Genomic DNA, 57,671 nt, shown 5'->3' on the forward strand with positions numbered 1-57,671 from the left:
CGCAACACACACAAGCCCCGGCCAAGGCACGGGGCTTTCTGGCGTTCAGGATCCCGCTAATCGGCGGCAAAACGCCACCAGGCGGCATCGCCCGTGCTGGCCAGCCTGGCTGAATCCGAGCGCGAGCCGCAAGCGCAGGTCCATTGCGGAACCTTTTTGCGCTGCAGCAAATATCAAAATGCTTTGGTCCTTTTCAAATTGCTTCATACACAAGGCCGGTATCTATCCGTTTAGATACCGTGATTTAGGGGCAATCGTTGGACCATCATCAACCTGTTCGTCGCCCGTCGCGGGCGAACTTTCTGCGCGCGCAAGCCAGCCTGGCTGCCATGGCGGTCGTCTTGCCAGCCCATGCCTGGGCGCAATGCGCGGAAACGACGGACACTGCGGTGACCTGTACCGGCACTTCCAGCGATGGTTATGTCATCACGCGTTCGGGTACGGCCCTGACGGTTGACGAGGGCGCCAGCCTCAACACCAACGGCCCGGCGGCGATCACGGTAGCGATGCCGGCCACAGCGTCGTTTCAGTCGCGCTATGCCACGATCACGGTCAACGGTGCTGTGTCGAATACGGGGACTGCGGGCATCGCCGTGCTATCTGGGCCAGCCGATTCCAGCGGCACCGATTTTGCCGGCTCCAGCGTCAATCTTAGCGTTGGCGAGAACGGCACGGTCGCGGGCGCGTACGGCATCACCTTGGCGAGAAGCCCTGGCAATCCCTATGGCAGCACCTGGCTGTCGATCGCCAATGCCGGCACCATCACCGGCACGAGTGGCGTGGCGATCTACGATACCAACCCCAATTTCAGCTTCAACACGATCTACAACACCGCCAGCGGGTTTATCGGCGCGATCCAGGCCAATGCCGCAATTCGCAACAGCGGCACGATCGACGGCGGGACGCTGAGCGCGATCGCGCCATCGCTGGGCAATAGCGCATATTATCGCACGGTATGGAACGACGGCACGATCACGTCTGGCAGTGCCAGCCCCACCATCGCGCTCAGCTATGGCACGGTGACCAACAGCGGGACGATCAGCAACACCGGCAGCGGGGCTGCGATCGGCGGTGCGTCATACCTGACGCTGACCAACCTTGCGGGCGGCACGATCAGCGCCAGTGGCGCCAGCGTGATCGACGGAACGCCGGTCCAGGCGGACATTACCAACAGTGGCGTGATCACCAACACCGGCAATGGCACGATCATTGCCACTGGCAGCGGCACGCTCAATGTCACCAACGCTGCCGGCGGCGTGATCTCGGTCAAGCCCGGCAATACCGCGTTGAGCACGCAAGGCAGCTTCAACCTGGTGAACCAGGGCACAATCGTCGGCAATGTCCTCACCGGGTCTGGCAACAGCACGATCGATTCATCCCACGGGTCGATCGCCGGCAATGTCGTGTTCGGATCGGGCGATGACGTGCTGGTGGCGACGCTCAACGGCGGGAACCTGGTAACTGGCATTTCCGGCGCAATCGATGGCGGCGCCGGGGTCAACACCCTGAAGCTGGTGACCAGCAGCGATGCGACACTGTCGGCAGCGCCGGTGCTGCCGACGCATTTCACCCAGCTCAGCCTGGCGCCCATCTTTGGCACGACGCTGACCGTGGCAAGCGCCTATCCCGCCGTGTCGTCGCTCTACTTCGATAGTGCTGGAACGCTCTTGAACCAGGCCAGGATCAGCGGGACCGGAACGGTGGTGAGCAACACTTCGTTCTATCCAGCGGGCGGAACGTTCGTGAACGAGGGCACTATTACCAGCCAGACCGGCGGTGATGCTTATGCCGTCGACCTTGCCAATACCGTCATCGATAACAAGGCATCCATTTCCGCAAGCGGCAATGGCCTCAGGACAAACGGCGACAATTTCACCAATAGCGGCACGATCACCGCGGGCGGCACGGCTGCCTCGGTCTATACTGGCTCGGGCTTCAGCAACAGCGGCACGATCCGTTCGACCGGCGGAACTGCCCTGGAACTGACCTATACCTGTATCTGCACATCCGGCACCAACAGCGGCACGATTGCTGGAGCGACGACCGGGGTTCTGCTGGGTGACGGGATCCTGACCAATACCGGACAGATCAGCGCGTCTGGAACGGCCGTGATGCTGGGAGCCTATGCCCAGATCGATAACCGCGCCGGGGGGATCATCACCGGCGGCAGTGCCGCCGTCGCGCCAAGCGAGTCCTGGGCATTTTACATCCGTGTCTATAACGCCGGCACGATCAATGGGGACGTCAAGATCGCCACTCGCACTGGCAACTCCTCCTATGGCGGGACGATGTACATTGCGACCAGTGGTGGGATGCTCAACGGCAATCTGACCCTGGGGCGGGATGACGTGCTGATGACCACGCTGAGTGGGCCGGGAACCAGCGGCTTTGCCGGGATCAACGGCGTGGTTCAGGCGGATCATTCGGAATTGCGATATGACGTGACGGGCGACGCGAGCGCCACCCTGGCGCTGCCCAGTGGCTTTGCCCGCGTCGGCTATCAGGTTGCGAGCGGCACCACCCTGGCATTGCATGCCGATGGAACCTGGGGTTCCACGGTGAGCATCGCCGGCACCGGCAATGTCGTGCTGAGCGGTACGGTCGCCACGACCGACATGGTGGCCTTGGGCACGACGTCGGTGATTCCGACCCAGGCCACTGGATACAATGGCAGCGTCGCGAGCATACCTGCCACGATCACCAACAATGGCACGCTGTCAGCCACGCGCAGCGGTACGACCAATCCGGTGGGCACGGTCGTGCTGCCCACGGCATACTATTCCTATGAGACGGGCACGACGTTCATCAACAACGGGACTGTCCGCCTGACCGACAGCTCTTCGGGCGGCAATACTATTAACTATTATGGCGCCGTCACCGCGCAAGCCGTGGTGAATGCCGGCACGATCGTGGCCGATGGCAGTGTGGGCGTGACTGCCAGCACACTGACGAACACGGGCAGTATCACCGCGAGCCAAAGCGCGGTGCAAATGATCGGCACCACGGTGAACAACAGCGGCGCGCTCGTCAGCACGGGTGGCGCTGCCATCGCCATGTCGACCAATGGCTATTACAGCGGGACAAACCAGGTGACCAACCTGGCTGGTGGCACGATCACCGGCGTTGGCGACGCGGTGGAGATGGGCGGTGGGTTGGTGCGCAACGCTGGCGTCATCAACGGGACTGTCGATCTGGGTTATTCCCAAGTCTATGACCGCGCTTACAACAGCGGCGTCTATATTGCTGATGGCGGGACGATCAACGGGAACCTGCTGTTCGGCGACGGCAATGATCAGCTGATCGAGACGGGAGCCGGTTTCGGCGTGACCGGCATGATCGATGGTGGAGCAGGCACCAACTCGGTGGGGCACCTGCGCAGCGGCACGGCAACCGTAACGCTGGGCGAGGCATTGCCCGCAGGTTTCACGCAGGAACTCGCGATCGCCGACGGCGCCGACGCGCAGGTCACTATCGCCGGGCCATCCGGCTATACCGGCAACATCTTGGTCGCTGGTACCGGCACGATCATCAACCAGCTGGCCACGACCGGCGGCGTAAGCACGCTCTCGGGCTATACCGTCCAACTCGTGCCTGGCCTGCAGGGCGATCTGGCGGGCTTCGTCAATCGCGCGGATATCGGCCGGGCCTGGGTGGCCACGGCGTTGTTCGACAATAGCGCCAGCATTGGTTCGCCGACCTTGACGGGGTCTGCCGTTGCGGCGTGGAGCAGATCCAGCCTGACTTTCAACAACAGCGGCAGCATCGGGAACAATGGCGTAAGCCCGGCTGTCGACCTGGCGGCCAATACCTTCGCTGGCAGCAGTGTGACCAACAGCGGCGTGATCAGTGGCGGCCTCAGCATCGTGGATGGCGGTTACAGCTATCCACCGACAGCAGAAGCCGGCACCCTCACGATCGTCAACAGTGGCACGATCACGGGCTTCACGCCGCAGACCGATCCCGATTGGTACGGCTATGGGCAGCCCGTCGGCTATGCCGTTTCTGTCGCGGCTGACGTCAGCAACATGGTCTCGTTTGACAACAGTGGCCGTATCGTTGGGAACGTCTATCTGTTGAGCGGCAATGCCACGCTGATCAACAGCGGATCGATCACGGGCGACATCGTGACCCGCAGCGGTGACGACCGTCTGGTGATGAACGGTGCGTTTGCCGGATCGATCTATGCCGGCGGCGGCACCAATGTGCTGGAAATCAACGGTGGCAGCCAGGCCGCACCAGTGGCGTTGGACACGGTAATCGGGGTTTCGAGCCTGACCCAAAGCGGTGGATTTGCCACACTGGCAAACCAGGGCAGTTTTGGCAGCGTGGTGCTGACCGGTGGGCGGCTCGTTGGCCTGGCCGGCTCGGTGATGTACGCCGACAGCATTACCGTGGGGCGTGGCGCGGTGTTCGGTTCGGCGGGCACGGTCAACGGCAATATCACGGTGAGCGGCACGCTCAGCCCAGGTGCGTCGCCTGGGACGATGACGGTCAATGGCAACGTGCTGCTGGCCACCGGATCGACCACGGTGTTCGAAATCGCGCCCAGTGCCCGTGACAAGCTGAACATCAACGGGACGCTGACGATCAATTCCGGGAGCACGTTGCAGATCGTGGCGACCACGCCGGTCAAGGTCGGTTCCACGCTGGACCTGATCAGTGCATCGGGCGGGGTGACCGGCCAGTTTGACACGGTAACGGGCCTGGCCGGTTCGCTGCGCACCTTGGCCAACGGTGACCTGGGCCTGCTGGTGCAGTTTGCCAATGCCCCGGGCTATGCGCCGCAGGTGCGCCGCGCGATCGGCTATATCAACACTGCCATGGCGGCGGCCGATGCACCAGCGGCGCTGTTCCCCGCGCTCGACAGCTTGCAGGACAGCCAGGGTGCACCGATCGTTGCAGCGTTCGCACGCCTGACGCCAGAACCCTATGCCGATGCGCTGCAGATCGGCACGGAAACCGCGCTGGCCCTGGCCAGCACCACCCGGACAATGGGCGAGGCCGAGGCGCGTGGCGACAGCCATGTCTTCGGGTTTGGCCAGATGGTGGGTGGCACGCGCCAGTTCAGTGCCAATGGCGCGCAAGGAGTGAGCGCGGCAACGCTCAATGGCTATGGCGGCCTGGTTGGCCTGGGTGTCGGTGGCGAAGGCTATGCCGTCGCTGCCTATGTCGGGTGGATGGACCGCCACCAGACGATTGCCAGCCTGGGTGCATCAACCAAGGCCAGCGGCGCGATCGGCGGCGTGACCGCGCGGTTTGGCGGAAAAACCCGCGTGACGCTGTCTGCCAGCTATGACGATGCCGATGCCTTTACCCGCCGCACCGTGCCCGATGTCGGGGTGATCACGGCCAGCTATTCGCTGCCCAGCTGGTCTTTCGATGCCTCGCTCAGCCGCACGGTCCCGCTGGGATCGGGTTGGTTGTTGCGTCCGCAAGTGGGCACGACCTGGGTGCGGACCAGCCACGAGGCGATCCAGGAAGCGAGCGCCCATCCCTTTGCCCTCGATGTGGCGCGGGCGCGCCTGACCCAAGGCTTCGTCGACGCCGGGCTCGGCTTCGAGACCGCGCCGGATGCCGCCTCGCCGTGGCGTCGCTTTGTCACGCTGGGCATGCGCTATCGCGTGCAGGGGCGCCAGGCGCGCGCGTTTGCCAGCCTGGCGGGCTCGACCGACGAGCTGGAGGCCGTGGGTGTGCGGCGCAACCGCTTGAGTGCCAGCCTGGTGGCTGGCGTCGAGTATCAGATGGCGCCGGGCGCCAAGCTGTTCCTCACCGGTTCGGGCGAGTTGGGCGCACCCAGCAATGGCGGCAGCGCCACGGCAGGGCTTCGCTTCCGGCTGTGATTCCCGGCGCTCAGGACAGGCGGCGAACCGCCTCGTCCTGGGCGATCAGGGGCAGCAGGGCGTTCATGTCCGGCCCGTGGTCCATGCCGGTCAGCGCCTGGCGCAGCGGCAGGAACAGGGCCTTGCCCTTGCGGCCGGTGCTGTCTTTGAGCGCGGCAGTAAGCGCGGGCCAGGGATTGGCCCAATCGAGCGCGGCGGCAACCTGCGCGGCTTGAGACAGGAAGGCGCGGGTCTCTTCATCGAACGCCGGCGAGGCAATCGGCCCCTGGATCACCTGCCACCAATCGGCCGCTTCGCCGATGTGGGCCAGGTTGGGGCGGATCGCTTCCCACGCCGCCGCGCCCATGCCGGCGGGCAGCAGGGCAGCGACGCGGTCATAGGGCAGGCGATGGACCACGGCGGCGTTGACGCGTTGCAGTTCCGCCTCGTCAAACCGGGCTGGCGCGCGGCCGAAATGGGCGAGATTGAAACTGGCGGCGAGGTCTGCCGCGTCGAGCGCCGGATCGACCGGATCGGACGTGCCGAGGCGGGCGAGCAGGGCAACCAGGGCTTCGGGCTCGATTCCCGCCTCGCGCAAGTCGGCCACGCCGAGCGAGCCCAGGCGCTTGGACAGCTTGCCCTCGCTGCCGGTCAGCAGCGCTTCGTGGGCAAAGCGGGGGGGCTGGGCGTTGAGAGCCAGGAACATCTGCACTTGCGTGGCGGTGTTCGACACGTGGTCTTCGCCGCGCAGCACATCGGTTACGCCCATTTCAATATCGTCGATCGCGCTGGGCAGCATATAGAGCCACGAGCCATCGGCGCGGCGCACCACCGGATCGGACATCTGGCGCGGATCGAAATGCTGCGGCCCGCGAATGCCATCGTCCCAGGTGATCGGGGTGTCGTGATCCAGCATGAAGCGCCAGTGCGGCTTGTCACCGGCAGCGGCGCGGGCGGCGTGATCGGCCTCGGTCAGGGAAAGGGCGGCGCGGTCATAGATCGGCGGCAACCCGCGCCCGAGCAGGATCTTGCGTTTCAGATCAAGTTCCTGCGCGGTTTCATAGCAGCGATAGAGCCGGCCCTGGGTGATCAGTCGCTCGAACGCGGCCTCGTAAATGGCAAAGCGCGCAGACTGGCGCTCTTCGCGCTCGGGATGGAGGCCAAGCCAGGCAAGATCAGCGCGGATCGCTTCGACATGCTCCTCGCGGCTGCGTGCCGCATCGGTATCGTCGATGCGCAGCAGGAAGCGCCCACCATGCTTTTGCGCCAGCAACCAGTTGTGCAGCGCGGTGCGGATGTTGCCGACATGCAGGCGGCCGGTGGGCGAGGGCGCAAAGCGGGTAACCACAGTCATGGCCCGCGCTATAGCGCGATTGGCGGCCAAGGCCAGCCGGGGACTTATCCGAACAGGCGCGGCGCCAGCTGGGCAACCTCGGCATCGGTCAGTTCGATGTGGAATACATCGGCGAGGGTGCGCTGCCAGGCGGCTGCATCGAGAAGTTCGCTGACGTCGCGCCCATGCGCGGTCTGCACTGTCATCTGGCGATCGAGCAGCGAGGCAAAGCCCTGCGGCTGCACGATCGAGACGATGCAGGCCTGGGTAAAGCGCGATTCCGGCCGGGTGGCGACCCAGTGGTTGGCCATGGCCAGGTCCAGCGCAGCCACTTCGGTGGTGTCGAAGCTGTATTGCGCCTCCCACGTGGCGCCGTCCTGGCTGCGTTCCACCTCCCATTCGCCGCGCAGCGAGCCGGGCGCGCGGGCGCGGCGCAGGCGGTGGCGATAGCCATCGGCAGCGAGCGCGCTGGCGCCGTCAGCCAGCGGCATGGGCGGCACATAGGACGAACCGAAACCGGCATCGGCCAGCCACTGCTCGCCGGCCAGCGTCACCAGGCTGAACGTGTGGGTGCGCGGTGGCACCACGCCGGGCAAGACCCGCAACCATACCCGTGCCAGCAGCGGCCGCGTGGGCATGCCCATGGTGGCCAGCATCGCCCCGAACAGGCGATTATGTTCAAAGCAATAGCCGCCGCGCGGCCGATCGACCAGTTTGCCCCGGATATCGGCCGGTTCCAGGCCGATGCCCCGGCCCAGCATCACGTCAAGATTTTCAAACCCGATCGCCTGGCGATGGGCGCGCTGCACCTGTTCGAGGCCCTGCGGCGTGGCAGCGGGGGCGGCGGCAAGGCCGATGCGGGCGAGATAGCTGGGCAGATCGCAGATCATGCGCCGCCACTTAACGGCTATGGCCTACAAGGCAATCACCAGATCGCGGGTGATCTGGTCTACGCTGGTGCAGCCGCATTGCGCCATGGCCAGTTCGAATCCGGTGCGCAGGATGTGCAGCATATGCGCCACGCCGGCCATGCCGCCCACCGCCAGGGCATGGTATTGCGGCGCGCCGACCAGCACCGCCCGCGCGCCCAGCGCCATGGCCTTGAGCACATCGGTGCCGCTGCGGATACCTCCATCGAACAGCAGCGGATAGTCGGCGCCCAGCGCGGCATGCATCGCCGGCAGCAGCATCAGCGCGGGCGCCACGCCATCGAGCACGCGCCCGGCATGGTTGGAGACGATCACCCCATCGGCCCCGGCATCGCGGGCGCGCAGCGCGTCATCGGGGTGGAGCAAGCCCTTGACCACCAAAGGCAGCGTGGTTTCGCGGCGCAGCCAGGCCAGGGTGTCCCAGGTTGGGGCCTGCGCGGCGAGCGCGCTGCCGAAGACCAGCTGGCCGCTGTGGGCATGGGTGTGATGACGCGGCGGCGCCTGCCCGGCAAGATTGGCTGCCTCCACGCCGGGCGGCAGAGTGAACTCGGCACGCTTGATGGCGGCATCCACCGTTACCACCAAGGCGCAATAGCCGGCTGCCTCGGCCCGGCGCACCAGGGCGAGCGTGTCTGCCGGATCGGGCTGGACATAGAGCTGGAACCAGGCGGGCGGCGGCGCGGGGCGCTGCAATTCCCTGGCCGCATCGTGCAGGGCCTGGATGATCGCTTCCAGCGTCCCGCTCGACAAGGTGCTGGCCACCAGCGCGGTGTCGAGCGCGGCGGCGGCCTGGGCCGTGGCGATTTCTCCCTGGGCATGGGCCAGCCGCTGATAGGCCACCGGGGCGAGCAGGATCGGCGCGGCGTGGGCCTGGCCGAACAGCATGGTGCCGGTGCTGCCGCCATCGAGCGGGCGCAGCATGCGCGGCACCAGGCCCCAGCGCGCCAGGGCGGCACGGTTGGCAGCGGTGTGGCCCTGCTGGATATGTGCCCAGGTGGCCGGATCGATGAGTGCGGCGGCGTGCCGCTCATAATCATCCAGCGTGGCGATGTCCGCCGGCAGGGGCGCGCCGGTCATGGCTGCGACCAGCGGCGCAGCAGATTGTGATAGACGCCGGTGAGCGCCGCGACCGAGGGATGATCGGGCTGGTCGGCGGCAAGGGCCTGGATCGCCTGGTCCATCTCGAACAGGCTGCGGCGGTCGGCCTCGGCCGGGACCAGGCTTTGCGTCCAGAAGAATGCGGCCAGGCGGGCGCCCCGCGTCACCGGGGTGACATGGTGGTGGCTGGTACCGGGATAGAGCACCATGTCACCTGCGGCGAGCTTTACCCGGTGCGCGCCATAGCTGTCTTCCACCACCAGTTCGCCGCCGTCGTATTCGTGTGGATCGGACAGGAACAGGGTGCTGGAAATGTCGGTGCGCACATAGGTGTCGGTGCCGGGCATGCGGAACAGGGCGTTGTCGATGTGGCTGCCATAAGTGCCGCCGCCTTCATAGCGGTTGAAACGCGGCGGCAGCACGCGCAGCGGCAGCGCGGCGGCGATGAACAGCGGCGTCTGGCCGAGCCGTTCGAGAATGCGCTGGCCCAGCGCGGAGCCCACCGCGCTGTCGAGCGGCAATTGCAGGTTGGCCTTGGCGCGCACGGCGAGATGGCCGGCGGTGGCGCGGCCGTCTTCCCATTCGGCCTGGGCCAGCGCGGCGCGGGCCTGCACCACGTCGTCCGGCGAAAGGACGCCGGGAATATGCAGCATCATGGCAGTGGCTTTCAGCCTTGCAGCACGAAGGGAATGGACACCAGGCCCTGGACCATCACGGTTTGCCCGTTCTGGCGCGTCGGTGTCCAGCGCCAATGGCGCACGGCGGCCAGTGCGGCGCGATCGAGCCGGTCAAACCCGCTGGAGCGGGACAGGCCGATATCGGCGACACGGCCATCGAGCCCCACCGTGACATTGAGCACGACAGTGCCCTGCTCGCGCGCGCGGCGCGAATCGATGGGGTAGCGCGGCGGGCTGGCATCTACCAGGTTGGCCGACAGATCGCGGCCCTTGGCAATCGCTGGCGCGGCCGGTGCGGCCGGGGCTGGCGCCGCCACCGGGGCTGGCGCAGCGGCCGGGGCGGGGGTGGGCACGACAACCGGCGCGGCGACGGGGGCGGTGGCGATCGTCGGTGCGGGCAAGGCCAGTGTAATCGGTGGCGGCGGCGCCACGATGGGCGAGGCAGGCTGCACCGGCGCGCGCGGTGGCTGCTGCGCGGCCTGAGGCGGCGGCGGTGGTGGTGGCGTGAGATCAGCCGAAAGGCGCACCGCCGTGAGCGTGTGATGGCGCGGCTTGGCCGCCACGATGCCCAGCGACAGGAAAGCCACGAGCAATGCGCCAACGGCAGCGCCCGCCCCGATCATGGCCAGCCCGCGCGGTCGGCTCGGTTCATAGCGCGCAGGCTGCCAGGTGGCAGGCCGCAGCGGCACGACCTCTCCGCGCAGGCCGGACGATGCCTGGCGCGGCGCAAGGGTTGGCGTTGCGATCAAACTGGCCTGGCTGCTCACTATTCTGGCCCCCGTTGGCGGTTTGGCAGGTTATTGAGAGTCATTCGCATAGCCGCTTCTCCGGCGCGAGTCGAGAGAATAGATCGCAATAGCGTTCCGAGCCTTCGGCCAGATGGCTCTGACCGTGTGCATGGGGGCTACATTGCGGACGTCTCACCGCCCGTGGCGATGGCGGATTTCTAGGTCGCGCGGTGCTTAGGAGCCTTGAGGCAGATCAAATTGGCGAATCATTATCAATAGCGTTGCGACTGATAGCAATTCGCATTAAAGCGCTCTGCGGCATCGGCGGGGCCGGATGCGCATGCCCGCCGGGACCAGGGATCGGCGCAAGCGCGCCGCAGCCTGCCGCAACGAATGATATGTTTCGCGCAAAGGATGAATGAGTGAGGGACAGTTTTGATCGTGCCGGTGCGGCGGGGGCCGCCGGTTTTCTCGCGCTGGGTTGCATCAGTCTGATCGCGGGTGCCGCACCCGCCCTAGCCCAGGATGCAACGGCCGCGCAAAACCCCGAGCCGCGCGTGCTGGGCGGCGTGACCGTCACCGATACCGCCATTACCGAGGGCAGCTACAAGACCGAACGGGCCGCATCGCCCAAGTACACCGCCCCGCTGCTCGATACGCCGCGCACGGTCACGGTGATCCCCGCGCAGGTGCTGCAGGACAATGCCACGGCCAGCCTGGCCGATGCGCTGCGCTTCGTGCCGGGCATCACCCTGGGCGCGGGCGAAGGCGGCAATCCGCAGGGCGATCGGCCGTTCATCCGTGGCGCCGATGCGCAGAACAGCCTGTTCCTCGATGGCGTGCGCGATATCGGCGCGCAGTCTCGCGATGTCTTTGCCGTGGACCAGATCGAGGTGGTCAAGGGTTCGGACAGCACGATGAACGGGCGCGGCAGCGTGGGCGGGGCGATCAACCTCGTGCCCAAGCAGCCGACCGGCGAGCGCTTTGCCAATGTCTCGGCCGCTACCGGCACGGCGGAATATCGCCGGGTCACGGCCGATGTGAACCAGCCGATCGGCAATGTCGGCCTGCGCGTGGCCGCGATGTATCACGACCAGCACGTGGCCGGCCGCGACGCCGTGTGGCAGGATCGCTGGGGCGTGGCGCCCTCGGTTAAGTTCGGCCTGTCTGGTCCGACCAGTCTGACGCTGGATTACTATCACCTGGAAAGCCACGAACTGCCGGATTCGGGCATTCCCTATCTGCGCACCACCGCCAATGCGCCGGCCGGCTATAGCGAAACCACCGTGGCCGCGACGCCACGCACGGCGTTCTATGGCCTGGTGGATCGCGATTTCCGCCACACCCTGGTCAACACCGGCACGGCCCGCCTCGAACACCATTTCGCCAATGGGCTGACCTTGCGCAACACCACGCGCTATGGCGTGTCGAGCCAGGGCTATGTCCTGACCCAGCCCGACGATAGCCAGGGCAACGTGATCAACGGCAATGTCTGGCGCCGGGCCAACAGCCGCTACAGCCGCACCACCGGCTTTATCAACCAGACGGATTTCTACGGCACGTTCACGCTGGGCGGGATCAAGAACAGCTTTGCCCTGACCGGCGAGGTCAGCCGCGAAACCGCCGATGTCGGCAACTATGTGTCGAATGCGGCCACGGGAACGGCGATCGCCACCGGCATCAGCGCCGCGGGTGGCCGCTGCGGCGCCGCGTCGATTGCCGCCTTCAACTGCACCAGCCTGGCCAATCCCAATCCTTACGACCGCTGGGTCAGCTATACTGCCGATGGATCGGGCGTAACCGCGCCGATCACGCTTTCGGCCGAAAGGACCTGGACCAGGTCGCGCACCAACACCCAGGCGGTGTCGTTGTTCGATACGGTGAACTTTTCAGATGCGCTGCTGCTCAACCTGGGGCTGCGCTATGATCACTATGTCACGCGCGTCAGCCCTGGCCTGCTGGCGACGGCCCCGGATGAAAGCGGCCGCGCGTGGTACAGCCGGATCGACAACCTGTGGACCTGGCAGGCCGGCCTGACGTGGAAGCCTGCGTCCAACGGCAGCATCTATGCCTCGGCCTCCACCGCCGCCACGCCGCCGGGTTCCTATCTGGCCAATGGCAGCGACAGCAACGCGCTCAACACCACCAGCCAGGCGATCACCGATGCCCTCAAGGTGGAGCGCACCCGCAGTTATGAAGTGGGCACAAAGTGGAACGTCTTCGGCGAAGGGCTGTCGCTAACCCTTGCCGCGTTCCAGACCGAAACCACCAATGCCCGCGCCACCGATGCCAACGGCACCGTGACCTTCATCGGCAACAAGCGGGTCAAGGGCATCGAGGTTTCGGCCAGCGGCAACATCACCGATCGCTGGAATGTCTTTGGTGGCTATACTTATATGGATTCCACCATCATCAATGGCGGCACCACCGCAGTTACCGCAGGGGGCGTCACCTATTACGTACCCTCGCCCAGCACCGGACAGCGCTTTCCCAACACGCCCGACCACAGCTTTACCGCCAACACCACCTACCGGGCGACCGACCGCCTCTCGCTGGGCGCCAACGCGCTCTACATGAGCAAGGTCTATGGCGGTTATGGCGCGGCGGTGAGCGGCGGCGTGGTGACCAAGACCCTGGCGCGCTATGTGCCCGGCTATTGGCGGTTCGACGCCAATGCCAGCTTCCAGGTTACGCCGCGCTTCTCGCTTCAGGCCAATATCAACAACCTGTTCGACAAGCGCTATTACGACAAGGCCTATGCCTCGCACTTTGCCAGCCAGGCTGCGGGCCGCACGGCGATCCTCACGGCCAACGTGAAGCTCTAACGGCTATTGCATTGCCAAGCAAAAGGCCGCCGGAGACAATCCGGCGGCCTTTCTTGTGGCTATCATGCTATCAGTGTTAGCATGATTATTCCATCATCGCTGCCAATGCCGGGCTAAGCCACTCGCCACCCGACGGATCGACCAACCGCGTGGCGAGATTTTCGCGCACGGCCACAGCGTGGGCCTGGGCTGGCGCCATCACGATCAGCGCGCTGGCCCAGGCATCGGCCATTGCGCCATGGCGGTGCAGCACGGTTGCCGCCCCATGGCCCTGGCCAGGCCGGCCCGTGGCGGGGTCGATGGTGTGCAGGCCCAGATAGCTGCCCGAGGTCGCCATGCTCAACTGGTGCAGCGCCACGCGCAGCGGCGCCAGGTTGGCGCCGGGCGGGCTTTCCACGTCTACCCACCACGGATCGCCATCGGGACGCAGTCCGCGCCCGGTGCATTCGCCGCCCACCTCGACCAGGGCGTGGCGCAGGCCCTGCGCGGCCAACAGATCGGCCAGGGTGTCTGCGGCATATCCCTTGGCCACGCCCGACAGATCGAGCCACACGCCGCCGGGCTGGCGCAACCAGGCGTGTGCCAGGATCAGCCGCTGCCAGCCTGAAGCCGTGCTGGCGGCGGCCAGTGTGGCGCTGTCGGGCGGGGCGGGGTGGCGGCGGGAGCCGAGGCTCCAGGCGTCGGTCAGGCGGCCGATGGCGGGATCGAACGCGCCATGGCTCGCCCGCGCCACGGCCAAAGCATGGTGCAGCACGCCGGCGAGGTCTTCATCCACATGCAGCCAGGTTCCCGGTGCCGCGCGGTTGAAGCGCATCAGCAGGCTGCCGGGCTGCCAGTGGCTGAGCGCCCGCTCCATCCGGTCGAGCCGCGCCTGGATGAGGGCATGCAACGCGGCGCGGTCCGCGCTGCCAGCCGGATGGGCCAGGCGCACCTGCCAGCGCGTGCCCATGGTCAGGCCCGACAGGATGACGATCGGCGCCGCCGGATCGAACCCGGCAAGGCTGTCCGGGTCGATCGCGGTGGGCACAGCAAGGCGCAACATCCGGTTTGCCTGGTCGGGCAGGGTCAGGGCGCCACGACTTCCAGCGTGGTGGTATAGCTGGTGCGGCGATGGGCGGCGCGCGGGTTGGCCGGGTGATCGTCCGTCAGGCTGGCGTTCAGCCAATAGAACCCGGGCACCGGCCATTTCACCGTGACCGTGCCATCGGCGGCAGTGGTCAGTTCCTGCGCGCCCTCGATATCGCGATAGCGTTTGGCGCCAGGGATCACCGTCACCTTGAGCTTGGCCGCCGGCTGCCCATCGATCAGGAAGCGGAACTTGCCCGGCTCGTCGCTCACCAGTTCATCGGGATGGGTGATGGGCACCATTTCCAGCCCCTTGCCGCTGGGGGCAAAGGCCTGCGTCGTGGGGGTGCCGGCGGTGACGAACACGAAGTTGCGGTTGAGCGTTTCGGTCAGGTTTACCTCGGTGGCATCGGCGGGAATATCCGCCAGGCTGGCCACCATGTGATCGGGTGCGATCTGCGGGCGGGGGCCGCCTTCGCCACCACCCGGTCCGCCGGGGCCACCGGGACCAGCCGGGCCCCCCGGCATCATGCCGCGCGGCGGCGCACCCATTCCCGCTTGGCCGCCTGGGCCGCCCGTGCCGCCGGGACCGCCTGGGCGGCGCATGCCCAGCCCCCACAGCTCGCCATTCACCTTGAACGTGCCAGAAAGATTGGCCATTTCCGTGCCGATCTTCCAGGTGCCGGGCTTGTCGATCGCTACGTCGAACACCGATCGCGTGCGCAGCCGCGCGGCGTTTTCGATCTTGCCCGGCGTACCATCGGGCGCCCAGACCTTGACCTGGTCAACCCCCAGCGGGAAGTGATCGGGATAGAACAGGTCGTTGGAAATGGCCGCATCGACGGTGACCGATTGGTTGGTATCGGCCAGCACGGTGATCGAGGGCAGCAGCCACATGCGATGCGCCCGGGCGGGCGCGCCAAGTGCCAGCGCCATGAGCGGCGCGGCGAGTGCCAGAGTCTTGCGGTTCATCGGGTCGGTCCTCTCAACGCAGGGAAACGGTCACCTGGCCCAGTTCGGCCCGGCCGCTGGCGCCAGCCGGAGCGGGCTTGGCTGGCACCGAGAACGGCACCTGCACCAGTTCGCGGCCGCCGGTTTCGCGCGCCGCTTCCACGAACAGGGTATAGGCCCCGGGCCGGAGCCCGGCGGGCAGCGGGATGCGATAGGCGCCCGGCGCGCGGGTCTGGCCGGAAAGACCATCGGCTGGCAGGCCCAGCGAACGGCCGCCCTTGCGCCACCAGCTGCGCAGGTCACCCAGCCACTTGGTGCCCGGTTCGCGACCTACCTTCTTGATATCGTACCACACCCATAGCGTGCGGGCCTGGCCGCCGCCGGCCGGCTCGATCCATCCGGCCACATAGGGCCGGTGGTATTCGGCCACCGACAGGCGCGGGACGGTGACAGTGATCACGCCGGCGGGCGCGGCGGGGGCGGCCAGGGCCAGCTGCGGCGCGGCGAGCGCGCCAGCAACAAGCGGAAGGGACTTGCGCATCGACAGGGGTTTCCCTTGCGGTCAGTGGATGAAGAACAGGGCGATACCCGCCGGAACCACCAGCCCCAGCGCCACCAGCGGCCAGGTGGCGGGGCGATGGCGGGCGTGCAGCTGCAACAGGATCAGCCCGGTCAGCGTGAAGACCACGCAGGCCAGCGCGAACACATCGATGAACCAGAACCACACCGTGCCGGTGTTGCGGCCCTTGTGCAGATCGTTGGCCCAGGAAATCCAGCCGCGATCGGTCTTTTCCGAGGTGATCGCGCCGCTGTGGCGGTTGACGCTGACCCAGCGGTCGGTGCCGGGGCCAGGCATGGCAACATAGACTTCATCGTCAGACCATTCGCCCGCGTGCCCCTGGGGATCGATGCCCACGGCGCGCGCCACGGCCTGGGCCACAGGCGCGGGCAGCGGCGCATCGCTGGCCGCTGGCGCGGCTGCGATCTGTGCCAGCAGCGGGGCGGGCAGGGCAGCGTTGCGATCGACCACCACCGGCTCGGCATTGATCTGCGCGGCATGGTTGAGCGTGATGCCGGTGATGGCGAACAGCATCATGCCGACCAGCGCCACCGCCGCGCTGATCCAGTGCCAGGTATGCAGCTGCTTGAGCCAGAACTGCCTGGCCTTGCGCGCTTTCTTCGCCTGGTTGCGGTCTGGCGCCAGGGCCGCATCAGGGCGCGGCGCCGCGTGGGGCGGGGCAGCAGGCGGGCGCGGGCGGTCGATCTGGTCAAGCGTGGTCAAGGCGGGTCCGTAGCTGGCGGGCTGGAGTTGGTACTGCTCTTAACCTAATGCGAGTCATTTGCAAGTTTGTGGTTGTATCACGGCTGTTACGGGTTTGCCCTGCTCCGCAATTCCCCGGAACCCGTCTACCGCGCGGGATTAAGCATCGCCACGCTAGGAAAAGCGCGAAATCCGCCCATGGAGTGTTCTTCGATGCTGAGCGTGCGCACGCGGCAAGCAACGCGGCTGGTCATCGGCCTGATCGTGGTCGCCATCACCCTGGCGGCGTTCGTGGTCGCGCAGATCCGCTTTGGCGGCCCGATGCATCACGAAAGCCTGCTGCAGGACGAACTCCTGGCCGATATCCTGCCGCCACCGTGCTTTGTGGTGGAACCCTATCTGCATACCACGCTGATGCTCGACGATCCCGCCCGCGCCAATGCCGAGATGAAGGCCCTGGCCGAGGAGGAAGCCCAGTTCAAGGAGCGCCAGGCCTATTGGCAGGCCGCGCCCGTGCCCGATGCAATGCGCGCGCCGGTGCAGGCCGTGCTCGATGCCGAAGTGGCGTTCTGGAAGACCGTGGACGAGCAGTTCCTGCCCGCGGCACGGCGGGGCGATCTGGCGGCGATGCGGGCAATCCACGCCGGGCCGCTGCGCCAGGCCTATGCCTTGCAGCACCAGCGCGTCGATGCGCTGGTCACGCTGTCCAATACCAACCGCGCCCGCCTGCTCGAAAGCGGCTATCGCCAGGTCATGGTCTCGCTGGTCGGCACCGGCCTGCTTGCCGCGCTGGTGCTGGTATTGGTCGTATATGTGGGGCACCTGCTGCGCCAGCGGGTGATCGCTCCGCTGGTCGATACCGCCGATGGCATTGTCGATATGGCGCAGGGCGCGCTGGATCGCCCGCTGGCAGGCGCCGAGCGGGTGGACGAGATCGGGCAGATCGTGCGGGCGATGGACGTATTTCGCGCCGCGGCACAAACGCGCGAGGCCGATCGGGCGGCGCAGGGCCGGGTGGTCGATGCCCTGGCCCATGGGCTGGACGTGATTGCCGGCAAGGATCTGGAGCAGCGGATCGATGCGACGTTCCCGCCCGGCTTCGAGGCGCTGCGCACCAACTATAACACTGCAATCGCCGCCATGGCCGGGGCGCTGCGCGGCGTGCGCGTGGGGGCCAACCGCGTGGCCCGCGCCATCGCCGAAATCCGCGCCGCATCCGAAGACCTGGCCCAGCGCAACGAGGAACAGGCGGCCAGCCTGGCCACGACGGCAGGCTCGCTCGACAGCGTGACCCGCAGCGTTGGCGAAACCGCGCAGCGCGCCGCCAGCGTGCAGAGCGCGATCGGCGCTGCCCAGGAAGAAGCGGCTGCCGGTGGCGACGTAGTCACCCGCGCGGTGGCGGCGATGGCGGCGATCGAGGCATCGTCGGCGCGGATCGGCCAGATCATCAGCGTGATCGACGGCATCGCCTTTCAGACCAACCTGCTCGCGCTCAACGCGGGGGTGGAGGCAGCCCGCGCCGGAGACGCTGGCAAGGGCTTTGCCGTGGTTGCCTCCGAAGTGCGCGCGCTGGCGCAGCGCTCTGCCGATGCAGCCCGCGATATCAAGGCCCTGATCAGCGAAAGCACCGAGCAGGTGAGCCACGGCGTGACGCTGGTGGGCGAGACCGGCGCGCGATTGGGCGGCATCGTCACGCGGGTGGAAGAGATCGGCGGCCTGGTTTCGGGCATTGCGCAAGCCGCGATCGACCAGGCCGACAAGCTGCGCGACGTAAACCGCGCGGTCAGTGACATGGACCGCATGACCCAGCAGAACGCGGCCATGGTCGAACAGTCATCGGCCGCCACCCGCAGCCTGGCCGAAGAGGCCGAAGCGCTGGCCCGGCTGGTATCCACCTTCCGCACCCGCGACGTGGCCAATCGCCCGGCTCATGTGGCCAGGCCCCAGGACCTGCGCCGCGCCTCGATGCGCGAGGATGCCCAGCCAGGCCCGCGCCTGGCACTGGCGGCGGGGTAGCCTGCATCCGCCGATGCCTTGGGAGTGCTCTGTATAAAGTTCGTTGAAGGCCGGGCACATGGCCTCTACAGCTATGGCGCCGGCAATGTTTTTGTCGCTACGGCCGGTCAGGCGTAACGCACCGATCGCCGCAGCAGCGGTGACACGCGTCATCGCGCGCACGAGGACACGGCAGACACCAGCATTCGCGTGCTGGCTATGTCCGGCACATGTTTCGGGGCCGCCCCTGAACGGGAGAAAGCCGTGTTGTCGAGAGTGCCCTTTCCGGTCCGTTTTCCCATTCCCGCCCCGATCATGGCTTTGGCTGTGGCCTGCGGTCTGGTCCTGGCGCCGGCCCCGGAGGCCCTGGCCCAGGCAGAGCCCCAGGCTCAGGATAGCCAGGCCCAGACCAGTCAGGTCCAGACCAGTCAGGCCACGCCTTCCGCCGCTCCCACGGTGGCCGTGCCGCAGGTTGCCGGGCCGGGGCTACCAACCTTGAGCAATGCCGACGGCAATCTTGCCCAGCGGCTGATCACCGGCAGCCAGGCCACCCGTTGCCGGCCCGGCCGCAGCGCCGATGGCGCGATCGTGGTCTGCGGCGGCGCCGAAGCGCGGGAGAAGGAGCGCCTGCCGCTGCGCGACCAGACCGATACCGCGCAATCGACCAACGATGGCCTGCCCCGCGCGCCCAATGTATTTGGCATGGCGCCGTGCAAGGGCAATGGCGCCTGCGTCGGCTTTGGCAGCGTGCCGCCGCCGATGTATTACTTCGATATCACCGCCCTGCCGCCGCCGCCGCCCGGATCGGATGCCGATCGCATCGCCAAGGGCGAGATCCGCGCACCCTGAGCGAGGCTGGTCGCTGGATATGAAAAGGGCCTGGAAAGCGATGCTTTCCGGGCCCTTTTCAGTTTGTCGGCGGCTTGCGGGCCTACTCGTCGAGGATCGGCAGGACCACCGGCGGTTCGGTCAGGCAGGGGGAATCGCACAGCAGGGCCATGGCCCTGCCGATCGCGCTTTCCGGGCCATCGTGCGTCACCATATGCACCAGCACGGTATCGGCATCGCCGGCAGCCAGGCCCGGGGTGCCCTTCTGGATAAGGCTTTCGATCGAAACCCCGGCGTCACGCATCGCGGCGGTGATCTCGGCTAGTGCGCCGGGGCGATCGGCCACGTTGAAGCGGATATAGGCGCTGCCGATGCGATCGCCGGTCTCGGCCGCCGGGGCCTCGCCCAGTTCGGCCACGGGGATGGAGAACGGCGTGCCGATATCGCCACGCGCAATGTCGATCAGGTCGGCCACCACGGCGCTGGCGGTCGGTCCGTCGCCGGCCCCGGCACCCTGGAACAGCAGGCGACCGACAAAGTTGCCTTCGGCCACCACAGCGTTGGTGGCGCCATCGACATGGGCCAGCGGGTGGTCACGGTGCACCAGATGCGGCTGCACGCGCTGCACCAGGCGGCGCTGGCCGCTGGCGTCCACTTCGGTATCGGCCATGCCGATCAGGCGGATGTAATAGCCCAGCACATCGGCCTGGGCGATATCGGCGGCAAGCAGGCGGCGGATGCCGCGCGTCGTCACGCTCTTGAAATCCATCCGCGTGCCGAACGCCACGCTCGACAGGATCGCCAGCTTGTGCGCGGCATCGATGCCGTCGATGTCGAACGTGGGATCAGCTTCGGCATAGCCCTTGGCCTGGGCTTCGGCGAGCACGTCGGCAAAGTCGCGGCCGGTATCCTCCATGGTGGAGAGGATATAGTTGCAGGTGCCGTTGAGGATGCCATAGACGCGCTTGATATCGTTGGCGGCCATGCCTTCCTTGAGGCTCTTGATCACCGGGATGCCGCCGGCCACGGCCGCCTCGAACTTGAGCGCGGCATCGGCCTTTTCGGCCAGCGCGGCCAGTTCCAGGCCATGGTGGGCGATCATCGCCTTGTTGGCCGTGACCAGATCTTTGCCCGCAGCCAGCGTATTGCGCGCCAGCGTCAGCGCCGGGCCGTCAGACCCGCCGACCAGTTCGACCACCACGTCCACGTCGGGCCGGGCGGCCATCGCGGTCATGTCGTCTTCCCAGGCATAGCGCGACAGGTCCACGCCGCGGTCCTTGCTGCGATCGCGGGCCGCTACGGCCACGATCTCGATCCGCCGCTCGGCCCGGCGGGCGATCAGATCGGCATTGGTTTCGATCAGCCGGATCACGCCACCGCCAACGGTGCCCAGGCCGGCGAGCGCGATGCGCAAGGGTTCGCTCATGGTCTTCCCACTTCTCGTCTTGTTCTCTGGCGTCTTGTTCTCTGGCCGGTGCCCTAGTTCAGCACCGGCCAAAAGGCCAGCATCAGTGCGCAGTTCTCAGTGCGGCGGGCGATTGCGCGTGCAGGGGCCCAGCTCGCGGATCACCTGGGCATAGTCTTCGCTGGCGATCTGGCGATCGTCGGCCGTGCCGCTGATCACGCTGCGGGGCGGCAGCTCGGGCGGCAGGGCGCAGGCCAGGCGATACCATGCCAGGGTTTCGGGCTGGGGCGGCTTGGCCGATTGGTCGACGATCTCGGAAAAGCTCACGCCCCAGGTGGTCCGTTCGCCGGGGCGGCGCAGGATCGAAAGCGAGGCGGGCTTGCCATCGGGGGTGGAGAGGAACACCTGTGTTTCGCCCTCGCCGGTCAGGTTGCCGGGCACGTGCATGGTCTCGCGCACCCCGGTGATCACCGGCGGCTGGCCGTGGTTGACCAGTTCGGTCAGGATCGGGCGCAGCCGCGCTTCCAGCTCGGGCGTCCAGGGCAGCATCGCATCGGGCGACACCAGCTTGAGCTCGCCCGGGCGGCCGTTGACCGGATCGGCCAGCAGCAGCACCGGCATCTTGCGCAGCTTGGGCACCTTGCCCCGCGCATCGAGCGGTACGTCGGCCAGGAAGCTAAGCGTATCGGCAATGTCGGGGCCGACCAGCAGGGCGGTGGTGCGCGCCTCTATATAGAGGCGCACCTTGCCCGGCGCGACATCGGCAGACAGCGCCGGATTGATCTTGGAAACCGCGGTGATTTCTGCCTTGGCCACGATGTGCGCGGGCAGGGCAAGGTCGACAAGATCGGCGTAGGTCAGCGCCGGAGCGTCAAGAGTGCGAATCATGGGCGGCGCCGATTGTGCGTGCAGGGGCGCCGAAATGCTTGCAAACACCAGCATGCCAGCGACAAAATTTCGCATCGGATGCGCGGATTTGGGCATATTCCTCCTTCCGTGCGGCGCAGCGCCGCAAAATTGCTAAGATTTCCTTGCGATTGCGGGACGCATCGCTGAATCATGGCTTAACCGATAAAGCATTTGCGCCCTTATAGGTTCGGCGTTAAAGCTCCCGATCGTTCGGGCAAACAAAAAACCAAGTCCGAACCATGCCGCCGCCGGGCCCTCTGCGTCCGATGTCGGCGGTCCGGGTTGTTCGGCAGGGTGGAATGAAATCGCTGGATTGTCTCGTCGGCCGGAACGGTGATTCCGGGCGTCGGTCCTTTTCGGGCGCGATTGGCGTTGTCCTGTGGGCGATGTGTCGGGCTTGGCTAGGACGTTCAGGAGTAATGGAGCTGAATGGCATACGCTGACCAACAGATGAGCGGTAACAAGATCACCGCGCTCATCATCGTTGCTGTTCTTCATGTCGTCGTGGGGTATGCGCTGGTCACCGGCCTTGCCTACTCGGCGTTCAAGAAGATCAAGGACGTGACCACCGCGGTCAAGATCGAAGAGGAAAAGCCGAAGGAGCCGCCACCGCCGCCCCCGAAGCAGCCTGATCAACCGCCGCCACCGATCGTTGCGCCGCCGCCGCCGATCAACCTGAATCTGGCTCCTCCGCCGATTCAGGCTGTGACGACGCCGCCGCCGGTCGCACCGCCGCCGACTCCGGTCGTGCTGCCTCCGGCTCCGCCGGCTCCCCCGGCCCCGCCGCCGCCGCCGCCGCCGGTTCCCGGCACGCCGCGTGGCAACCCGGGTGACTGGGTGACGTCGAACGACTACCCCTCGCGCGCACTGCGTGAAGGCGCCGAAGGGACGACCGGCTTCCGTCTGGAATATGACGCCAGCGGCCGGCCAACCAACTGCTCGGTTACGCGCTCTTCGGGCAACCAAGAGTTGGACGCTGCAACGTGCCAGAACCTGATGCGCCGTGCGCGCTTCAAGCCCGGCACCCAGAACGGCCAGCCGGTCGGCAGCACGTACAGCAGTTCGGTGCGTTGGCAGATCCCGAAGGATTGATGATCTCCATCACCCCTTCGGATATGCCATCGTCCATGCGCAGCCTTTTGCACTTGCTATCGAATTCTTGAGAGGAAGACCCGAATGTTTATCCAGACGCTTGCCGCTGCTGCGGCCAATGCCGCGCCGCAGAACAAGTTCGGCTTCGTTGAAGCCCTGCAGGCTGGCGGTTTCATTTCGTACGCCACGGTGACCATCCTGGGCATCATGTCGTTCGGCTCGTTCTTCATCCTGTTCACCAAGTACTTCGAACAGGCGAAGATCCTTGGCCAGTACAAGGCGCTCGCCAACTTCTGGCGCGCCCCCACCCTGCGCGAAGGCGCTGCCAAGCTGGACAAGAACAGCGCATGGCGCCAGCTCGTCGACGACGGCATCGCCGCTGAAGACCAGCACGCCAAGATGACCGACTCCCTGGAAGCCCATGACTGGCTGCACGGTTCGCTCGCTCGCTCGGAAGCTTCGATCAACGCTCGCCTCGCTGGCGGCCTGCCCTTCCTCGCCACCGTGGGCGCCACCGCGCCGTTCATCGGTCTGTTCGGTACCGTGGTCGGCATCTACCGCGCTCTGATCGCCATCGGCCTCGCCGGTTCGGCCTCGATCGACAAGGTCGCGGGTCCGGTCGGTGAAGCTCTGATCATGACCGCGCTGGGTCTGCTCGTCGCCGTGCCGGCCGTGCTTGCCTACAACTGGCTGCAGTCGCGCAACAAGAAGATCGCCGAGCTGCTCCAGGGCTTCTCGACCGACGTTCTTGCCAACATCACCTCGAAGGGCGCCGTGAAGCCCGCCGTTGGTCCGGCTCCGGCCGCCAAGCCGGCTGCCCCGGTTGCTGCTCCGGTCAAGAAGTAAGCTGTCACCCCAAGGCCGGCAGCAATCCTGTCGCCGGCCTTGTCCGCAGAACGCGGGTCATGGCCAGGGCGGCCCTTTCAAGCCCACACCCTGGCCCCTCCCGCGGCTTCAATCGGATAGGATGTAACCAATGGCAATGTCTGTAGGCGGCGCTGGCGGAGAAGAACGCCCGATGTCGGACATCAACACCACGCCGCTCGTGGACGTGATGCTGGTGCTGCTGATCATCTTCCTCATCGCGGTGCCGGTCGCGATCCAGACCATCGAAAAGCTCAAGGTTCCCGTCCTTGCCTCGGAAGAAACCCAGGACAAGGTGGAAAACCTGCTTCTCGCTGTTGTGGCGACCGACGCGAATGGCCGTAGCCCGCGCGAACCGGGCTATCAGGGCTCTTCTCGCAACGGCGAATGCCGCGTCTATTTCAACAACGTGACTCCGGTGGACAACACCGAGCTGTACAAGCAGGCTTTCGATCGTCTCGACGCGATCGTGAAGCGTGAAGGCGGCGCGGCCAACATGGACCCGGAAAAGATCCCCGAAGTGCACATCCGTGGCGACGTCAATGTTCCGTGGAAGTGTGTCGCCGGTGCGATCTACAACGTGCAGGCTGCGGGCTATCCCAAGGTCGGCTTCATCTCCACCCCGGTCGATCCCAACGGCTAACGCCTGACGGACACCGTCCGGGGCGTGTCCTTCGGGGCACGCACGGCGAACAGGAGTAAAACCCATGGCAATGAGCGGCGGCAAGGACGATGGCGCGCCGATGATGGAAATGAACACGACGCCGTTGATCGACGTCATGCTCGTGCTCCTCATCATGTTCATCATTACCATCCCCGTGGCCACGCACTCGGTCAACGTGAACCTGCCGCAGGCGACCCCGCCTACGAACATGCCTCACGTTGACCCGGTGAAGAACAAGCTGATCCTGACTCAGACCGGTCAGATCCTCTGGAATGGCTCGACCATTACCGAAGGCAACCTGATCTCGCTGCTGCAGGCGACCAAGGCGATGAATCCGGAACCGGAACTGCAGTTCCAGCCGGAAGCCTATGCCAGCTATGAAACGGCCAACCGGCTGCTGAAGGACATCACCGAATCTAAGGTGACCAAGTTCGGCTTCGTCGGGAACGAAAACTACGCCACCTTCGGCAAGGCGGCGCAGTAAGCCCTAACCGGCCCGTTTCCTCCGGCTGCCACGCCGGAAACCCGATCAAGGGGCGGAGTGATCCGCCCCTTTTTCTTTGCCTGCGCCCCAGGCACGGCGACCTTGTTTCGCCGGTCAGAGGATTTCGAACACTTTCTCCTTGGGCCGGCACAGGCGCACGCCCTTGTCGGTTTCCACCAGCGGGCGCTCGATCAGCTTGGGCTCTGCCACCATGGCGGCCAGCACGGTGGCGTCATCGGCCTGCGGCAGGCCGCGCTCGGCCGCATCGGTGCCCTTGAGGCGCAGGCCCTGTTGCGGGGTGACGCCGGCATCGCGATAGAGCTGCGTCAGCTTCTCCGCGCTCGGCGGGGTCTTGAGATATTCGATCACCGTCACCTGCGCGCCGGCCTCGTGAAGCAGGGCCAGCGTATTGCGCGAAGTGCCGCAGGCGGGATTGTGCCAGATCGTGGCATGCATGGTCGTTCTCCTTAATGCGGAAAGGGTCAGTAGCCGCCGGTGGTCGCCGTGCGCGGCGCTGGCAGACGGATCGGGGGTTCCTGGCCGCGCAGGATGCGCCCGGCGCGCTGCACCGCGCGGACCAGGCGGGGCTGTACGCCGCAGCGGCAGACATGGGGCAGCGCGGCGGCAATGTCGGCCTCGGCCGGATCGGCATTGTGCGCCAGTAGGGCGGCGGCGGCCATGACCAGGCCGGGTGTGCAGAAACCGCACTGGATCGCCTGTTCGGCGGCAAAGGCCTGCTGCACCGGATGGTTACGATCGGGTGAGAGCCCTTCGATCGTGGTCACGCTGCGGCCCTCGGCCTCGCCCAGCGACAGCGTGCAACTGGGCATTGCCTGACCATCGACCATGACCGTGCAGGCGCCACATTCCCCGGTGCCACAGCCGTATTTCGTGCCGGTGAGATTGGCGGCATCACGCAGCGCCCACAACAGCGGCGTGTCGTCGGGCAGGCGAATGTCGAGTGGCTGGGCATTGATAGTAAGGCTGGCCATGGCACCCGGTTATAGTGCCGGCGCGGCCAGGCTCAATGCTGCGCGGCAAGGGCCAGCAGCAAGGCATCGACCACCGGTGTCGCGCTGGTTCCATCGGGCAGATCGTTGACCAGCACGGCAAAGGTCAGTGTGTGGCCAGCGGCGGTCGGCAGGAAGCCGGCGAGGGCCTGCGTGCCCAGCAAGGTGCCGGTCTTGGCGCGTAGCTTGCCCTCCAGCGGAGTGCCCTTGAGCCGCGCCTTGAGCGTACCGGTCTGCCCGGCGACGGGAAAGCCCGCGATCCAGTCTGAACCCCACGGCTGCGCCTGCCCCCAGCGCAGCAGCAGCGCCAGTGCGCGCGGGGTAACGCGGTTGTAGGTCGACATGCCCGAGCCATCATAGAGGCTGACACTGCCCGGCGGCAGGCCGGCCGCTTGCAACGCCGCCATGCGCGCGGTGATGCCATCGGCCACCGTGCCAGGGGCGGCAAGGCGCCGCAGCAGCAGTTCGGCATGGAGGTTCTGGCTTTGCCGCAAAGTCAGCGCCACATCCTCGCGCAAGGGCGGGGGCACCAGCCGCGCCAGCACAGGCGGCTCGGCCGGCACGGGGCCATCGCGATGGCGGGCCAGGGTACTGCCGCGCACCGTCACGCCGCGTGCCACCAGCATCCCGCGCAGCACCCATGCTGCCCGCGCCGCCGGATCGGCCAGGGCCAGGGGTATGCGCCAGGTCTTGCCGGCGGGAACCACGCCATCGATGCGCCAGGCGTCTGACCCCGGCAGGGTGTGGCGGGTGAGGGCAGGCTGATCGCCGGTGCCGATGCGCACGGTGCCGCTGATGGTGAGGCCGGCCGGCGGGGCGATCCGGGCGGGGCTGTCGGCTGTGCCAGCGGCTGCCGCGTCGATCGCGGCTACCGCGATATTGTCATCCAGCGTGAGCGCGGAAATCGCCGTGCCCGAGGGCGTGGCCATGTTGTCCCAGCTCATGCCTGAGGGCCAGCGTTCGTCCGCCATGGCGCGATCATCACCGATCACCGCGCCGACCTGATGGGTGTGCGCGGCCACGGCATCGGCCAGGGTGGCCAGGCAATCGACCGCGCAATCGGGCGCAGAAGACAGGCGCGCATCGCCGTGCCCGCGCAAGACCACGTCGGGCCGGTCGGGGCGGCCTTCCAGGGAAACACTCGCGCCGCCGGTGGTATCGGGCTGATCGGTGGCGGGCAGCAGCGCCAGGGCCGCCGCGGTGGTGAACAGCTTGGTGGTAGAGGCTGGCACCATGCGCGCGTCGGCATTGCGCGCGGCTATCACCGCCCCGGTTTCGTCGATTGCGATCAGGCCGATGCGGGCCCCTGCGGGCAGGCTGGCGAGGATAGACTCCAGGCCGTCGCTGGTTTGGCCATGGGCGACCGGCGCCAAGCCCAGCAGCACCACGGCCAGGGCAGGGCGCCAGCCGCGCATCAGTTGGCCGGCCAGTTGTCGATCAGGCGGGCCTTGCCCAGGTGCGCGGCCACCAGCACGCGGGCCGGGCGGCTGCCCAGCGCATCGAGCAGGTCCAGCGTTTCAGCGTCGCGCAGTTCGGCATAGTCGACACGGGCAAACCCGCCGCGCAGCAGCGTGGTGCGCAGGGTTTCCAGGGCGGCATCGGCATCGCCCCCGGCACGCAGGCTGGCGATCGCAGTCTCGATCGCGCGGGGCAGTGCGGCGGCCTGGCTGCGTTCGGCGGGCGTGAGGTACTGGTTGCGGCTGCTCAGTGCCAGGCCATCGGCCTCGCGCACGGTGGGCACGCCGATGATCGCGTCGGCACGCGGCAAGGCCAGGTCAAGATCGCGCGCCATGCGGCGGATGATCGCCAGCTGCTGCCAGTCCTTTTCCCCGAACAGCGCGAATTCGGGCTGCACCTGGTTGAACAGCTTGCACACCACCGTGGCCACGCCATCGAAATGGCCGGGCCGGGCCGCGCCACACAGCGGCTCGTCAAGGCCGGCCACCGAAACGGTCGTGGCAAAGCCCTGGGGATAGACTTCGGTGGGCGTGGGGGCCCAGAGGATATCCACCCCTTCGGCCTCCAGCAGCGCGGCATCGCTTTCCAGGCGGCGGGGATAGGCGTCGAAATCTTCGCCGGGGGCGAATTGGCGCGGATTGACGAAGATCGACACCGCCACGGCATCGGCGAGATCGCGCGCCCGGCGCACCAGCGTGAGGTGCCCTTCGTGCAGCGCGCCCATGGTTGGCACCAGGGCCAGGGTTTTTTCCCCTGTTTTGGATGCAGCGACGGCCGCGCGCAGGTCGTCCAGGCGATAGATGGTTTGCACGCCGGGTGCCTCTCCTTTAAGCCGGGGCAACAACCGGCCGCGCGGCGGGGTTTCCCCTAGCCGTGGTGGACCGGGTGTTCAAGCGTTCGGTTAACCGCCCCAGATCGAGAGAGAGCCCGCGTGTCGACAGGTCCCCATCGCATCGTTTTCGCCAACGAAAAGGGCGGCACCGGCAAATCGACCACCGCCGTCCACGTGGCCGTGGCCCTGGCCTATCAGGGGGCGCGGGTCGCCGCGATCGACCTCGACAATCGCCAGGCAACGCTCCACCGCTATCTCCAGAACCGCGACGAGACCGCGCGCCGCCGCCAGATCCCGCTGCCCAACGCCACCCACGTGGTGTTCAACGATACCACGCCCGAGGCGCTGGACGCGCTGGTGGCCGATCTGTCGCAGGATCATGATTTCCTGATCTTCGACACGCCGGGCCGCGATGATCCACTGGCCCGCCACGTGGCCACCAGCGCCGATACCCTGGTGACCCCGCTCAACGACAGCTTCGTCGACTTTGACTTGATCGGCCAGGTCGACGCCGAAACCTTTCGCGTGCGGCGCCTGTCGTTCTATGCCGAGCTGATCTGGGAAGCACGCAAGAAGCGCGCCATGGCCACGATCCGCGATGCCCGGCGCGAGATGGACTGGGTGGTGGTGCGCAACCGCACCCAGCATGTGGAAGCGCGCAACCAGAAGCGCATCGACCAGGCACTCAACGAGCTGTCCAAGCGCGTGGGCTTCCGCATTTCCAATGGCCTGTCGGAACGCGTGATCTATCGCGAGCTGTTTCCCAGCGGCCTCACGCTGCTCGACAAGGGGCACCTGGGCGAACTGGGCACCAGCCACCTGGTTGCGCGCCAGGAACTGCGCACCCTTGTGGCCGGGCTCAACCTGCCACCGGCCAACCACCGCACAGCTTCTGGCCAGGCGACCCCGATGGTGGACGTCGCGTGACCAAGCTGCTGCTGCTGGCGGCGCTGATCTGCGTGGCGGTCAAGGCGCTGACCCAGCGCTGGCCATGGGAACTGGGCCAGCGCGACACGCGTTCGATTGCTGAAACCCGGGCGCGCAATCTCCTGGGCGTGGGGACCGATGCCAGGCGCGAACAGATCATCGAGGCACATCGCCGCCTCCTTGCCATGGTCCACCCCGATCGCGGCGGCAGCAACGAAGCGGTGCACGAAGCCAACGCCGCGCGCGACCTGCTGCTCGCCCGGCTGGTCGATCGGCGCTGAGCCACCGCACGGCAGCACTGCCACACGGCCGGGGAGCAGGCCATGAACCATTGCTTTGATCCCACGATCCTGCGTGAATACGATGTGCGCGGCGTGTTCGGCGAAAGCCTGGGCGCCGACGATGCCCGTGCCATCGGGCGCTGCTTTGGCACGCAGGTGGTGCGCGCGGGCGGCGGCGCGGTGGTTGTGGGCATGGATGGCCGGGTCAGCTCGCCGATCCTGGAACACGCCTTGGTCGAAGGCCTGAGCGCGAGCGGCGCCGATGTGGTGCGGATCGGCCTTGGCCCCACGCCGATGCTCTATTTTGCGGCGCTGACGCTGCCCGGCGTGGCTGCGGGCATCCAGATCACCGGCAGCCACAACCCCGCCCATCACAACGGTTTCAAGCTGGTGCGCGATGGCCAGCCCTTTTTCGGGGAGGCGATCCAGGATCTGGGGCGCCAGGCGCAGGCCGGCGATTGGGACAGCGGCACCGGCCCGGTGCGCAGCGTCACCGTGCTCGATGCCTATGTCGATCGCCTGCTCAAGGGGCTGGATGGGATCGACCGCGCCGGCCTGGCCGGGCTGAGCATGGCGTGGGACGCGGGCAATGGCGCGGCCGGCCCGGTGCTGGAACGCCTGGTGGCGCGCCTGCCGGGGCAGCACCGGCTGCTTTTTGCGGAGGTGGATGGCACCTTTCCCAACCATCATCCCGATCCCACGGTGGAGGAAAACCTCGCCGATCTGCGCCAGGCAGTTGTGCGGGACGGCTGCGATTTTGGCGTGGCGTTCGATGGCGACGCCGATCGCATCGGCGCGGTCGATGGGCTGGGCCGGGTGATCTGGGCCGATCAGATCGTGATGATCCTGGCGCAAGACCTGCTCGCCCGCCGTCCCGGCGCGCTGGTGCTGGGTGATATCAAGACCGGGCGGGCCCTGTTCGACCGGGTGCGGGCGCTGGGCGGGCAGGCGCAGATGTGGAAATCGGGCCACTCGCACATGAAGACCCGCCTGCGCGAAAGCGGTGCCTTGCTGGCGGGCGAAATGAGCGGCCATGTGTTCCTGGCCGATGACTGGTATGGCTTTGACGATGGCATCTATGCCGCGATCCGCCTGATCGCGGCTGCAGCGCGGTTGGGCCAGTCGATCAACGACCTGCGCGGCGCGATGCCCGATACCATCGCCACGCCCGAACTGCGCTTTGCCGTGGATGAAGCGCGCAAGTTTGCCGCAGTGGACGAGGTGAAGGCGCGGCTTGAGGCGCAAGGCGCCGATATGGTGGCGATCGATGGCGTGCGCGTGACCACGCCCGATGGCTGGTGGCTGCTGCGCGCCTCGCATACCCAGGCCGTGCTGGTGGCGCGGGCAGAAAGCGAGAGCGAGGCAGGGCTGACCCGCCTGATGCAGCAGATCGACACGCAACTGGCGCTGTCAGGCCTGGCCCGCACGGAACAAGTGCCGCATTGAAACGGACCCGTTCCGTTTATTGAAGCATCGCAGGTGCAAGCCAGATTGATCTGCACGTGATTGGAGCGGGTATCATCTTGCCATCGTCGCCCTCGCCCGGCCATGATCGCACCATGGCAACGGGCACGCGCGCATGATCATCGGGATTGACCTTGGCACTACCAATTCGGCCGTGGCGCTGTGGGATGGAGAGGCGGCGCAATTGGTGCCCAATGCCCTGGGGCAGATGCTGACGCCATCGGCGGTGTCCGTCTTGCCCGATGGCACCACGCTGGTGGGCCAGGCCGCGCTGGAGCGGATGGCTGCCAAGGACGGCGTCACCCAGGTCAGCTTCAAGCGCTACATGGGCACCGACCACAAGCTCAAGCTGGGACGCAACACGTTCAGTGCCGAAGAGCTTTCGGCCCTGGTCCTCGCCAGCCTGCGCGATGATGTGGCCGCGCAGACCGGCACCGTGCCGACCGAGGCGGTGATCACCGTGCCGGCCTATTTCAACGACAAGCAGCGCAAGGCGACGCGACGCGCCGGTGAACTGGCCGGCCTATCGGTGCGCCGCCTGATCAACGAGCCGACGGCCGCCGCATTGGCGTTTGGCCTTGCCAGCCGGGGCGAGCATGAGCCGTTCCTGGTGTTCGACCTGGGCGGGGGCACGTTCGACGTCTCGATCGTGGAGATGTTTGCCGGCATCGTCGAGGTGCGCGCCTCTGCCGGGGACAACCGCCTGGGCGGAGACGATTTCAACGCGGCGCTGGCCGGTGCGGTGCGGGCGCGGCTCGATCCCGATGGCCTGCTCGACCGGCTGAATCCCGAACACGCCCGCGCCCTGCTGCTCCAGGCGGCAGAGCGCACGCGCCGCGCGCTGTCTGACACGGGCGAGGCGGAATTGGCGCTGACCGTGGCCGAGCAACGCCTGGCGACCCGCGTAAGCGCGGCCGATCTGGAAACGGCGGCCGAACCCTTGCTGCGCCGGCTGCGCGATCCGGTGGTGCGCGCGCTGCGCGACAGCCAGATCGACACGGCCAGCCTTTCCGAAGTGGTGCTGGTGGGCGGGGCCACGCGCATGCCGGTGGTGCGCAAGGCGATCACGCGGCTGTTCGGCCGCTTTCCCAATTCCACCGTGCATCCCGATCATGCCGTCGCGCTGGGTGCGGCGATCCAGGGCGGGTTGATCGCGCGCGATGGCGGGCTGGACGAAGTGCGCATCACCGATGTCTGCCCGTTCACCCTGGGCGTGGACCGCAGCGAGCGCGATGGCCGTGGCGGCATTGTCAGCGGTCTGTTCACCCCGATCATCGAGCGCAATACCCCCGTGCCGGTCAGCCGGGTGCATTATTTCCAGACGATGGGCGACAACCAGCGGCGGGTGGAATTCGGCATCTATCAAGGCGAGGCGCGTGAGGTTTCGGGCAATGTCCGGCTGGGCGCGGTGGATATAGCCGTGCCGCCGCGCCCGGCGGGCGACGTGCAGGTGGACGTGCGCTTCAGCTATGACAGTTCGGGCCTGCTGGAGGTGGACGTGTCGATCCCCCTTACCGGGGAAAGCCGCAACGTGGTGTTCGTGGACGAGGAGGACCGCAAGGACGATGCGGAACTCGACCGCCGCCGGCGTGCCCTGGCCGCGCTGAAGGTTCACCCGCGCGAGGACGCCGGCAACCAGGCCCTGCTCGCCCGGGCAGAGCGCATGTGGGAGGATCACCTGGGCGATGTGCGCACGGTGATCGGCCAGTGGATCATCGCATTCCAGTCTGCGCTGGAAAGCCAGGACCATCGCACCATTGCCCAGGCCCATGCCGACCTTGCTGCCCGGCTCGACAGCCTGGACGCGGAGATGCCACTGTGATTGACGGCGCCTGGGGCCGCCTGGGCATCGCGCCAACCCCCGATCAGGGCGCGATCCGCCGCGCCTATGCCGATGCGCTGCGGGCGATGGACGTGGACGCCGATGTTGCCGGCTTTGCCGCGCTACGCCAGGCGCGCGATACGGCTTTGGCCTGGGCGCGCAGCCAGGCGGCGCAGGTCAGTGCGCCCGATGCGCCCGGCGATCCCACCGCGCTGCCCGTGGCGGGGGAAGACGAGCGCGCAACAGCGGCAGAGGCGGCTGACGATACCCCGCCGGGCACCTGGCCCCACGCCGCACCCCGGCTGGACGGGCATGCCGACGCAGGCACCGTACGTGCCGGGCACGACCATGGCCACGATGCGCTGGTGCCGGCCTTGCCGTTTGCGCCGGCGCGCGGTCCGGCCGATGATCAGTTCGTGGTGCAGAGACCCACCTTGGCACCGATCGTTCTGGCCGGGGCAGCCGATGCGCCGGGGGTAAGCCTTGGGCGCCAACAACCCCAAACGCGCGCCGATCATGCCTTGCATGACCTGCTGCTCGCCGGGCCGGGGACGGAGTTTGGCCTGACCGCAGACGATCGCGCGGCCGCCCTGGCCCTGCTCGATCGGCTGATCGCCCAGGCCGATGCCGGCGGGGTGGACCTGTGGTCCCGCACCGAGGAATGGCTCGCCGAAACCCTGGCGCGCAGTTGGCCGCGCGCGGCGCCGCTGCTCGACCGCGCCGCGCAGGCGTTCGGCTGGGCCGATCGGCCGGCGACCACGGGCGATTCGCCGGCTGTGGCGTTCCTGATCTCGCGCCTGGGCAGCCAGCCGCTGGTGCGCACGGCCCACCCGCCGCAAGACGCGTTGTTCGTCGCGCTGATGCCCGAGGGTGGCAGCGAGGCGCCGCTTGACGGGGTGGAGGAAGCGGCGGCGCTTGCGCATCTGCAAACCCTGCTGGGCGAGGCGCACATGGCCCAGGTGGAACGATCGGAAGAGATCGAAACCTGGCTGGCTGACCTGCTCGCGCAATCCTGGCCGCGCTCTGCCCCGCTGCTCGAACCGGCGGCGCAGGCGCTTGGCTGGGAACGGGAACGCGGCACGCTGAACGAGCGGCCGGTGATCGCCTTTCTCAACGCGCGGCTGCGCGGCCTGCGCTTTGCCCGCAAGGTGCAGCACAAGGGCCACCCATTACACAAAGCCTGGGCCGAACTGACGCGCACTGGCACGCGCAAGGGCCTGTTCGTGTCGCGGCGCCAGGTGCGCCAGTTGATCGATGGCGTACGCAGCAATTTCCCCGAGCTTGAACAGCACTTCAATCCTGTCCTCGTCGCCGCCTGGGAGCCGCAGGGCAGCAGCGGCGGCGGTATCGGCAGGAACTTTGGCTGGATCGCGATCGTGCTGATCGGGCTGGTGCGTTTGGTGATCGCCATTGCCGATTACCATGAAGCACCGTCCGGCCAGGCGCCCCCCTATGAATCTACAGCCAGTGTCGATCCGGTTAGCGATCCGGTGCTGGGCAAGGCGATCACGATTCTGTTTGGGCCAGGCCTGTCGTTTTCCGATCTCAAACGGCACAATCCCAGCCTCGCCGAATCGCTGAGCATGGACCGGCGGACGACCGACGATCCCGCTGTATTGGCTGGCAAAGGCCAACACATTCTGACCGGAGCCTTCTTGAATGCGCTGCAGCGCGCCGTTCCACCACGGTTGGACGAATTTGCCCGCTGGCGGCTGGATGTGATGGCGGCAGCGCGGGAGAAAGGGGCGGACGCCTGTGTGAGCGTGGCGGGTGGCGGCGACTTGCCACAAGGCGTGTCGCTGGCAGACGCGCCGCTGGCACGACAGCAAAAGCTGGCGCGCGCCATGCTGGAAGCAGACGCGATCAACCTGGTGCCGTCTGCGGCGGAAAAAAGCTATGCGATCCCCGGCCCGATGGTGGCGCGGGTTATCGCCATCGCCGGTCTCCCCGAAGCGCGGGTGCGCGCCGCTTTCCATAACCAGGGCACATCCGCCGACCAGTGCACCGTGCGCATGGCGCTGATCAAGGCTGCTTTGGCGTGGAAGGGCGCCGATCGCGTGGCGATCCTGCAAGGCACTTGAGAGGGGGCACCTGAGCGGGCCTCTCGCAGCGGCGGGGCAGGCTTCCTATCTTATGACAATGGCCATGATCCCGCCCGAAATCGAAAACTGGTTTGCCGGGCGTGGCTGGCGGGTGCGTCGGCACCAGGTCGACATGCTCGCGGCGGCTGATGCCGGGCAGCATGCGCTGCTGGTGGCCGATACCGGCGCGGGCAAGACGCTGGCCGGGTTCATGCCCACGCTGGCGGCGTTCTGCCCCTCGCGCCTGGGCGATGCGCCGCCCCCGCAAGGCCTGCACACGCTCTATATCTCGCCGCTGAAAGCCCTGGCGCACGATGTGCAGCGCAACCTGCTGACGCCGATTGCCGAAATGGGCCTCAACCTGCGGGTGGAAACGCGCAGCGGCGATACCCCGTCCGATCGCAAGGCGCGGCAGCGGGCTAAGCCACCGCAGGTCTTGCTGACCACGCCCGAATCGCTGTCGCTGCTGCTGAGCTATCCCGAGGCGTCTGAAATCTTCAGCGGGCTGAAACGCGTGGTGATCGACGAGATCCATGCCTTTGCCACGGGCAAGCGCGGCGATCTGCTGGCGCTGGCCTTGGGGCGGTTGCAGGCGATCAGCCCCGATCTGCAACGCGCAGCGCTGTCGGCCACCGTGGCCGAGCCCGAAAGCTTTCGCGGCTGGCTGGCCCCCTGGGGCGAGATTGACACTGTTTCTCTGGTCGAGGGCGAAACCGGCGCCCCGCCCGAGGTGGAAATCCTGCTGCCGCAGGAAGAGCGCGTGCCGTGGGGCGGCCATGCCGCCGCCTGGGCGGTGCCGCAACTGATCGAGATGATCCGCGCCAACCGCGTCACGCTGGTGTTCACCAACACGCGCTTTCTGGCCGAATATATCTTTCAGCTGCTGTGGGATGCCAACGAGGGCAACCTGCCGATCGGCATCCACCACGGCTCGCTGTCGGCCGAGGCGCGGCGCAAGGTCGAAGGGGCAATGGCGCGCGGCGAGCTGCGCGCGCTGGTCTGCACCGCCAGCCTCGATCTGGGGGTGGACTGGGGCGATATCGACCTGGTCGTGCAGATGGGCGCGCCCAAGGGTTCCTCGCGCCTGCTGCAGCGCATCGGTCGTGCCAACCACCGGCTGGACCAGCCGAGCCGCGCGGTGCTGGTGCCGGGCAACCGCTTTGAATACCTGGAGGCGATGGCCGCGCGCGATGCCGTGCACGAGGGCCAGCGCGATGGCGAGGATTTCCGCCCCGGCGGGCTTGATGTTTTGGCCCAGCATGTGATGGGCTGCGCTTGTGCCGGCCCGTTCGAGGAAGCCGCGCTGCTGCAGGAGGTGCGCGCTTGCCTACCCTATGCCTGGGTGGACGAGGCGGTGTTTGCCCGGGTGCTCGATTTCGTGGCGACCGGCGGCTATTCGCTGCGTGCCTATGATCGCTTTGCCCGCATCGTGCGCGACAAGGCCGGTACCTGGCGGCTGACGCACCCGGAACAGGCGGCGCGGCATCGCCTCAATGCCGGGATCATCGTCGATTCCGAAATGCTCGAGGTGCGCTTTCGCAACGGGCGCTCGCTGGGCAAAGTGGAAGAGCATTTCGGCGCGCAGCTGAGCCCGGGCGATACGTTCCGCTTTGCCGGGCTCGACCTGGAAGTGGAAGGTGTGCGCGATCTGGAACTGGTGGTGCGCGCGGCGAAAAAGGCCGGGCAGATCCCCAGCTATGGCGGCGCGCGCATGCCGCTGACCACGCATCTGTCCACCCGTGTGCAGGCGATGCTGGCCAACCGCGGCACCTGGGCGCGGTTTCCCGACGACGTGCGCGAATGGCTGGAAATGCAGGACTGGCGCAGCCGCCTGCCCGCGCCGGGCGAACTGCTGGTCGAAAGCTTTCCCTATCGCGGCCGTGCCTATAGCGTGTTCTACACGTTCGAGGGGTGGAACGCGAACCAGTCGCTGGGCATGCTGATCACCCGGCGCATGGAGGAACTGGGCCTGGCGCCGCTGGGCTTTGTGGCCAACGACTATGCCCTGGCGGTGTGGAGCCTGCGCCCGATCACCGATCCCGCGCCGCTGCTGTCGCCCGACATCCTCACCGACGAATTCGTCGACTGGGTGCAGAATTCGCACCTCTTGCGCCGGGCGTTCCGCGAAGTGGCGGTGATTTCCGGCCTGGTGGAGCGGCAGCATCCCGGCAAGCGCAAGAGCGGCAAGCAGGTAACCTTCTCTACCGACCTGATCTATGACGTGCTGCGCAAATACGAACCCGACCACGTGCTGATCGAGGCCGCCTGGGCCGATGCGCGCGCGCGCATGACCGACGTGGGCCGCCTGGCTGACCTGCTCGACCGTTCAGCGGCAGAACTGGTGCATGTGGAACTCGACCGGGTGACGCCGCTGGCCGTGCCGGTGCTGGTGATGATTGGGCGCGAAAGCGTGGCCCAGGGCGAGGCCGACGACGAACTGGTGATGGAGGCGGAAAGCCTCGGCGGGCTGGCGATGCGGGCCGATTAGCGGGATTGCGCTCCCTGGGTGGGGGCTTCGACAAGCTCAGCCCGAACGGAATTTCCCGATTGTCTTGCCCTCCCGTTCGCCCTGAGCCTGTCGAAAGGCGGCCAGCGCAACATGAGCCGGCAAGCGCCGAATCCAACAAAAAAGGCCGGAAGGTATCCCTTCCGGCCCTTTTTTGTCAGCGGTTTGGCTGATCAGCCCTTGAGCACTTCGGCCAGGGTCTCGCCCAGCAGGCTCGGCGAGGGGGAGACGCGGATGCCCGCGGCTTCCATCGCGGCGATCTTGCTTTCCGCATCGCCCTTGCCGCCCGAGACGATCGCCCCGGCGTGGCCCATGCGGCGACCCGGAGGAGCCGAGCGACCGGCGATGAAGCCGGCCATCGGCTTCTTGCGGCCACGCTTGGCTTCGTCGATCAGGAACTGCGCGGCCTGTTCTTCCGCGTCGCCACCGATTTCACCGATCATGATGATCGACTTGGTTTCGTCGTCGGCCAGGAACAGTTCCAGCACGTCGATGAAGTTGGTGCCGTTGACCGGGTCACCGCCGATGCCGACGGCCGTGGTCTGCCCCAGGCCGATGTTCGAGGTCTGGAACACGGCTTCATAGGTGAGCGTGCCCGAGCGCGAGACCACGCCGACCGAGCCCTTCTTGAAGATCGAACCGGGCATGATGCCGATCTTGCATTCGTTTGGCGTGAGCACGCCGGGGCAGTTCGGGCCGATCAGGCGCGACTTGCTGCCGGCGAGCGCGCGCTTGACGCGCACCATGTCGAGCACCGGGATGCCTTCGGTGATCGCCACGATCAGTTCCATTTCCGCGTCGATCGCTTCCAGGATCGAATCGGCAGCGAATGGCGGCGGCACGTAGATGCACGATGCGGTCGCGCCGGTGGCGTGCTTGGCTTCGGCGACGGTGTTGAAGTTGGGCAGCCCGATGTGGGTGGTGCCGCCCTTGCCGGGCGTCACGCCGCCGACCATCTGCGTGCCATAGGCCAGGGCCTGTTCCGTGTGGAACGTGCCGGTGGCACCGGTCATGCCCTGGGTGATGACCTTGGTGTTCTTGTTGACCAGAATGCTCATGGATCAGGCGACCTTCTGCACTTCGGCGACGATCTTCTTGGCAGCATCACCAAGGTCGTTGGCCGGAACGATGGGGAGACCGGAGTTGGCGAGGATGTCCTTGCCCGCTTGCACGTTGGTGCCTTCGAGGCGCACGACGAGCGGAACCTGCAGGTTCACTTCCTTGGCCGCGGCAACGATGCCTTCGGCGATGATGTCGCACTTCATGATGCCGCCGAAGATGTTGACGAGAATGCCCTTCACCGCCGGGTCCGACAGGATCAGCTTGAACGCGGCCGTCACCTTTTCCTTGTTGGCGCCACCGCCCACGTCGAGGAAGTTGGCCGGGAACATGCCGTTGAGCTTGATGATGTCCATCGTCGCCATGGCCAGGCCCGCGCCGTTGACCATGCAGCCGATGTCGCCATCGAGCTTGATGTAGGCCAGGTCATACTTGCTGGCTTCGATTTCGGCGGGGTCTTCCTCGGTTTCGTCCCGCAGCGCAACAACGTCGGGGTGACGATAGAGCGCGTTCGAGTCGAAGCTCATCTTGGTGTCGAGGACGAGCAGCTTGCCGTCCTTGGTTTCCACCAAGGGATTGATTTCGAGCATGTCGCAATCGAGCGCGACGAACGCGGTGTAGAGCTGCTGCGCGATCTTGGCGGCCTGCTTGTTGAGGTCACCCGACAGGTTCAGCGCAAAGCCAACGGCGCGGCCGTGGTGGGGCATGAAGCCCTGGGCCGGATCGATGGTGATCGTGGTGATCTTTTCCGGAGTCGCGTGGGCGACTTCTTCGATGTCCATCCCGCCTTCGGTCGAGACGATCAAGGCAACGCGGCCAGTGGCACGGTCAACCACCAGCGAAAGGTAGTATTCCTTAGCGATATCAACGCCATCGGTCACGTAGAGGCGGTTGACTTGCTTGCCCGCTTCACCGGTCTGCACGGTGACGAGGGTGTTGCCGAGCATTTCCTGAGCGAAGCTTTCGACTTCCTCGATGCTCTTAGCGAGGCGCACGCCGCCCTTGGCGTCGGCCGGCAGTTCCTTGAACTTGCCCTTGCCGCGGCCGCCGGCGTGGATCTGCGCCTTGACGACATAGAGCGGCCCGGGCAGCTGCTTGGCCGCAGCCACCGCTTCTTCGACCGTGAGGGCGGCGATGCCGGCAGGAATGCCGACGCCGAACTTGGCGAGCAGTTCCTTGGCCTGATATTCGTGGACGTTCATGCAGGATCCCCGCTTACGTATGAGTGAAGGGAGGGCGTAGCGCCGTGTTTTCCGCGCTGCCATAAGCACAGGTTTTCGCAGTTGCAAAGACCTTCATTGCGCGATTAATCTGCGCACTGTCGGAATCGCTAGCTGGCAGTGGCGCCGGGCAGCGTTCTTGCCCCCTCTTGCCAATCGGGAATCGTGCGCCCAAGGCTGGGCCAGGCATGATCGATCCCGTCACCCTTGCAACCATCGTCGAGGAAGCCGCCGCCAAGGCGCTGGCTCTCTGGCCGGGCCACGGCCATGCCCCCAGGATATGGGACAAGGGGCACAACGATCCGGTATGCGAGGCCGATCTGGCGGTCGATTCCTTTCTGCACGACCAGCTTGGCGCCCTGCTGCCCGAGGCTGGATGGCTGTCGGAAGAATCTGCCGATGATCCTGCCCGGCTGGAGCGGGGGCTATGCTGGGTGGTCGATCCGGTGGATGGCACCCGCGATTTCGTGCGCGGCCGGCCGGGCTGGGCAGTCTCTGTCGCGCTGGTTGCGGCGGGGCGCCCGATCGCGGCCATCCTCGCCGCGCCGGCGCGTGACGAGGTGTGGCTGGCGATGGCCGGGCAGGGCGCCACGCGCAATGGCGTGCCGCTGGTTGCCAGCCAGCGCATGGCGCTGAGCGGCGCACGCATGCCGATGGACCTGCGGCCGCCGACCGAGGTGGACCTGGTCATGGTCGACAAGCCCAACTCGATCGCGCTGCGCATGGCCATGGTCGCGGCGGCCGAGGCGGATCTGCTGGCAACCTGGCGCTGGGGCTATGAGTGGGACATTGCCGCTGCCGCGCTAATCGCGCAGGAAGCCGGCGCCCTGGTGACCGACGCGCATGGCGCGGACCTCTTGTTCAACAAGCCCGATCCGCGCGCATTCGGCGTGCTGGTCAGCGCACCGGCGATCCACGAAGCCGCCCGTGCGCTGGTTTCTCCCGCCACGTCCAAGGCCCTGCGCGGCTAGGCCGGGGTCAGGCCTCGGCAAAATCCTCGGTGTCGATCGTGGCGCGGATCGTTTGGGCATAGCGGTGGCCGGCGACGGTCTGCTGGTTGATCAGCGCGTCGATCTCGGCCGTGACGGCGACGGGGATCTGCCAGTCCCAGCGCGCGATGTTTTCCTCGAGGTGGGCGATCTTGCCGGTGCCGGGAATCGCCACGATGTGATCGCCCTTGCCCAGCACCCAGGCCAGCGAGAGCTGCGCCGGGGTGACGCCCTCACGCGCGGCGATGGCGTTGAAGGCATCGACCAGCGCCAGGTTATGCACCCAGTTCTCGCCGACAAAGCGCGGCATGGCCTTGCGGATGTCGCCGTCTTCCAGGGCCTGCGGATCGCGCACGCCATTGGCCAGCACGCCGCGCGCAACCGGGGAAAACGCCACGAACGTGGTGCCCACCTCGCGGCAGGCGTCGAGCACGGCAATTTCGGCCTGACGCGTCCACGGCGAATATTCGGTCTGCATCGCGGCAATGGGATGGACGGCGGCCGCGCGGCGCAGCGTATCGGCCGACATTTCAGAAAGGCCGATCGCGCCGATCTTCCCTTCCTTGATCAGGTCGGCCATCGCGCCCACCGAATCCTCGATCGGCACGGTGAAATCGCGGCGGTGCATGTAATAGAGATCGATGTGATCGGTCTGCAGCAGGGTCAGCGACTTTTCCAGCTCGGCGCGGATCGTGTTCGGGTGGCAATCGACCCCGCGCTTTTCGCCGCTGGCGAAGATGCCCATCTTGCTGGCAAGGAACACCTTGTCGCGCTTGCCCTTGAGCGCCTGGCCCACCAGCGTTTCGTTATGCCCCTGCCCATAGAGGCGCGCGGTATCGAAGTGATCATAGCCCACGTCGATCGCGCGGTGCAGCAAGGCAATACCGTCGGCGTCGGTCGGCCGCTCGCCATAGGCCCAGCTCAGCGACATGCAGCCCAGCCCGATCGGGTTCATGGCTTTGCCGGCCAGCGTGCGGAAGCGGTGCGAAGCGGTGGACATTGCGGTATCTCCTTGTTGGCGCGGGGAATGCCAGCCGATGGTGCGCTGCGTCAACCGGCATGAGGGGCAAACGAAAAGGGGCGCCATCCGGTCTGGATGGCGCCCCCTTTGCAAGGGCCAAGGCCGTTGCGGCTTACTGGCCGCGGGCGCGGGCCACGTCGTCCTGCGTCACCGGCACAATCTTGATTTCCACGCGGCGGTTGGCGGCGCGGCCTTCCTCGGTGGCGTTGGAGGCGATCGGGCGGGTCTTGCCAAAGCCCTGTGCGCGGATACGGGCCGGGGCCACGCCACGCGACGACAGGTAATCAGCCACGGCCTGCGCACGGTTCTGCGACAGGGTCATGTTGTAGGCATCCGACCCGGTCGAATCGGTGTGGCCATAGACGTCGATCAGCGAGTTGGGATACTGCACCAGCGACTGGGCGACGCGGTCGAGCGTGTCGCGGAACGCGGGCTTGATCATCGTGCTGTCGGTGTCGAACGTCACGCCGTTGGGGAGGTTGACGAGGATCGCCTGGCCATTGTCGGTCGGCGTCACGTCGACGCCCGAGCCGGCGGTCTGTTCGCGCAGCTGCTTGATCTGCTTGTCCATGGTGTAACCCACGGCCGCGCCGGCGATGCCGCCGATGCCCGCGCCAACGATGCGGCCGGTGCCACCACCGATCAGGCCGCCGAGCAGCAGGCCACCCAGGGCGCCCGCGCCGGCGCCGATCGCGGTGCGCGACACCTTCTGCTGGCCGGTGTTGGGATCGGTGACGCAGGCCGACAGGCTGACCAGCGACACGGCGCACATGCTGGAGACAAGCACCCGACTGAATTTCATGACAAATACCCCTTCTTTCATCCTCGGCCCGGCAATTGTGCCCGCCAGGCCTCCCGACATGATCGGTAATTCGGACAAGCCCAATACACCAGCGCCGCCTGAATGGTTCCCGAATGCTGGCAGCAACCGCAGCCACACCGGAGGGACTTCGCGGCGCGGCGCAAATCTGCTAGGGGCCGTCTCGTGACCTCTTTTCCGTGGCCAGACGCCCTCGTGATCCTGGGCCTTGTCGTGCTCAACGGCCTGTTTTCCATGTCGGAACTGGCCATTGTCTCGGCACGGCCAGCCCGCCTCAAGGTTCTGGCCGAAGGCGGCAGTGGCGGCGCGAAAGTGGCGTTGGAACTGGCTGCCGATCCCGGAAAATTTTTGTCGACCGTGCAGATCGGGATCACCCTGGTGGGCATCGTCGCCGGTGCCTATTCCGGATCGAGCCTGGGTGGCCCGGTAGGAGAGCGGCTGGCCGCGCTGGGCGTGCCGGCGGCCTATGCTGCCGAGGCCGGCTTTGCCCTGGTCATTGCGGTGACCACCTATCTCAGCCTGGTGGTGGGCGAACTGGTGCCCAAGCAACTGGCACTGAACGCGGCAGAGCAGATCGCCGTGGTCGCGGCGCGGCCGATGGTGGTGATGTCGCGCGTGACGGCGCCGTTCGTCTGGACGCTCAACCGCTCGTCGGGCCTGATCCTGCGCCTGTTGGGCCTGGCCAAGGGCGGCGAACAGGAAGTGACGGCCGAAGAACTGCAGATGATCTTCGCCGAAGCCACCCGCTCTGGCGTGATCGAGGAGGAGGAGCGCGCGCTGATGGCCAGCGTGATGCGCCTGGCCGACCGCCCGGTGCGCGAGGTGATGACGCCGCGCATCGAACTGCACTGGATCGAGCAGGACGCGCAGCCGGCCAACCTGGACGAGGCCATCGAAGACAGCCCGCATTCGCTGCTGCTGGTGGCCGATGGTTCGGTCGATCGCATTGTCGGCGTGGTCAAGGTGCGCGACATCCTGGCAGCGCGGCTGCGCGGGGTGGAGCCGGCGCTGGCCAGCCTGATGAAAAAGCCGGCGATCGTGCCCGATCGGCTCGATACCATGGACGCGCTGCGGGTGATCCAGCAGGCCGAAGTGGCCATGGCCCTGGTCCATGATGAATATGGCCATCTCGAGGGGATCGTCACCCCGGCCGACTTGCTGGCCGCGATTGCTGGCAATTTCGTGGCCCATGGCGATGAAGGCGATGCGCCGATGATCGTGGAGCGCGAGGATGGCTCGCTGCTGATCGCCGGCGCCTTGCCGGCCGATGCCATGGCCGATCGGCTGGGCATCGATCTGCCCGAAGACCGCGATTATGCCACGGCTGCTGGCTTTGCCCTGTCCGTGCTGCGCAAGCTGCCCACCGAGGGCGAGCATTTTGCTGAGCAAGGCTGGCGCTTTGAAGTGGTCGACATGGATGGGCGCAAGATCGACAAGCTGTTGATCCAGCGCGCCAAGGCGGCCACCCCGCCGGTGGAGCTCGACGGGTAAGGGCAAGGCCTCGGCTGGCCAAACCGCCGCGTGGCAGGTTTGGGTCGTTTCGCCTTTCCAGCGTCACCCCGGCCTTCAAGCCGGGGGCCCGCTTTTTACGTTAACCGTATGTGCTTGGCGCAAAGAAAGCGGGACCCCGGATCATGTCCGGGGTGACGAAGGTCTATACGGCAAGGATTTGCAGGTACGGCCTAGAGCAGGCCGTGGGCCAGCAGATCGGCTTCCAGGGCAGCGGCGCCTCGCGCGAAATGGTGCGTGTGCCAGCCCAGCGCGCGGGCCGTCGCAATGTTGGCGGCATTGTCGTCGATGAACAGCATGGTTTCGGGGGCCTGGCCGAATCGGCGTGCGGCCAGCTCGAAAATTGCCGGATCGGGCTTGATCAGCCGTTCCGCCCCCGACACCACGATATCGCGGCAGTGATCGAGGATGGGGAAAGTCGGGCGGAACTGCGCCCAGGCGTCCACGCCGAAATTGGTGATCGCATATTGCGGCACGCCGCGCGCGGCCAGGCGGCGCACCAGACCGTGCGTGCCGGCCACGGGGCCGGGGATGCTGTCCAGCCAGTGACTGGCATAGCGGGCGATCAGCGTGGCATGCTGGGGAAATTCGGCACTGCGCGCCGCCACCATGGTGGACCAGGGCACGCCGGCATCGTGCTGCCCGTGCCATTCCTCGCTCACCACCTCGGCCACGAATCGGGCGCGTTCGGCCGGATCGGGAATGGCATCGCGATAGAGCAAGGCCAGATCCCACTCCACCAGCACGCGGCCCACGTCCCATACCACGATGGTCGGCCGGCTGATGACAGACTGATTCGGGGCATGCGGCATCGCGCGGTTATCCGTGGGGAGGGGGCAGACAGACAGGGGCACAGGCGGGCGGCGGGCACAAACGAAACCAGCCCGCTTCCCGGACCGGGGCCGCAAGCAAGGCGGTTACCGGGCCGGGAAGCGGGCTGGCATCAGCGTTCCGCTGTGCCGGCGAGCGGCACAACGTTCACGCACGCCTGGCGATTAGCCCTGGCGCGCCTTGAAACGACGCTGGGTCTTGTTGATCACGTAGGTCCGGCCACGGCGGCGAATCACGCGGTTGTCCCGGTGACGGTCCTTGAGCGACTTCAGGCTGTTGCGAATCTTCATGGCTATTCCCTTTGCCCGAATCCGACCCGGGCGCGAAACTGAAGGTGCGCCGTTAGTGGCCCCCCTGTGGAAAGTCAACCGTGGCATGGCAGATCGCGGTTGTGGGGATAAACCGGTCCGGGCATGGAGGGTTTCGCGCGCCGATGCGTTAAATCATATGGTTCAGCCGCGCGACAGCCGTTTTTCGGCACAGCTGCGGCCCTGTCGATGGGATTTCCTGCCATGCTCCGCCTTTCGCGCGCGCTCTTGCCGTTGTCTGCCACCGCCACGCTGGCGCCGATCCTGCTCGCCGTGGCGCCGGCCCCTGCGCAAGCGCAAGGCTGGGGCGGCTGGGGTGGTGGCTATGGCCCCGGTTGGGGCGGGTATGGCGGCTTTGACGGCCCGCGCCGGGGAACCACGGCGGCCGAACCGTCGAGCCGCATCGACGTGACATCCTATCGCAGTGCCGATGCGCTGGCGCTGCTGGGCAAGGGCAGGATCGTGGTGGCTGGCGTCGATGCCCCGGCCGACGCGCTGGAACAGGGCGCCGACGAGCCGACGCCCGACAAGCTGCCGGTCTACGAGGCCGCCGTGGTCGATTCGCTGGTGGGCCATGGCTATGACACCCAGACGGTGAGCGATGCCGGGCAGATTGCGCAAGTGGCGGTCAGCCACCAGGTGGTGGTGCCCGAAGAGCAGAAGCATTCCCCGGTCAGCGGCGCGATGAGCACGACGGTGAGCAACTACGGCTCCGCCGTGTCGCTGGGCGTGGCTCTCGACTTTACCAAGCCGGCCAAGGCGATCGTGGCTACGCGCATGGACGTGCGCATCCGCGACAAGGCCAGCGGCCGCGTGCTGTGGGAGGGCCATGCCGAAGGGATGGCGCGCGAAGGTGAGGGCGGGCTGGACGACGGCAAGATGGCGGCACGCCTGGCCAAGGCGCTGTTTGCCCGCTTCCCCGAAGGCCAGGTGGTGGTGGCCGATGCCGCCGCGCCCGGTAATGGCTCGGCGGGCCTGGCGCCGGCTGGCGCTGCCCCGGCCCAAGGCACCCCCTGAACTGCGCCATGATCTGCCCCGGCCGCCCTTGAGCAGGCCTGGTGCCATGCCTATCTCTCAAGCGGAACGATCCGCACCGAGCGGGCGCCTGAGGAAGGATGCAAAGGGTATGCGTAGGCTGGCTTTTGTGATGCTGATGGCCGCACCGCTGCCTGCCCTGGCAGCGCCTGTGCAGGTCACCCGCTTTACCACGCCCGAGATTACCGCCCGCCAAGGCCATGATGCCGTGACCGTGGTATCGGTTGGCGGTGGGCCGACGGCCGATCCGCAAAGCCTCGCTGACCAGCCCTGGCTGATGGCCGTGCAACGCGAAGTGGCGGGCCTGGGCTTTGGTGCGGCAACGCCCGGCGCTGCCGATATCGTGGCCGAAGTGCAGGTTTCGCGCGAGGCGCAGGTGCGTGGCGGCGGCAATGGCCCGGTCAGCCTGGGGCTGGGTGGCTCTACCGGCGGATGGCACAGCGGGGTTGGCCTGGGGCTGGGGTTCAACATCGGCGGCGGCCCGCGCCGCGTCGATGCCACGTTCCTGCGCGTGGTGCTGCGCGATCGCGTCAGTGGCCAGCCGCTATGGGAAGGGCGCGCCGAAAACGCCGAAAAGACCGGCTCTGCCGCTGCATCGGCCGATGTTTTGGCGCCGCGCATGGCCCATGCGCTGTTTGTGGGCTTTCCCGGCAAGTCGGGTGACACTATCTCGGTCAAATGACGCAAGAAAATTCAGCCTCCGCCCCGATTCTAGTCAACGCCGCGTTCGATGCCGGCAATATCGAGGTGCTGGCCGTCGATGGCGCCCGCGCCACACTGGCCATCCGCCGCGACAACCAGTCCGAATTTGCTCAGTGGTTTTATTTCCGCGTCAGCGGCGTGGCCGGGCGCGAGCTGGACCTGGCGATTACCGGGCTCAACACCTCGGCCTATCCCGATGGCTGGCCCGGCTATTCCGCCTGCGTGTCCGAAGACCGCCAGGAATGGACGCGCGCGGCATCCGATTTCGACCGTGGTCGCGATGGCGGCACTCTGCATATCCGCCATCGCCCGGTGGGCGACCAGGTGTGGTTCGCCTATTTCGCGCCCTATTCACTGGAACGCCACAACGACCTAGTGAGCGAGGCTGCCGCCAGTCCGGGCGTGTCGCACCAGGTGCTGGGCCTGTCGCTCGACGGGCGGGCGATCGATTGCCTGACGCTGGGCACCGGTCCACGCCAGGTGTGGCTCTATGCCCGGCAGCATCCGGGCGAAACCATGGCGGAATGGTGGATGGAAGGGGCGCTGGAAATGCTCACCGATCCGGCCGACCCGCATGGCCGCGCGCTGCGCCAGGCCTGCACGTTCCACATCGTGCCCAATTGCAACCCCGATGGCAGCGCGCGCGGACACCTGCGCACCAATGCCATCGGCGTAAACCTCAACCGCGAATGGCACGAACCGACCGCCGAGCGCGCGCCGGAAGTCCTGGCGATTCGCAACGCGATGGACGCCACCGGGGTGGACTTTGCCATGGACGTGCATGGTGACGAGGCGATCCCGGCGGTGTTCCTGGCCGGTTTTGAAGGCATTCCCGGCCTCACGCCCGCGCAGCTCGACGGATACCGGCGCTATCGCGCGATTCTCGATCGGCGCAGCCCCGATTTCCAGGTGCGCCGTGGCTATCCCGAAGCTCGGCCGGGTCAGGGCAACCTGGCGATGTCCACCAACCAGGTGGCGCAGCGCTTTGGCTGCGTGGCGATGACGCTGGAAATGCCGTTCAAGGACAATGCCGATCTGCCCGATCCGGTCTATGGCTGGAGCGCGGAACGCAGCAAGCTGCTGGCCCGCGAATGCCTGGCCGCCCTGTGGGAATGGCTGCAACCGCAAGAGGGTTAAGCGCGGATAGGTGCCTTCGGTTGGAGGGCGGGGAAGCCTGCCCTCTTTACGGCGCGTTAATTCCTTTGGCGCCATGACAGGGCATGGACCGCATCCTGCCCCTTTCCGCCCCCATGCGCCACGTTGGGCCCCTGGCCAGCCGCATGCTGCACGGCCGGGGAATCGCCGCGCTGCCGGGCCGCGCCGGGCACGTGCTGGCCAGCGTGCCGGTTCTTGCCTGCGCCGCCGCGCTGATCTGCGCCGGCCGCGCGCTGCCGTTCTGAAGCAGACTTCCCCGCATTATTGCTGAGCAACCGGCGACGGTGCTGCCGCTCAGGCTGCGCCGCGCTGGCGTTGGCGTGCGCCCCAGGGGCGCTGCCGTTCCCATTCCGTGCAAAGCGCAAGCAGCGCATCGAGCGTCAGCGGCTTGCTGAACAGATAGCCCTGCGCGTGCTTGCAGCCGGCCTCCTGCAGCATGCGCCACTGGCTGGGCGTTTCCACGCCCTCGGCCACGCAACTCAGCCCAATGGTGTGGCAGAAGGTGATCACGGCGCGCGCGATGGTATCGCCATCGGTCCCGTCGAGCCCGGCGACGAAGCTGCGATCGATCTTGACCTTGTCGAGCGGCAGGCGCTGGACATAGCCGAGGCTGGAATAGCCGGTGCCGAAATCATCGAGTGCCACGTGGACGCCGATGTCGCGAAAGGCCTGCAAGGCCTGGGCCGCGGTTTCGGCATTGGCCATGACTGCGGTTTCGGTCACTTCCAGCCAGATGCGGCCCGGATCGATCCCGGTCCGCTCGATCTCGCGGCGGATGAAGGCGAGCGTGGTGGCCGAGGTCAGGTCGCAGGCCGAGATATTGAACGATACCGCGACATCGTCGGGCAGGTGCAGCGCCGCCTTGAGGCCCTTGCGGATCACTGCGCGGGTAATGCTGTGGATCGCGGTGGAGCGTTCCGCCACGGCAATGAAATCGGCGGCGGAAACCTCGCCCAGCACGGGGCTGGTCCAGCGCACCAGAACTTCCACCGCGCTCAGCCGGCCGCTTGCCAGTTCGATGATCGGCTGGAACACGATCGTCAGTTCGTCTTCCAGCGTGCTGCCCTGCAGCGCCACTTCGATCGCGCGATCGGCCCGCACGGCGGTTTCCAGCGCGGCGCTGAACACGCAGACGCCACCACCTTCGACATGCTTGGCATGATACAGCGCATAGTCGGCGCGATCGAACAGGTCGTCTGCCCCGGTGCCGGCCTGCGGGCAATGCGCCACGCCGAGCGATGCGCCGACATGGAGCACGATTTCCCCCACCTGCAATGGCGCGCGAATCTGCTGCAGCAAGCGCTCGCAGGTGCGCGTAAAGCCGGATACGTCCGGGTCGATCAGCCCGAATTCGTCACCACCCAGGCGATAGACCTGGGCCGATGGGCCGGCGGCATGGCGCAGGCGCGCGCCGATTTCTGCCAGCAGGCGATCGCCCACGTGATGGCCATAGGTATCGTTGATCGGCTTGAAGCGATCGAGATCGAGCACACCCACGGCAAACGGCATGCCGGCGTGGGTGGTGGTCCAGGCTTCGAGATCGGCATGGAAGCGGCGGCGGTTGGCCAGGCCGGTGAGCGCGTCGGTAAGGGCGAGGCGGCGGTTTTCCTCGTTCAGCCGCTGCAGTTCGGCGTGCTGTGCCGTCAGCAGCGTGCCGGCGCGGACCTGGCCTTCGAAATGGGCAAAGCTGTTGAACAGCACGCGCAGCAGCACGGCCAGGACCAGCGCCACGTTGATCCCGATCGTCACGAAGATCAGCTGCTGGCGCGCCAGGCACATGATGATGAACGCCGGCAGCACGGTGAGCGCCACCAGCAGCGCGGCCTGGGGCAGCACGATCAGGCAGAAGATGCAGCCGATCACCGTGGTGGAGATATAGAGCCCCACGTGCGCCTGCTCGAACGGGCCGCCATAGGGCGCCAGCGCCAGGGACCAGCCGACATAGGCAAGCGCCACCGGGCCGGATACGGCGGTGATCGCGCGCAACTGCCGCCGCGCCTGTTCCGCAGTGGGCACGCCCTTGCGGGCCTGGCGCAGCCAGTGGATCATGCGGAAGAAGGTGATGGCAAACAGCACGGCGGGCACGCTGATCGTCAGGACCGCCGGTGCCTGGTGGCGGTGGGTGATCGCCACGGCCAGCGAATTGATCAGCAGCAGGCCATAGAGCAGCGGCACCTGGCGTTGCAGGTTCACCGCCTGCGACACGGCCAGCGCGGGATCATCCCCGATTCCGGCGAACCAGCGAAATGGACGCGACGCGCGCAACAGCATTCTCCCCCAGTCGGTCGAATTCCTTCGCAAACCAGGATTATGCCTGCAAAAACATGAAAAGAATCATACCGCTCGGACGGTGATCCCCGCGCGGCACGTGGGCGCCTGCCACCACCGCAGCGGGCGTGGCGCAGGCCAATGGCGCGCGGGCGCACCAAGGCAGCCGGCAATCATGCCAAGCCGAAAAGAATATTCTGCGATTTCAGGAAATTGGATGCCCCGCGAGGATTCGAACCTCGATTGACGGAGTCAGAGTCCGTAGTCTTACCTTTAGACGACGGGGCATCGGGAGGCGCCCCTCTAGTCGGGCCGTTTCAGAGCGTCAACCCGTTTTTTCGCCTCTGCATCAGGGTGCGATCGCGCCGGTTGATCGCGCCGGCGCCAGGGCTGGCGTGGCCTCGCCGGGGCGCTTGCCGGGGGCGAACCTTGCCGCGCGGGCGCCATGACGCTACGGTGACAGGCAAGTACCCGACCGGCACCGATGCCGGCGGGAAAACATAAGCGAATTTGTATCATGGCGGAATCCACTCCGCCGGCCAGGGGACGAGGGCCGCGATCCGGCGGAAGGAACAGGCAGCGAGGGCCGCGCAAGGCCGCACCCGCGCCCGATGCCGCCGGACAGCCGCCCGCCGCCACGCCGGCCGGCCATAGCGCAGCGCAAGGCGCCGCACCGACAAAGGGCAAGGCCAAGGGCAACGGCCGCGCGAGAGGCCGGGGCCGCACTGGGGCGCGCCGGGGCAGGCCGGCGCCGGCCGCCGTTGCCACGCCCCTTGCCGCATCCCCCGCTCCCGGCGCTGCAGCAGTGCCGCAATCCGGCATGGCACAGCCAGATCCTGTGGCGGCGCCATCGGCTGTCACCGCCGGGCGAGAGGTGCTGCCCGAAGCGCTGTTTGCCGCTGACGAGGCCGTGGGCCAGGGCGGGGCGCGCGCCTGGCACAAGCCGGTGCCGTTTCATCGCCAGGCCTATGCCGCGATCGATCTTGGCACCAACAATTGCCGCCTGCTGATCGCACGGCCGGCCGGTGGGCATTTCGTGGTGATCGATGCCTTCAGCCGCGTTGTGCGCCTGGGCGAAGGGCTGGCCCAGTCTGGCCGCCTGTCCGACGCGGCAATGGACCGCGCGCTGGCCGCGTTGCATGTCTGCGCGGAAAAGCTGCGCAAGCGCAATGTCCACCTGGCCCGCTCGGTCGCCACCGAAGCCTGCCGCCGCGCCAGCAACGGCGCCGAATTCATCGAGCGGGTGCACCGCGAAACCGGTATCCGCCTCAACATCATCACCGCGCAGGAAGAGGCGCGGCTGGCCGTGCTCGGCTGCCATATCCTGCTCGAACATGGCGATGGGCCGGCCATGATCTTTGACATCGGCGGCGGATCGACCGAGATGGTGCTGGTCGATCCGGCCGATCCGGTGCCGCGTATCCTCGATTGGCAAAGCGTGCCGTGGGGCGTGGTCTCGCTCACCGAAGGGGTGGGGCCGATCGCCGATAGCCCGGCCGCGCGCGCCGCCGCCTATGCCGACATGCGCGCACGCGTCGCCGATGGCTTTGCCCCGTTCATCGAGCGTATCGCGCCCACCCGCGCACACGCTTTGGCCGAAGGGGCGATTCGCCTGCTCGGCACCAGCGGCACGGTGACCACGCTGGCCAGCCTCCACCTGGGTCTGCCGCAATATGATCGGCGCGCGGTCGATGGGCTGATCGTGCCGACCACGGCGATGCGCGGCATCAGCCAGCGCCTGGCGCATCTCTCGCCGGCCGAGCGGATCGCCGTGCCGTGCATCGGGCGCGAGCGGTCTGACCTGGTGGTGGCGGGCTGCGCCATCCTCGAAACCATTTTCGATATCTGGCCGGCCGATCGGCTGGGCATTGCCGATCGCGGCATCCGCGAAGGCATCCTGCGCTCCCTCATGGCCACTGGCGGCGATGCCGTGCGCAGCCGCGAGGCGCTGCGCCAACTCAATAGTGGAGCAACCCCATGAGCCGTTCCGGCAAGGATCCGCACGAACGCCTGAAAACCGCCAAGAAGCGCACGGCGTCTTCGGCGCGCTGGCTCTCGCGCCAGATCAACGATCCCTACGTCAAGCAGGCCCGCGCAGAAGGCTGGCGCAGCCGCGCGGCGTTCAAGCTGATCGAGCTGGACGAGCGCTTTGCCCTGCTCAAGGGGCGGCAGCGCGTGGTCGACCTCGGCATCGCACCGGGCGGCTGGAGCCAGGTGGTGCGCAAGAAGGCACCGGCCGCGCGCGTGGTCGGGATCGACCTTTTGCCGACCGAGCCGATCGATGGCGTGACCATATTCGAGATGGACTTCATGGCCGATGAAGCCCCTGCCGCGCTGGAAGGCGCGCTCGACGGCCCGCCCGATCTCGTGCTGTCGGACATGGCCGCCAACACCGTGGGCCACAAGCAGACCGACCACCTGCGCACCATGGGCCTGGTGGAGACGGCAGTGGATTTCGCCATCAACACCCTGGCCCCGGGCGGCGCCTTCGTCGCCAAGGTCTTTGCCGGCGGCACCGACGGCGACCTGCTCACTATCCTCAAGCGCAATTTCACCACGGTGAAGCACGCCAAGCCGCCGGCCAGCCGCAAGGACTCCTCGGAATGGTACGTGATCGCCCAAGGCTTCAAGGGCCGCGCCGCCACGAGCAACCCTGCGGATGATCCGTCGGGCGAACAGGACGCCTGATCCTGATGCGCGTGCATGGCCGGGGATAATCCCCGGTCGTGCAAAGAATCCCGTTGCGATGCGCGCCACTCTCGGCTAACCGCCCGTCTCCCACCCGCGGCCCCACCCGGCGCCGCGCGACGAGAGGCCCGATGGCGGAGTGGTGACGCACCGGACTGCAAATCCGTTTACGCCGGTTCGATTCCGGCTCGGGCCTCCATCGCAGCTGGGTTTCATCCCATACAGTGCCGATTTCGGTCTCAGCTGCCGCAGGCGACCTCGGCGATAGACCTCGCGATTGGGCGTGGTCGGGCGCGCGCGAGGCTGGGTGATGCGGCTGCGGCGCCAGCGCTGCTTATTGATAGCGCAAGGTGTTCTCGAACCCGACGTTGGTCTTGGCCATCTTGGCCAGTTTCCTGAGGTTGGCGCGGACATATCTTTCAAAGCGCCGGTCGTCATATATGCCCGTGGTCTGATAGTCGTCCTGCCCCAGCAAGTGCTTGAGGCGGGCGGCGAAGGCGGCTTGGTCGCCCTGGCGCGCGGCTGCCTTTACGGCGCGGCAGACCCATTCCTCGGCGGCTGCCTTGTCATAATCGTCCTGGCCTTCATATCCCCGCCGGTCCGCCGCGATCTGATCCAGTCGTGCGGCGTCGATGCGGCGTTCCAACCATGTGCAGACCACGTCGCTTTGCCAGGGTTTTGCCGAAACGCTCATCGTGCTCTCCACGCTTGTTAGTTCCCGTCTGCATCGACGACGAACACCATGGTCTTGCCGCGCGACATCGGCTCCCACCCGGCGAGCAGGGCGGCGCGAATGCCGCGTGACACCAGGGCGTCGCTGATTTGCAGCCGGCTGGGCGGCAAGCCTTTCAGCAGGCGCTTGGGAGTGGGAAATTCGAGGATCGCGCCACGCGGGGCATCTTGCTGGAGCAAGGCAACGGCCATACCCCGCCAGCCATCAAATTCGCTCCATTGCGGCTCGCGTCGCAGTTCCCAATCGTAGCGAAGCCCGTCAACCTCGACGGTACCGGCAAGCCTGTGCATGTTTGACATGGCGATGCGGTTAGCAGGATTCCGTCGCCAAGCCACGGCAATGTCGACCGCATGATCGATGGGAAAGCGACGAGCGCCGTCCGATCATGGGAGCCGGGGCACTTCTCGCCGGAAGCGTCACGGAGCCGCAGCGGGTTTGGTGAGAGCCTTGCCTGCCTCTGCCGCAAACCTGCGGTTCCAGATGATGGCGCTGCCCGAGATGAAGGACACCAGGAGGAAGGCCAGGGAAAAATCACCGAGCGTCAGCACCCCGCGGCCGGCCATCCGCGGGGCCAGTTCCAGCGTCGCTGCGGCGAGGCAGATGCCGAGGGACATGCTCAATTGCTGGAACGTGGCATAGAAGCTGGTCGCCGAACTCATGCGTGCTTCGTCGATATCGGCATAGGCGATGGCGTTGTAGGCGGTGAACTGGAACGAGGTGAAGAATCCGGCGACGAGCAGGATCAGGGCGATCAGCGGCAAGGGCCATTCCGGTCGAAATGCGCCGCATAACGCATAGCCCGCCGTCCCCGCCAATCCGGACACGATCAGGCTGCGACGAAAGCCCCAGCGCCGCAGGATGCGCGGGGCCAGCGTCTTCATCGCCAGCCCGCCGATGGCGACCGAGACGGTCAGCGCCCCGGTCAGCGCCGCGGAAAAGCCGAAGCCAAGCTGGAACAACAGCGGCAGGAGGAACGGCTGCGCGCCCTGGGTGATGCGCGCCAGCGATCCTGCAATGACCGACAGACGGAAGTTGGTGGTGCGCAGCAGCGCAGGGTCGAGGATCGGGTTCTGGGTGTGGCGCGCATGGAGCAGGTAGGCTGCGGCAAGCAGGCTGCCGAGAAGCAGCAGGGCGAGGGCCACGGTCCCCGTGCCGCTGCGGCTGGCGAGCTCCAGCCCGAACAGGATGCAAGCGAGTGCCGCCCCGGACAGGAAGAAGCCGGCCCAATCGAACTGCGCCTGCAATCCGTGGATGTTGGGCACCAGCATGATGGCAAAGACGATACCGGCAATGCCGATCGGGATATTGATGTAGAAGATCCAGCGCCAATCGAACCAGGTTACGATCATGCCGCCGAGCGGAGGCCCGAGAATCGGGCCAACGAGGGCCGGCATGACCAGCCACGACAGCGCCTGGACGATCTCGCTCTTGTCGACGCTGCGCAAGACCACCAGCCTGCCGACCGGCACCATCATCGCCCCGCCGATGCCCTGCAGGAACCGTGCCGCGACAAGCGATGGCAGGTTGAAGGCCAGCGCGCAGGCCACCGATCCAACGAGGAAGATGGCAATGGACAGGCAGAACACGATGCGCGATCCGAATCGATCGGCAAGTGTGCCGCTGGCCGGAATGAACAGGGCCAGCGCGATCAGATAGCTGGTCAGCGCAAGGCTCAGCGTTGGCGCCGCCACGCCCAGATCGCGGGCCATGGTGGGCAGCGCCACGGTCAGCACGGTACTGTCCAGTTGCTGCATGAACATGGCCGAAGCGACGACCAGCGCCGTGCTCCTGAACGTGCGAGGACGCGCCGCGATGCGCTGCCACAGCCCTGCGGACCGTTCGATCGCCCTATCCGTGTTTGCGTTCAATCCCTTATCCTGACGAGAGAACCGTGCGGGTCATGTTCCAGACGACGGCCCGCATTGTGTTGAAGAGAAGGGCAGGGGTCAGTCCTTGGCGCGGGCCGCGTGCTTGCCGCCGATCACAAGCGCGAGCAGCGAGAGCAGGGCGGCCGCGGCGCACCATGCTCCCGGGACTGCCTTGTCACCGGTGGCGCCGATCAACGCGGTGCTGATAGCCGGGGTAAAGCCACCGAAGATCGCCGTCGCCAGGCTGTAGGCCAGGCTGAAGCCCACGGTGCGGACGTGCGCCGGAATGATCTCGGTCAGGAAGACGATGAACGCGCCGTTGTAGGTGGCATAGATGGCCGCCAGCAGCAGTTCCACTGCCAGCAGTCTGCCAAAGCTGGGCGCTGCGACCAGCCAGCTCATCAGCGGGTAGGCCAGCAATCCGCCCAGCACGGTGGCCGTGATCAGCAGCGGCTTGCGCCCGACCTTGTCGGACAGCGCCCCCATGACCGGCAGCAGCGTGAAGTTGGCAAGCCCGACACACGCGGTGACGAACAGGCTTTCACCCGAGGACAGCGCGAGTTCCTTGCTGCCGAAGGTCGGCGTGTAGGCCGTGATCATGTAGAAGAACACGGTGGTCATCACCGCCATCAACGTGCCCTTGAGCACCAGGCCCCAGTTCGCAGCGACGATGCCTACGATCTGGTTGAGCTGTGGGTGCTCCTTGCGGTTGAGGAACGCCTCGGTCTCTTCCATGTGACGACGGATGACGAACAGGAACGGGACCATGATGCAGCCGATGACGAACGGCACACGCCAGCCCCACGCCTGCATCGTTGCGGCATCGAGCGAGGTTGAGACGAGCAGGCCGATCAGTGCCGCGAAGACCACGGCGGCTTGCTGGCTTGCCGACTGCCACGCGCAGAAGAAGCCCCGGCGGTGCGGTGGTGCGATCTCGTTGAGATAGACCGATACGCCGCCTACCTCGACACCGGCCGAGAGGCCCTGCACCAGGCGACCGACCAGGATGATGATCGGTGCGGCCAGGCCGATCTGCGCATAGGTGGGCGTGATGGCGATGGCCAGCGTGCCCGATGCCATGAGGCCCAGTGTCAGCAAGAGACCTTTGCGGCGGCCGTGATTGTCGATGTAGGCGCCCAGGACCAGCGCGCCGACGGGACGCATGAGGAAGCCCGCGCCAAACGTCATCAGCGTCAGCATGAGCGAGGCAAATGCGCTGCCGGTCGGGAAGAACGCCTTGGCGATATAGGTGGCGTAATAGCCGAACACCATGAAGTCGAACATTTCCAGGAAGTTGCCGCTGGAAACGATGAAGATCGACGTGAAGGCCGAACGCGTGCTGGCCCGTGGCGCTGCCGGTGTCGCTGGCGGCGGATTTGCGGCGGAAGCTTGGGTCATGGCTGAACCTTCTGCGGTGCAGGCTCGAGTCCGCTCTCGCGGATGATGGCACTGGCCTTGGGAGAGGCGAGGTAGGCAATGAGCGCCTTCGCGTCGGCAGGATGGGGCGAATAGGCGACGACACCGGCGGAAAAGGCCGTGACCTTTTGCAGGTCGGCAGGCAGCAGGCCGACGATGCGGATACCCTTGACCGGCTTCAACTCGCTCAGTTGCTGGAAGCCCAGCTCTGCCTCGCCACTGGCGACAATCTGGCCGACGGGCGTTGCCGGGATCATCCGGCCCTTGCGGCGGACCTGATCGGCGATGCCCAGCTTGTCGAGCATCGTCGTCTGGATATAGACCCCCGAAGCGCTGTCGGACCATGCCAGGGACCTGGCGGCGAGCAGCGCCGAGCGGACCGCTGCGGCGGTACTGATGTCGGGGGCGGGCGCGCCAGCCTTTACCGCGACGGCGATCTTGGACAGCACGAGATCCGTTTGCGTACCGGGCATGATGGAACCGTCGGCAGTCAGCGTGTCGAGCGCAGACCTGGCCAGGATGACGACGTCAGCAGGTTCGTGGCGTTCCAGGCGGTGTGGGATCGCTTGCGGGGTCTCGCCCATCGAGGGGCCGTGTGCGATGACGATGTGGACGCCGGTTTCCCGCTCGTACTGCTGCGACAGACGCGCGAAGGCGGAGGTGAAGCCGCCCGAGGTCAACACCCGCAGTTCCGTGTGCGGCCCGTGTGGTGCGGGCGTGCTGGCAGGCGTGTTGGCACTG

At 66.8% G+C, this 57,671-nt stretch carries 49 protein-coding genes and 2 tRNA genes (1 of these 51 running past the window's edge); 23 read left to right on the forward strand and 28 right to left on the reverse strand.

What is annotated here, in order from left to right; all coding sequences use genetic code 11:
• Positions 1 to 329: 329 nt before the first annotated feature.
• Positions 330 to 5,840 (forward strand): hypothetical protein, encoded by a 5,511-nt coding sequence (locus IP65_RS18345; protein ID WP_054132587.1) that lies wholly within the window; start codon positions 330 to 332, stop codon positions 5,838 to 5,840.
• A 10-nt stretch (positions 5,841 to 5,850) separates the two neighbouring features.
• On the opposite strand, the gene gltX is transcribed toward IP65_RS18345, so the two are convergent.
• Genes gltX through IP65_RS18370 form a run of 5 tightly spaced genes read right to left on the reverse strand, consistent with a single transcriptional unit; the run spans position 5,851 to position 10,623 of the window.
• Entirely contained in the window at positions 5,851 to 7,173 is a 1,323-nt protein-coding gene (gene gltX, locus IP65_RS18350; protein ID WP_054132588.1) for a glutamate--tRNA ligase, read from the reverse strand.
• A gap of 44 nt (positions 7,174 to 7,217) precedes the next feature.
• Entirely contained in the window at positions 7,218 to 8,042 is an 825-nt protein-coding gene (locus IP65_RS18355; protein ID WP_171797612.1) for an arylamine N-acetyltransferase, read from the reverse strand.
• 24 nt (positions 8,043 to 8,066) lie between these two features.
• Positions 8,067 to 9,158, reverse strand: a complete 1,092-nt coding sequence (locus tag IP65_RS18360) for an alpha-hydroxy acid oxidase (RefSeq protein WP_054132589.1) — start codon at positions 9,156 to 9,158, stop codon at positions 8,067 to 8,069.
• Positions 9,155 to 9,835, reverse strand: coding sequence for a Fe2+-dependent dioxygenase (locus IP65_RS18365; RefSeq protein ID WP_054132590.1), 681 nt, complete (start codon positions 9,833 to 9,835; stop codon positions 9,155 to 9,157). Before IP65_RS18365 ends, IP65_RS18360 begins: the two co-directional genes overlap by 4 nt.
• Positions 9,836 to 9,846: 11 nt before the next feature.
• Positions 9,847 to 10,623, reverse strand: a complete 777-nt coding sequence (locus IP65_RS18370; protein ID WP_054132591.1) for an energy transducer TonB — start codon at positions 10,621 to 10,623, stop codon at positions 9,847 to 9,849.
• Between the two features lie 383 nt (positions 10,624 to 11,006).
• On the opposite strand from IP65_RS18370, the gene IP65_RS18375 reads away from it, so the two are divergent.
• A complete protein-coding gene (locus tag IP65_RS18375) occupies positions 11,007 to 13,409 on the forward strand; it encodes a TonB-dependent siderophore receptor (protein ID WP_054132592.1) in 2,403 nt (800 codons plus the stop codon).
• A gap of 85 nt (positions 13,410 to 13,494) precedes the next feature.
• On the opposite strand, the gene IP65_RS18380 is transcribed toward IP65_RS18375, so the two are convergent.
• The 4 genes from IP65_RS18380 to IP65_RS18395 are packed head-to-tail and all read right to left on the reverse strand — an operon-like array spanning position 13,495 to position 16,629.
• Positions 13,495 to 14,451, reverse strand: a complete 957-nt coding sequence (locus tag IP65_RS18380) for an FAD:protein FMN transferase (RefSeq protein ID WP_369801312.1) — start codon at positions 14,449 to 14,451, stop codon at positions 13,495 to 13,497.
• Between the two features lie 23 nt (positions 14,452 to 14,474).
• Positions 14,475 to 15,446, reverse strand: coding sequence for a DUF4198 domain-containing protein (locus tag IP65_RS18385; protein WP_054132593.1), 972 nt, complete (start codon positions 15,444 to 15,446; stop codon positions 14,475 to 14,477).
• A 13-nt stretch (positions 15,447 to 15,459) separates the two neighbouring features.
• Positions 15,460 to 15,966 carry a DUF2271 domain-containing protein gene (locus IP65_RS18390; RefSeq protein WP_054132594.1) on the reverse strand — a complete coding sequence of 169 codons (507 nt, stop codon included), beginning with the start codon at positions 15,964 to 15,966 and terminating at the stop codon, positions 15,460 to 15,462.
• 21 nt (positions 15,967 to 15,987) lie between these two features.
• Positions 15,988 to 16,629, reverse strand: coding sequence for a PepSY-associated TM helix domain-containing protein (locus IP65_RS18395; protein WP_054132621.1), 642 nt, complete (start codon positions 16,627 to 16,629; stop codon positions 15,988 to 15,990).
• Positions 16,630 to 16,899: 270 nt separating this feature from the next.
• On the opposite strand from IP65_RS18395, the gene IP65_RS18400 reads away from it, so the two are divergent.
• Together IP65_RS18400 and IP65_RS18405 are read left to right on the forward strand one after the other, a co-directional pair.
• A complete protein-coding gene (locus tag IP65_RS18400; protein ID WP_054132595.1) occupies positions 16,900 to 18,702 on the forward strand; it encodes a methyl-accepting chemotaxis protein in 1,803 nt (600 codons plus the stop codon).
• Between the two features lie 294 nt (positions 18,703 to 18,996).
• Entirely contained in the window at positions 18,997 to 19,530 is a 534-nt protein-coding gene (locus IP65_RS18405; protein ID WP_054132596.1) for a hypothetical protein, read from the forward strand.
• Positions 19,531 to 19,612: 82 nt separating this feature from the next.
• On the opposite strand, the gene IP65_RS18410 is transcribed toward IP65_RS18405, so the two are convergent.
• Both IP65_RS18410 and IP65_RS18415 read right to left on the reverse strand, forming a co-directional pair.
• Entirely contained in the window at positions 19,613 to 20,935 is a 1,323-nt protein-coding gene (locus tag IP65_RS18410; RefSeq protein ID WP_054132597.1) for a homoserine dehydrogenase, read from the reverse strand.
• A gap of 96 nt (positions 20,936 to 21,031) precedes the next feature.
• Positions 21,032 to 21,802 (reverse strand): hypothetical protein, encoded by a 771-nt coding sequence (locus IP65_RS18415; protein WP_107718762.1) that lies wholly within the window; start codon positions 21,800 to 21,802, stop codon positions 21,032 to 21,034.
• 450 nt (positions 21,803 to 22,252) lie between these two features.
• Here IP65_RS18415 and IP65_RS18420 point away from each other — a divergent pair, with 450 nt between their 5' ends.
• From IP65_RS18420 to IP65_RS18435, 4 genes are all read left to right on the forward strand, one after another.
• The gene (locus IP65_RS18420) at positions 22,253 to 22,915 is read left to right on the forward strand and encodes an energy transducer TonB (protein WP_022675740.1); all 663 of its coding nucleotides are present in this window, start codon (positions 22,253 to 22,255) and stop codon (positions 22,913 to 22,915) included.
• An 84-nt stretch (positions 22,916 to 22,999) separates the two neighbouring features.
• The gene (locus IP65_RS18425; protein ID WP_022675739.1) at positions 23,000 to 23,761 is read left to right on the forward strand and encodes a MotA/TolQ/ExbB proton channel family protein; all 762 of its coding nucleotides are present in this window, start codon (positions 23,000 to 23,002) and stop codon (positions 23,759 to 23,761) included.
• A 130-nt stretch (positions 23,762 to 23,891) separates the two neighbouring features.
• Entirely contained in the window at positions 23,892 to 24,422 is a 531-nt protein-coding gene (locus IP65_RS18430) for a biopolymer transporter ExbD (protein WP_082209053.1), read from the forward strand.
• A gap of 64 nt (positions 24,423 to 24,486) precedes the next feature.
• A complete protein-coding gene (locus tag IP65_RS18435; protein ID WP_028657722.1) occupies positions 24,487 to 24,927 on the forward strand; it encodes a biopolymer transporter ExbD in 441 nt (146 codons plus the stop codon).
• Positions 24,928 to 25,041: 114 nt separating this feature from the next.
• Here the strand turns inward: IP65_RS18435 and arsC are convergent, their stop codons facing one another.
• From arsC to panC, 4 genes are read right to left on the reverse strand one after another with little or no spacing between them, the layout of a single operon-like run.
• A complete protein-coding gene (gene arsC, locus IP65_RS18440; protein ID WP_054132598.1) occupies positions 25,042 to 25,383 on the reverse strand; it encodes an arsenate reductase (glutaredoxin) in 342 nt (113 codons plus the stop codon).
• Positions 25,384 to 25,409: 26 nt separating this feature from the next.
• On the reverse strand, positions 25,410 to 25,919 hold the full coding sequence (locus IP65_RS18445) for a (2Fe-2S)-binding protein (protein ID WP_028657721.1): 510 nt from the start codon (positions 25,917 to 25,919) through the stop codon (positions 25,410 to 25,412).
• 32 nt (positions 25,920 to 25,951) lie between these two features.
• Positions 25,952 to 27,352 (reverse strand): D-alanyl-D-alanine carboxypeptidase/D-alanyl-D-alanine-endopeptidase, encoded by a 1,401-nt coding sequence (dacB, locus tag IP65_RS18450; protein WP_082350250.1) that lies wholly within the window; start codon positions 27,350 to 27,352, stop codon positions 25,952 to 25,954.
• Positions 27,352 to 28,206: a pantoate--beta-alanine ligase gene (panC, locus tag IP65_RS18455; protein WP_054132599.1), complete on the reverse strand. Its 855-nt coding sequence runs from the start codon at positions 28,204 to 28,206 to the stop codon at positions 27,352 to 27,354. Before panC ends, dacB begins: the two co-directional genes overlap by 1 nt.
• 120 nt (positions 28,207 to 28,326) lie before the next feature.
• On the opposite strand from panC, the gene IP65_RS18460 reads away from it, so the two are divergent.
• From IP65_RS18460 to IP65_RS18485, 6 genes are all read left to right on the forward strand, one after another.
• Positions 28,327 to 29,154 (forward strand): division plane positioning ATPase MipZ, encoded by an 828-nt coding sequence (locus IP65_RS18460; protein ID WP_054132600.1) that lies wholly within the window; start codon positions 28,327 to 28,329, stop codon positions 29,152 to 29,154.
• Positions 29,151 to 29,435 (forward strand): molecular chaperone DnaJ, encoded by a 285-nt coding sequence (locus IP65_RS18465; protein ID WP_022675311.1) that lies wholly within the window; start codon positions 29,151 to 29,153, stop codon positions 29,433 to 29,435. Before IP65_RS18460 ends, IP65_RS18465 begins: the two co-directional genes overlap by 4 nt.
• Before the next feature lie 42 nt (positions 29,436 to 29,477).
• Entirely contained in the window at positions 29,478 to 30,881 is a 1,404-nt protein-coding gene (gene pgmG, locus IP65_RS18470) for a phosphoglucomutase/phosphomannomutase PgmG (RefSeq protein ID WP_054132601.1), read from the forward strand.
• A 133-nt stretch (positions 30,882 to 31,014) separates the two neighbouring features.
• Positions 31,015 to 32,721 carry an Hsp70 family protein gene (locus tag IP65_RS18475; protein ID WP_054132602.1) on the forward strand — a complete coding sequence of 569 codons (1,707 nt, stop codon included), beginning with the start codon at positions 31,015 to 31,017 and terminating at the stop codon, positions 32,719 to 32,721.
• Positions 32,718 to 34,802, forward strand: coding sequence for a hypothetical protein (locus IP65_RS18480; protein WP_054132603.1), 2,085 nt, complete (start codon positions 32,718 to 32,720; stop codon positions 34,800 to 34,802). Before IP65_RS18475 ends, IP65_RS18480 begins: the two co-directional genes overlap by 4 nt.
• Positions 34,803 to 34,854: 52 nt before the next feature.
• Complete coding sequence (locus IP65_RS18485) at positions 34,855 to 37,290, forward strand: ligase-associated DNA damage response DEXH box helicase (protein ID WP_054132604.1); 2,436 nt, start codon at positions 34,855 to 34,857, stop codon at positions 37,288 to 37,290.
• Positions 37,291 to 37,481: 191 nt separating this feature from the next.
• Here IP65_RS18485 and sucD read toward each other — a convergent pair whose 3' ends face one another.
• Positions 37,482 to 38,366 carry a succinate--CoA ligase subunit alpha gene (gene sucD, locus IP65_RS18490; RefSeq protein ID WP_054132605.1) on the reverse strand — a complete coding sequence of 295 codons (885 nt, stop codon included), beginning with the start codon at positions 38,364 to 38,366 and terminating at the stop codon, positions 37,482 to 37,484.
• A 3-nt stretch (positions 38,367 to 38,369) separates the two neighbouring features.
• Positions 38,370 to 39,569 carry an ADP-forming succinate--CoA ligase subunit beta gene (gene sucC / locus IP65_RS18495; RefSeq protein ID WP_022675717.1) on the reverse strand — a complete coding sequence of 400 codons (1,200 nt, stop codon included), beginning with the start codon at positions 39,567 to 39,569 and terminating at the stop codon, positions 38,370 to 38,372.
• Between the two features lie 206 nt (positions 39,570 to 39,775).
• Between sucC and IP65_RS18500 the strand changes: the two genes are divergently transcribed.
• Positions 39,776 to 40,558 (forward strand): inositol monophosphatase family protein, encoded by a 783-nt coding sequence (locus IP65_RS18500; RefSeq protein ID WP_054132606.1) that lies wholly within the window; start codon positions 39,776 to 39,778, stop codon positions 40,556 to 40,558.
• Positions 40,559 to 40,565: 7 nt separating this feature from the next.
• Here IP65_RS18500 and IP65_RS18505 read toward each other — a convergent pair whose 3' ends face one another.
• On the reverse strand, positions 40,566 to 41,576 hold the full coding sequence (locus IP65_RS18505) for an aldo/keto reductase (RefSeq protein ID WP_054132607.1): 1,011 nt from the start codon (positions 41,574 to 41,576) through the stop codon (positions 40,566 to 40,568).
• Between the two features lie 133 nt (positions 41,577 to 41,709).
• Positions 41,710 to 42,399, reverse strand: coding sequence for an OmpA family protein (locus IP65_RS18510; protein WP_054132608.1), 690 nt, complete (start codon positions 42,397 to 42,399; stop codon positions 41,710 to 41,712).
• Between the two features lie 183 nt (positions 42,400 to 42,582).
• Here IP65_RS18510 and IP65_RS18515 point away from each other — a divergent pair, with 183 nt between their 5' ends.
• Positions 42,583 to 43,908 (forward strand): hemolysin family protein, encoded by a 1,326-nt coding sequence (locus tag IP65_RS18515; RefSeq protein ID WP_054132609.1) that lies wholly within the window; start codon positions 42,583 to 42,585, stop codon positions 43,906 to 43,908.
• Positions 43,909 to 44,099: 191 nt separating this feature from the next.
• On the opposite strand, the gene IP65_RS18520 is transcribed toward IP65_RS18515, so the two are convergent.
• Both IP65_RS18520 and ykgO read right to left on the reverse strand, forming a co-directional pair.
• Complete coding sequence (locus IP65_RS18520) at positions 44,100 to 44,738, reverse strand: HAD family phosphatase (RefSeq protein ID WP_054132610.1); 639 nt, start codon at positions 44,736 to 44,738, stop codon at positions 44,100 to 44,102.
• Between the two features lie 183 nt (positions 44,739 to 44,921).
• Entirely contained in the window at positions 44,922 to 45,047 is a 126-nt protein-coding gene (gene ykgO, locus IP65_RS18525) for a type B 50S ribosomal protein L36 (RefSeq protein WP_008069451.1), read from the reverse strand.
• Positions 45,048 to 45,269: 222 nt separating this feature from the next.
• Here ykgO and IP65_RS18530 point away from each other — a divergent pair, with 222 nt between their 5' ends.
• The 4 genes from IP65_RS18530 (at position 45,270) to IP65_RS18545 (ending at position 48,202) form a co-directional block, all read left to right on the forward strand.
• Positions 45,270 to 46,082 carry a DUF4136 domain-containing protein gene (locus IP65_RS18530; RefSeq protein ID WP_197279286.1) on the forward strand — a complete coding sequence of 271 codons (813 nt, stop codon included), beginning with the start codon at positions 45,270 to 45,272 and terminating at the stop codon, positions 46,080 to 46,082.
• 109 nt (positions 46,083 to 46,191) lie between these two features.
• Positions 46,192 to 46,782, forward strand: coding sequence for a DUF4136 domain-containing protein (locus IP65_RS18535; protein ID WP_054132611.1), 591 nt, complete (start codon positions 46,192 to 46,194; stop codon positions 46,780 to 46,782).
• Entirely contained in the window at positions 46,779 to 47,939 is a 1,161-nt protein-coding gene (locus IP65_RS18540) for a M14-type cytosolic carboxypeptidase (RefSeq protein ID WP_054132612.1), read from the forward strand. Before IP65_RS18535 ends, IP65_RS18540 begins: the two co-directional genes overlap by 4 nt.
• A 113-nt stretch (positions 47,940 to 48,052) precedes the next feature.
• The gene (locus IP65_RS18545) at positions 48,053 to 48,202 is read left to right on the forward strand and encodes a hypothetical protein (RefSeq protein WP_158272950.1); all 150 of its coding nucleotides are present in this window, start codon (positions 48,053 to 48,055) and stop codon (positions 48,200 to 48,202) included.
• Positions 48,203 to 48,251: 49 nt separating this feature from the next.
• Here IP65_RS18545 and IP65_RS18550 read toward each other — a convergent pair whose 3' ends face one another.
• Positions 48,252 to 50,228 carry a bifunctional diguanylate cyclase/phosphodiesterase gene (locus IP65_RS18550; protein WP_054132613.1) on the reverse strand — a complete coding sequence of 659 codons (1,977 nt, stop codon included), beginning with the start codon at positions 50,226 to 50,228 and terminating at the stop codon, positions 48,252 to 48,254.
• Between the two features lie 211 nt (positions 50,229 to 50,439).
• A tRNA-Gln gene (locus IP65_RS18555) sits at positions 50,440 to 50,513 on the reverse strand.
• Positions 50,514 to 51,045: 532 nt separating this feature from the next.
• On the opposite strand from IP65_RS18555, the gene IP65_RS18560 reads away from it, so the two are divergent.
• The 3 genes from IP65_RS18560 to IP65_RS18570 all read left to right on the forward strand — a co-directional run bounded on the left by IP65_RS18560 (position 51,046) and on the right by IP65_RS18570 (position 53,112).
• Positions 51,046 to 52,206: a Ppx/GppA phosphatase family protein gene (locus IP65_RS18560; protein WP_082350255.1), complete on the forward strand. Its 1,161-nt coding sequence runs from the start codon at positions 51,046 to 51,048 to the stop codon at positions 52,204 to 52,206.
• On the forward strand, positions 52,203 to 52,913 hold the full coding sequence (locus IP65_RS18565; RefSeq protein WP_054132614.1) for an RlmE family RNA methyltransferase: 711 nt from the start codon (positions 52,203 to 52,205) through the stop codon (positions 52,911 to 52,913). Before IP65_RS18560 ends, IP65_RS18565 begins: the two co-directional genes overlap by 4 nt.
• Positions 52,914 to 53,038: 125 nt before the next feature.
• A tRNA-Cys gene (locus tag IP65_RS18570) sits at positions 53,039 to 53,112 on the forward strand.
• Positions 53,113 to 53,247: 135 nt separating this feature from the next.
• Here the strand turns inward: IP65_RS18570 and IP65_RS18575 are convergent.
• The 5 genes from IP65_RS18575 to modA form a co-directional block, all read right to left on the reverse strand.
• On the reverse strand, positions 53,248 to 53,559 hold the full coding sequence (locus IP65_RS18575; protein WP_369801314.1) for a hypothetical protein: 312 nt from the start codon (positions 53,557 to 53,559) through the stop codon (positions 53,248 to 53,250).
• A gap of 65 nt (positions 53,560 to 53,624) precedes the next feature.
• Positions 53,625 to 53,945, reverse strand: a complete 321-nt coding sequence (locus IP65_RS18580; protein WP_028657923.1) for a hypothetical protein — start codon at positions 53,943 to 53,945, stop codon at positions 53,625 to 53,627.
• A 117-nt stretch (positions 53,946 to 54,062) separates the two neighbouring features.
• Complete coding sequence (locus IP65_RS18585) at positions 54,063 to 55,514, reverse strand: DHA2 family efflux MFS transporter permease subunit (RefSeq protein ID WP_156306736.1); 1,452 nt, start codon at positions 55,512 to 55,514, stop codon at positions 54,063 to 54,065.
• Positions 55,515 to 55,592: 78 nt separating this feature from the next.
• Positions 55,593 to 56,912, reverse strand: a complete 1,320-nt coding sequence (locus IP65_RS18590) for an MFS transporter (RefSeq protein ID WP_082350252.1) — start codon at positions 56,910 to 56,912, stop codon at positions 55,593 to 55,595.
• Positions 56,909 to 57,671: the 3' portion of a molybdate ABC transporter substrate-binding protein gene (gene modA / locus IP65_RS18595; RefSeq protein ID WP_082350253.1), read on the reverse strand. The gene runs 104 nt beyond the window's last position; only the last 763 of its 867 coding nucleotides appear in the window; the start codon falls outside the window, past its right edge; the stop codon is at positions 56,909 to 56,911. Before modA ends, IP65_RS18590 begins: the two co-directional genes overlap by 4 nt.

This window comes from Novosphingobium sp. AAP1 (genome assembly GCF_001295765.1).
Classification (GTDB): domain Bacteria; phylum Pseudomonadota; class Alphaproteobacteria; order Sphingomonadales; family Sphingomonadaceae; genus Novosphingobium; species Novosphingobium capsulatum.

Coding starts and splice junctions, on each gene's coding strand:
- IP65_RS18425 (WP_022675739.1), top strand. CDS start 23,000: ATGTTTATCCAGACGCTTGCCGCTGCTGCGGCCAATGCCGCGCCGCAG.
- IP65_RS18520 (WP_054132610.1), bottom strand. CDS start 44,738: ATGCCGCATGCCCCGAATCAGTCTGTCATCAGCCGGCCGACCATCGTG.
- pgmG (WP_054132601.1), top strand. CDS start 29,478: ATGAACCATTGCTTTGATCCCACGATCCTGCGTGAATACGATGTGCGC.
- IP65_RS18385 (WP_054132593.1), bottom strand. CDS start 15,446: ATGAACCGCAAGACTCTGGCACTCGCCGCGCCGCTCATGGCGCTGGCA.
- IP65_RS18390 (WP_054132594.1), bottom strand. CDS start 15,966: ATGCGCAAGTCCCTTCCGCTTGTTGCTGGCGCGCTCGCCGCGCCGCAG.
- sucC (WP_022675717.1), bottom strand. CDS start 39,569: ATGAACGTCCACGAATATCAGGCCAAGGAACTGCTCGCCAAGTTCGGC.
- IP65_RS18400 (WP_054132595.1), top strand. CDS start 16,900: ATGCTGAGCGTGCGCACGCGGCAAGCAACGCGGCTGGTCATCGGCCTG.
- IP65_RS18590 (WP_082350252.1), bottom strand. CDS start 56,912: ATGACCCAAGCTTCCGCCGCAAATCCGCCGCCAGCGACACCGGCAGCG.
- ykgO (WP_008069451.1), bottom strand. CDS start 45,047: ATGAAGATTCGCAACAGCCTGAAGTCGCTCAAGGACCGTCACCGGGAC.
- IP65_RS18345 (WP_054132587.1), top strand. CDS start 330: ATGGCGGTCGTCTTGCCAGCCCATGCCTGGGCGCAATGCGCGGAAACG.
- IP65_RS18505 (WP_054132607.1), bottom strand. CDS start 41,576: ATGTCCACCGCTTCGCACCGCTTCCGCACGCTGGCCGGCAAAGCCATG.
- IP65_RS18540 (WP_054132612.1), top strand. CDS start 46,779: ATGACGCAAGAAAATTCAGCCTCCGCCCCGATTCTAGTCAACGCCGCG.
- IP65_RS18580 (WP_028657923.1), bottom strand. CDS start 53,945: ATGTCAAACATGCACAGGCTTGCCGGTACCGTCGAGGTTGACGGGCTT.
- dacB (WP_082350250.1), bottom strand. CDS start 27,352: ATGCGCGGCTGGCGCCCTGCCCTGGCCGTGGTGCTGCTGGGCTTGGCG.
- IP65_RS18500 (WP_054132606.1), top strand. CDS start 39,776: ATGATCGATCCCGTCACCCTTGCAACCATCGTCGAGGAAGCCGCCGCC.
- IP65_RS18420 (WP_022675740.1), top strand. CDS start 22,253: ATGGCATACGCTGACCAACAGATGAGCGGTAACAAGATCACCGCGCTC.
- IP65_RS18405 (WP_054132596.1), top strand. CDS start 18,997: ATGGCTTTGGCTGTGGCCTGCGGTCTGGTCCTGGCGCCGGCCCCGGAG.
- gltX (WP_054132588.1), bottom strand. CDS start 7,173: ATGACTGTGGTTACCCGCTTTGCGCCCTCGCCCACCGGCCGCCTGCAT.
- IP65_RS18410 (WP_054132597.1), bottom strand. CDS start 20,935: ATGAGCGAACCCTTGCGCATCGCGCTCGCCGGCCTGGGCACCGTTGGC.
- IP65_RS18430 (WP_082209053.1), top strand. CDS start 23,892: ATGGCAATGTCTGTAGGCGGCGCTGGCGGAGAAGAACGCCCGATGTCG.
- sucD (WP_054132605.1), bottom strand. CDS start 38,366: ATGAGCATTCTGGTCAACAAGAACACCAAGGTCATCACCCAGGGCATG.
- IP65_RS18415 (WP_107718762.1), bottom strand. CDS start 21,802: ATGATTCGCACTCTTGACGCTCCGGCGCTGACCTACGCCGATCTTGTC.
- IP65_RS18355 (WP_171797612.1), bottom strand. CDS start 8,042: ATGATCTGCGATCTGCCCAGCTATCTCGCCCGCATCGGCCTTGCCGCC.
- IP65_RS18485 (WP_054132604.1), top strand. CDS start 34,855: ATGACAATGGCCATGATCCCGCCCGAAATCGAAAACTGGTTTGCCGGG.
- IP65_RS18535 (WP_054132611.1), top strand. CDS start 46,192: ATGCGTAGGCTGGCTTTTGTGATGCTGATGGCCGCACCGCTGCCTGCC.
- IP65_RS18475 (WP_054132602.1), top strand. CDS start 31,015: ATGATCATCGGGATTGACCTTGGCACTACCAATTCGGCCGTGGCGCTG.
- IP65_RS18545 (WP_158272950.1), top strand. CDS start 48,053: ATGCGCCACGTTGGGCCCCTGGCCAGCCGCATGCTGCACGGCCGGGGA.
- IP65_RS18380 (WP_369801312.1), bottom strand. CDS start 14,451: ATGTTGCGCCTTGCTGTGCCCACCGCGATCGACCCGGACAGCCTTGCC.
- IP65_RS18435 (WP_028657722.1), top strand. CDS start 24,487: ATGGCAATGAGCGGCGGCAAGGACGATGGCGCGCCGATGATGGAAATG.
- arsC (WP_054132598.1), bottom strand. CDS start 25,383: ATGCATGCCACGATCTGGCACAATCCCGCCTGCGGCACTTCGCGCAAT.
- IP65_RS18530 (WP_197279286.1), top strand. CDS start 45,270: ATGCTCCGCCTTTCGCGCGCGCTCTTGCCGTTGTCTGCCACCGCCACG.
- IP65_RS18560 (WP_082350255.1), top strand. CDS start 51,046: ATGGCACAGCCAGATCCTGTGGCGGCGCCATCGGCTGTCACCGCCGGG.
- IP65_RS18550 (WP_054132613.1), bottom strand. CDS start 50,228: ATGCTGTTGCGCGCGTCGCGTCCATTTCGCTGGTTCGCCGGAATCGGG.
- IP65_RS18365 (WP_054132590.1), bottom strand. CDS start 9,835: ATGATGCTGCATATTCCCGGCGTCCTTTCGCCGGACGACGTGGTGCAG.
- IP65_RS18510 (WP_054132608.1), bottom strand. CDS start 42,399: ATGAAATTCAGTCGGGTGCTTGTCTCCAGCATGTGCGCCGTGTCGCTG.
- IP65_RS18565 (WP_054132614.1), top strand. CDS start 52,203: ATGAGCCGTTCCGGCAAGGATCCGCACGAACGCCTGAAAACCGCCAAG.
- IP65_RS18360 (WP_054132589.1), bottom strand. CDS start 9,158: ATGACCGGCGCGCCCCTGCCGGCGGACATCGCCACGCTGGATGATTAT.
- IP65_RS18445 (WP_028657721.1), bottom strand. CDS start 25,919: ATGGCCAGCCTTACTATCAATGCCCAGCCACTCGACATTCGCCTGCCC.